This is a genomic window from Chloroflexus sp. (assembly GCF_049970315.1).
Classification (GTDB): Bacteria; Chloroflexota; Chloroflexia; order Chloroflexales; family Chloroflexaceae; genus Chloroflexus.
Genome location: NZ_JBMFNE010000022.1, coordinates 1 through 57,671 on the forward strand (window position 1 = coordinate 1; position 57,671 = coordinate 57,671).

At 54.9% G+C, this 57,671-nt stretch carries 49 protein-coding genes (1 of these 49 running past the window's edge); 24 read left to right on the top strand and 25 right to left on the bottom strand.

Annotated features, from left to right (window positions below):
* Positions 1-756 precede the first annotated feature (756 nt).
* The gene (locus ACP5OT_RS13795) at positions 757-1,689 is read left to right on the top strand and encodes a TerB family tellurite resistance protein (RefSeq protein WP_424676442.1); all 933 of its coding nucleotides are present in this window, start codon (positions 757-759) and stop codon (positions 1,687-1,689) included.
* On the top strand, positions 1,686-2,678 hold the full coding sequence (gene pyrC, locus ACP5OT_RS13800; RefSeq protein WP_424676441.1) for a dihydroorotase: 993 nt from the start codon (positions 1,686-1,688) through the stop codon (positions 2,676-2,678). The genes ACP5OT_RS13795 and pyrC overlap by 4 nt, the downstream gene beginning before the upstream one ends.
* Positions 2,679-2,696: 18 nt before the next feature.
* Here the strand turns inward: pyrC and ACP5OT_RS13805 are convergent, their stop codons facing one another.
* Entirely contained in the window at positions 2,697-3,161 is a 465-nt protein-coding gene (locus tag ACP5OT_RS13805) for a hypothetical protein (protein WP_424676440.1), read from the bottom strand.
* A 197-nt stretch (positions 3,162-3,358) separates the two neighbouring features.
* On the opposite strand from ACP5OT_RS13805, the gene ACP5OT_RS13810 reads away from it, so the two are divergent.
* The 5 genes from ACP5OT_RS13810 (at position 3,359) to ACP5OT_RS13830 (ending at position 9,926) form a co-directional block, all read left to right on the top strand.
* Positions 3,359-4,483, top strand: a complete 1,125-nt coding sequence (locus ACP5OT_RS13810) for a lipocalin-like domain-containing protein (RefSeq protein WP_424676439.1) — start codon at positions 3,359-3,361, stop codon at positions 4,481-4,483.
* Entirely contained in the window at positions 4,467-5,429 is a 963-nt protein-coding gene (locus ACP5OT_RS13815; protein WP_424676438.1) for a CobW family GTP-binding protein, read from the top strand. The genes ACP5OT_RS13810 and ACP5OT_RS13815 overlap by 17 nt, the downstream gene beginning before the upstream one ends.
* A gap of 860 nt (positions 5,430-6,289) precedes the next feature.
* On the top strand, positions 6,290-7,654 hold the full coding sequence (locus ACP5OT_RS13820) for a hypothetical protein (protein ID WP_428132454.1): 1,365 nt from the start codon (positions 6,290-6,292) through the stop codon (positions 7,652-7,654).
* A gap of 141 nt (positions 7,655-7,795) precedes the next feature.
* The gene (locus ACP5OT_RS13825) at positions 7,796-8,404 is read left to right on the top strand and encodes an inorganic triphosphatase (RefSeq protein ID WP_424676436.1); all 609 of its coding nucleotides are present in this window, start codon (positions 7,796-7,798) and stop codon (positions 8,402-8,404) included.
* A gap of 31 nt (positions 8,405-8,435) precedes the next feature.
* Positions 8,436-9,926, top strand: a complete 1,491-nt coding sequence (locus tag ACP5OT_RS13830) for a CHAD domain-containing protein (protein WP_424676435.1) — start codon at positions 8,436-8,438, stop codon at positions 9,924-9,926.
* Here the strand turns inward: ACP5OT_RS13830 and ACP5OT_RS13835 are convergent.
* Positions 9,887-10,636, bottom strand: coding sequence for a TIGR02206 family membrane protein (locus ACP5OT_RS13835; RefSeq protein ID WP_424676434.1), 750 nt, complete (start codon positions 10,634-10,636; stop codon positions 9,887-9,889). The genes ACP5OT_RS13830 and ACP5OT_RS13835 overlap by 40 nt on opposite strands.
* Before the next feature lie 168 nt (positions 10,637-10,804).
* Here ACP5OT_RS13835 and ACP5OT_RS13840 point away from each other — a divergent pair, with 168 nt between their 5' ends.
* A complete protein-coding gene (locus tag ACP5OT_RS13840) occupies positions 10,805-12,148 on the top strand; it encodes an FAD-dependent oxidoreductase (protein WP_424676433.1) in 1,344 nt (447 codons plus the stop codon).
* Positions 12,149-12,194: 46 nt separating this feature from the next.
* Here the strand turns inward: ACP5OT_RS13840 and ACP5OT_RS13845 are convergent, their stop codons facing one another.
* The 13 genes from ACP5OT_RS13845 to ACP5OT_RS13905 form a co-directional block, all read right to left on the bottom strand.
* Entirely contained in the window at positions 12,195-12,650 is a 456-nt protein-coding gene (locus tag ACP5OT_RS13845; RefSeq protein WP_424676432.1) for a class I SAM-dependent methyltransferase, read from the bottom strand.
* A gap of 455 nt (positions 12,651-13,105) precedes the next feature.
* Complete coding sequence (gene rpoD / locus ACP5OT_RS13850; RefSeq protein WP_424676431.1) at positions 13,106-14,302, bottom strand: RNA polymerase sigma factor RpoD; 1,197 nt, start codon at positions 14,300-14,302, stop codon at positions 13,106-13,108.
* A gap of 66 nt (positions 14,303-14,368) precedes the next feature.
* Positions 14,369-15,517: an acyl-CoA dehydrogenase gene (locus tag ACP5OT_RS13855; RefSeq protein ID WP_424676430.1), complete on the bottom strand. Its 1,149-nt coding sequence runs from the start codon at positions 15,515-15,517 to the stop codon at positions 14,369-14,371.
* A 16-nt stretch (positions 15,518-15,533) separates the two neighbouring features.
* Positions 15,534-16,706, bottom strand: a complete 1,173-nt coding sequence (locus tag ACP5OT_RS13860; protein ID WP_428112374.1) for a carboxylate-amine ligase — start codon at positions 16,704-16,706, stop codon at positions 15,534-15,536.
* A 99-nt stretch (positions 16,707-16,805) separates the two neighbouring features.
* Positions 16,806-18,704, bottom strand: a complete 1,899-nt coding sequence (locus tag ACP5OT_RS13865; RefSeq protein ID WP_424676428.1) for a vWA domain-containing protein — start codon at positions 18,702-18,704, stop codon at positions 16,806-16,808.
* Positions 18,705-18,721: 17 nt separating this feature from the next.
* On the bottom strand, positions 18,722-19,186 hold the full coding sequence (locus ACP5OT_RS13870; protein WP_424676427.1) for a DUF402 domain-containing protein: 465 nt from the start codon (positions 19,184-19,186) through the stop codon (positions 18,722-18,724).
* Positions 19,183-20,058, bottom strand: a complete 876-nt coding sequence (locus ACP5OT_RS13875; protein ID WP_424676426.1) for a DUF58 domain-containing protein — start codon at positions 20,056-20,058, stop codon at positions 19,183-19,185. Before ACP5OT_RS13875 ends, ACP5OT_RS13870 begins: the two co-directional genes overlap by 4 nt.
* Positions 20,058-21,059 (bottom strand): AAA family ATPase, encoded by a 1,002-nt coding sequence (locus tag ACP5OT_RS13880; protein ID WP_424676425.1) that lies wholly within the window; start codon positions 21,057-21,059, stop codon positions 20,058-20,060. Before ACP5OT_RS13880 ends, ACP5OT_RS13875 begins: the two co-directional genes overlap by 1 nt.
* Positions 21,060-21,105: 46 nt before the next feature.
* Positions 21,106-22,779, bottom strand: a complete 1,674-nt coding sequence (locus tag ACP5OT_RS13885; RefSeq protein ID WP_428132458.1) for a hypothetical protein — start codon at positions 22,777-22,779, stop codon at positions 21,106-21,108.
* 79 nt (positions 22,780-22,858) lie between these two features.
* Positions 22,859-23,287: a zinc ribbon domain-containing protein gene (locus ACP5OT_RS13890; RefSeq protein ID WP_428132461.1), complete on the bottom strand. Its 429-nt coding sequence runs from the start codon at positions 23,285-23,287 to the stop codon at positions 22,859-22,861.
* Positions 23,288-23,462: 175 nt separating this feature from the next.
* The gene (gene tatC / locus ACP5OT_RS13895; RefSeq protein ID WP_424676422.1) at positions 23,463-24,248 is read right to left on the bottom strand and encodes a twin-arginine translocase subunit TatC; all 786 of its coding nucleotides are present in this window, start codon (positions 24,246-24,248) and stop codon (positions 23,463-23,465) included.
* Positions 24,245-24,964, bottom strand: coding sequence for a Sec-independent protein translocase subunit TatA/TatB (locus ACP5OT_RS13900; RefSeq protein ID WP_428132463.1), 720 nt, complete (start codon positions 24,962-24,964; stop codon positions 24,245-24,247). The genes tatC and ACP5OT_RS13900 overlap by 4 nt, the downstream gene beginning before the upstream one ends.
* A 115-nt stretch (positions 24,965-25,079) precedes the next feature.
* Complete coding sequence (locus ACP5OT_RS13905; protein WP_424676420.1) at positions 25,080-25,610, bottom strand: YbaY family lipoprotein; 531 nt, start codon at positions 25,608-25,610, stop codon at positions 25,080-25,082.
* A gap of 107 nt (positions 25,611-25,717) precedes the next feature.
* On the opposite strand from ACP5OT_RS13905, the gene purL reads away from it, so the two are divergent.
* The 5 genes from purL (at position 25,718) to ACP5OT_RS13930 (ending at position 32,102) form a co-directional block, all read left to right on the top strand.
* Positions 25,718-28,639: a phosphoribosylformylglycinamidine synthase subunit PurL gene (gene purL, locus ACP5OT_RS13910; RefSeq protein WP_428132465.1), complete on the top strand. Its 2,922-nt coding sequence runs from the start codon at positions 25,718-25,720 to the stop codon at positions 28,637-28,639.
* A complete protein-coding gene (locus tag ACP5OT_RS13915) occupies positions 28,636-29,445 on the top strand; it encodes a DUF1444 family protein (protein ID WP_424676418.1) in 810 nt (269 codons plus the stop codon). Before purL ends, ACP5OT_RS13915 begins: the two co-directional genes overlap by 4 nt.
* Before the next feature lie 45 nt (positions 29,446-29,490).
* A complete protein-coding gene (locus ACP5OT_RS13920) occupies positions 29,491-30,192 on the top strand; it encodes a hypothetical protein (protein WP_424676417.1) in 702 nt (233 codons plus the stop codon).
* Positions 30,193-30,197: 5 nt separating this feature from the next.
* Positions 30,198-30,794: a leucyl/phenylalanyl-tRNA--protein transferase gene (gene aat, locus ACP5OT_RS13925; protein WP_424676416.1), complete on the top strand. Its 597-nt coding sequence runs from the start codon at positions 30,198-30,200 to the stop codon at positions 30,792-30,794.
* 69 nt (positions 30,795-30,863) lie between these two features.
* Entirely contained in the window at positions 30,864-32,102 is a 1,239-nt protein-coding gene (locus ACP5OT_RS13930) for a J domain-containing protein (RefSeq protein WP_424676415.1), read from the top strand.
* A 29-nt stretch (positions 32,103-32,131) separates the two neighbouring features.
* Here the strand turns inward: ACP5OT_RS13930 and ACP5OT_RS13935 are convergent, their stop codons facing one another.
* A complete protein-coding gene (locus ACP5OT_RS13935) occupies positions 32,132-33,376 on the bottom strand; it encodes a TolB family protein (RefSeq protein WP_424676414.1) in 1,245 nt (414 codons plus the stop codon).
* Between the two features lie 483 nt (positions 33,377-33,859).
* Here ACP5OT_RS13935 and ACP5OT_RS13940 point away from each other — a divergent pair, with 483 nt between their 5' ends.
* From ACP5OT_RS13940 to ACP5OT_RS13950, 3 genes are all read left to right on the top strand, one after another.
* Complete coding sequence (locus ACP5OT_RS13940; RefSeq protein ID WP_424676563.1) at positions 33,860-35,308, top strand: isochorismate synthase; 1,449 nt, start codon at positions 33,860-33,862, stop codon at positions 35,306-35,308.
* Between the two features lie 113 nt (positions 35,309-35,421).
* A complete protein-coding gene (gene menD / locus ACP5OT_RS13945) occupies positions 35,422-37,191 on the top strand; it encodes a 2-succinyl-5-enolpyruvyl-6-hydroxy-3-cyclohexene-1-carboxylic-acid synthase (RefSeq protein ID WP_424676562.1) in 1,770 nt (589 codons plus the stop codon).
* Positions 37,188-38,366, top strand: coding sequence for an aspartate aminotransferase family protein (locus ACP5OT_RS13950; RefSeq protein ID WP_424676561.1), 1,179 nt, complete (start codon positions 37,188-37,190; stop codon positions 38,364-38,366). The genes menD and ACP5OT_RS13950 overlap by 4 nt, the downstream gene beginning before the upstream one ends.
* Before the next feature lie 48 nt (positions 38,367-38,414).
* Here the strand turns inward: ACP5OT_RS13950 and ACP5OT_RS13955 are convergent, their stop codons facing one another.
* Positions 38,415-40,385, bottom strand: coding sequence for a tRNA uridine-5-carboxymethylaminomethyl modification enzyme MnmG/GidA (locus ACP5OT_RS13955; protein ID WP_424676560.1), 1,971 nt, complete (start codon positions 40,383-40,385; stop codon positions 38,415-38,417).
* 68 nt (positions 40,386-40,453) lie between these two features.
* Between ACP5OT_RS13955 and ACP5OT_RS13960 the strand changes: the two genes are divergently transcribed.
* A complete protein-coding gene (locus tag ACP5OT_RS13960; protein ID WP_424676559.1) occupies positions 40,454-41,401 on the top strand; it encodes a response regulator in 948 nt (315 codons plus the stop codon).
* 158 nt (positions 41,402-41,559) lie between these two features.
* Here ACP5OT_RS13960 and ACP5OT_RS13965 read toward each other — a convergent pair whose 3' ends face one another.
* Positions 41,560-42,099: a cob(I)yrinic acid a,c-diamide adenosyltransferase gene (locus ACP5OT_RS13965; protein WP_424676558.1), complete on the bottom strand. Its 540-nt coding sequence runs from the start codon at positions 42,097-42,099 to the stop codon at positions 41,560-41,562.
* Between the two features lie 241 nt (positions 42,100-42,340).
* On the opposite strand from ACP5OT_RS13965, the gene ACP5OT_RS13970 reads away from it, so the two are divergent.
* Positions 42,341-43,279, top strand: a complete 939-nt coding sequence (locus ACP5OT_RS13970; protein WP_424676557.1) for a cation diffusion facilitator family transporter — start codon at positions 42,341-42,343, stop codon at positions 43,277-43,279.
* Between the two features lie 62 nt (positions 43,280-43,341).
* Here the strand turns inward: ACP5OT_RS13970 and ACP5OT_RS13975 are convergent, their stop codons facing one another.
* The 5 genes from ACP5OT_RS13975 to ACP5OT_RS13995 form a co-directional block, all read right to left on the bottom strand.
* Entirely contained in the window at positions 43,342-45,213 is a 1,872-nt protein-coding gene (locus tag ACP5OT_RS13975) for a DUF5671 domain-containing protein (RefSeq protein WP_424676556.1), read from the bottom strand.
* Positions 45,213-45,704 carry a hypothetical protein gene (locus ACP5OT_RS13980; protein ID WP_424676555.1) on the bottom strand — a complete coding sequence of 164 codons (492 nt, stop codon included), beginning with the start codon at positions 45,702-45,704 and terminating at the stop codon, positions 45,213-45,215. The genes ACP5OT_RS13975 and ACP5OT_RS13980 overlap by 1 nt, the downstream gene beginning before the upstream one ends.
* A gap of 126 nt (positions 45,705-45,830) precedes the next feature.
* Positions 45,831-46,436, bottom strand: coding sequence for a metal-binding protein (locus tag ACP5OT_RS13985; RefSeq protein WP_424676554.1), 606 nt, complete (start codon positions 46,434-46,436; stop codon positions 45,831-45,833).
* A 24-nt stretch (positions 46,437-46,460) separates the two neighbouring features.
* A complete protein-coding gene (locus ACP5OT_RS13990) occupies positions 46,461-46,730 on the bottom strand; it encodes a hypothetical protein (protein ID WP_424676553.1) in 270 nt (89 codons plus the stop codon).
* Complete coding sequence (locus ACP5OT_RS13995; protein ID WP_424676552.1) at positions 46,730-47,557, bottom strand: glycosyltransferase 87 family protein; 828 nt, start codon at positions 47,555-47,557, stop codon at positions 46,730-46,732. Before ACP5OT_RS13995 ends, ACP5OT_RS13990 begins: the two co-directional genes overlap by 1 nt.
* Positions 47,558-47,759: 202 nt before the next feature.
* Between ACP5OT_RS13995 and ACP5OT_RS14000 the strand changes: the two genes are divergently transcribed.
* The 6 genes from ACP5OT_RS14000 (at position 47,760) to ACP5OT_RS14025 (ending at position 55,981) form a co-directional block, all read left to right on the top strand.
* Entirely contained in the window at positions 47,760-49,130 is a 1,371-nt protein-coding gene (locus ACP5OT_RS14000; RefSeq protein ID WP_428112362.1) for an ATP-binding protein, read from the top strand.
* 6 nt (positions 49,131-49,136) lie between these two features.
* Positions 49,137-49,841, top strand: coding sequence for an RNA methyltransferase (locus ACP5OT_RS14005; protein WP_424676550.1), 705 nt, complete (start codon positions 49,137-49,139; stop codon positions 49,839-49,841).
* 410 nt (positions 49,842-50,251) lie between these two features.
* Positions 50,252-53,731, top strand: coding sequence for a GAF domain-containing protein (locus ACP5OT_RS14010; RefSeq protein WP_424676549.1), 3,480 nt, complete (start codon positions 50,252-50,254; stop codon positions 53,729-53,731).
* Positions 53,724-54,383 carry a response regulator transcription factor gene (locus tag ACP5OT_RS14015; RefSeq protein WP_424676548.1) on the top strand — a complete coding sequence of 220 codons (660 nt, stop codon included), beginning with the start codon at positions 53,724-53,726 and terminating at the stop codon, positions 54,381-54,383. Before ACP5OT_RS14010 ends, ACP5OT_RS14015 begins: the two co-directional genes overlap by 8 nt.
* 318 nt (positions 54,384-54,701) lie before the next feature.
* Complete coding sequence (locus ACP5OT_RS14020; protein ID WP_424676547.1) at positions 54,702-55,124, top strand: hypothetical protein; 423 nt, start codon at positions 54,702-54,704, stop codon at positions 55,122-55,124.
* The gene (locus ACP5OT_RS14025; RefSeq protein WP_428132472.1) at positions 55,124-55,981 is read left to right on the top strand and encodes a serine/threonine protein kinase; all 858 of its coding nucleotides are present in this window, start codon (positions 55,124-55,126) and stop codon (positions 55,979-55,981) included. The genes ACP5OT_RS14020 and ACP5OT_RS14025 overlap by 1 nt, the downstream gene beginning before the upstream one ends.
* Before the next feature lie 6 nt (positions 55,982-55,987).
* Here ACP5OT_RS14025 and ACP5OT_RS14030 read toward each other — a convergent pair whose 3' ends face one another.
* Both ACP5OT_RS14030 and ACP5OT_RS14035 read right to left on the bottom strand, forming a co-directional pair.
* Complete coding sequence (locus tag ACP5OT_RS14030; protein WP_424676545.1) at positions 55,988-56,992, bottom strand: helix-turn-helix transcriptional regulator; 1,005 nt, start codon at positions 56,990-56,992, stop codon at positions 55,988-55,990.
* A gap of 193 nt (positions 56,993-57,185) precedes the next feature.
* Positions 57,186-57,671 carry the final stretch of an MDR family MFS transporter gene (locus ACP5OT_RS14035; protein ID WP_424676544.1) on the bottom strand. The gene runs 1,380 nt beyond the window's last position, so only the last 486 of its 1,866 coding nucleotides appear in the window; its start codon lies beyond the right edge, outside the window; its stop codon occupies positions 57,186-57,188.

Sequence of the window (57,671 nt, forward strand, 5' to 3'; positions counted from 1 at the left end):
CTAAAGATGTCTCGCTTCGCTCGACATGACACGGGGAGGATGACGCGCGGCGCTCGCTATCCCACGGCCCGGTAGTCCTCTTTTGTCATTTGTCATTCACCTTTTGTCATTTCGAGCGCAGCGAGAAATCTTGCCATCCGATGCGCTTCGCTCACCGTGACCGGCTAAAGATGTCTCGCTTCGCTCGCCATGACACGGGGAGGATGACGTCCGGCGCTCGCTATCCCACGGCCCGGTAGTCCTCTTTTGTCATTTCGCGCGGAGCGAGAAATCTTGCCATCCGATGCGCTTCGCTCACCGTGACCGGCTAACGATGTCTCGCTTCGCTCGACATGACACGGGGAGGATGACGCGCGGCGCTCGCTATCCCACGGTCCGGTAGTCCTCTTTTGTCATTTCGCGCGCAGCGAGCAATCTTGCCATCCGATGCGCTTCGCTTACCGTGACCGGCTAACGATGTCTCGCTTCGCTCGACATGACACGGGGAGGATGGCGTTCAGCGCTCACCATAGATTGGCGATTGCACGCAGACGTAGGAGCGTGCTACCAACATCGCCTGGTCAATGTCGGTGGTGATGGGTTATCGAAGCAACGTTGCAGAACTGGGCGGATATAGATACACTTATATACGGAGAGCTTCTGTACCGTGTAGAGGGTATAACAAAGCAAGAGGATCGGTCGTAAGGCTCCTTATTTTTTACCTTGGGTGTCCTAACCCATGTCCGAATCTCGGACGAATTCAACTGCGGAGCAAATATGGCGAAACATCCGCTGCCAATGGCGCTCGCCAAAGTGATGATTGCCGCTGCATGGGCCGACGGTGAACTTAACCTTGAGGAAATCAATGATCTCAAGCGCCTGTTGGCCGAACTCGGTCAGACCGGGGGGCAATTAGCCCTAACGGCCGAAGAGTGGGCCGAATTAGAGATCTATTTGCATACGCCGGTTGAAGCTGCCGAGCGAGCGCGTCTTGTTGCCGAACTGCGTGATCTGATCGCAACACCGGCTGAACGCCGGCTTGCCATCAGCGCTATTGACCGGTTGCTGGCTGCCGACCGTGTTTTGACGCCGGCTGAGCGTGCAGTCGCCCAAGAGATTCACGATGCGCTTGAGCATGATAGCCATAGTTTGCTCCACCAGATCGGACGTGCCTTTCGATTAGCGTTGGGGATTCGGGCACGTGGCCCTAACCGCGAAGACCTCTTGCCAGAGTTTCTCCGCAATCGCATCTACTATTCTCTCCATATGCGCCTTGGTCAACAGATCGATGAATTAGGCATTAACCAAGACGAAGTGTATGTCCTCGCCCTCGCCGGTGGTTTGTTGGCCCGTGTTGCCCAGATCGATGAGAGAGTAACATCAGCTGAACATGATCAGATTGTCGCCATTTTACAAGAGTGGTGGCATCTCGACTATGCTCGTGCTACACTCGTAGCCGAAGTAGCTTTGGCCGAGAGTTCGGCAAGTCTTGACTTTTTTCGTCTCGCCAAAGAGTTTGCTAACACAACGACCGTCGAACAACGTGAGCGCTTTCTTGACGCCCTCTTCGCGGTTGCCCTCGCCGATGGTGAACTTTCCGGTGTCGAGAGTGCAGAGATTAGCCGAATTACCGCTGCCATTAATCTTCCTCATGATCGCTTTGTCGCGGCGCGGATGCGCTTTCCCCGCCAACCTGGAAAACGTCTATGATCATCTCACTGTCTACACCTCTTGATATGCATCTGCATCTGCGCGAAGGAGCAATGCTCCGCCTTGTCGCACCCTTTTCCGCTGCCCAATTCGCCGGTGCAGTTATCATGCCGAATCTCGTACCACCGGTCGATAATGCCGACCGGCTTGCTCGCTATCGTGCCGAAATTGAGGCAGCGACGGCGCCTTACCCCTTTCTCCCGTTAATGACCCTCTTCTTTCGCCCTTACGATGCGGCGACGTTACAAGGATTACGTGACCAGATTTTTGCCGTTAAGCTCTACCCTGAAGGTGTAACCACAAATAGTGCCGGCGGTGTGCGTGATCTCACGACAATCGAGCCGACGCTGGCCCTTATGGAAGAGCTTGGTATCCCGCTGCTCGTTCACGGTGAGAGCCATGGCTTTGTCCTTGACCGTGAGGCTGAGTTCTTGCCCGTGTACGAACGATGGGCACGCACATTTCCGCGTTTGCGGATTGTGATGGAGCATATTACAACCGCTGCCGCGCTCGATCTGCTTGAACGGTATCCAAACCTCTTCGCAACTGTGACACTCCATCACCTCTTGATCACCCTCGATGATGTGGCCGGTGGTTTGCTGCAACCACATCTCTTCTGTAAGCCGATTGCCAAACGACCGAGCGATCGTGATGCGCTCTTGGCGGCTGCGTTACGTGGTCATCCGAAATTGATGTTCGGTAGCGACTCGGCGCCACATCCGATTGATCACAAAGAGGCCGCGTTTTGTGCTGCCGGCATCTTCTCGGCGCCGGTGCTCTTGCCGATGCTTGTGGAACTCTTTGAACGACACGATGCGCTTGACTACTTGCCGGCCTTTGTCGGTGGTAATGCGTGTCGAATCCACGGCCTTACACCACCACCGCGTACTGTCCAGCTTATCGCAGAATCGTGGCAGGTTCCTGCCCGCTACGGCGATGTCGTGCCTTTTGCCGCCGGTCAGACCCTCCGCTGGCGGTTGGTGGAATAGGTTTCACCCAACCGTTTATCAGCGGATCGATTTACCGGCCAGACCGCTACCCCATACATCCGGTGGTGTCGGTGGTACAAACAGATCGGTCACGTCAATCGCTCGTCGCAGTTGGCCGAACGTGGTGGCAATAAATGTGATCCGACGCAGTCGCGCTGCCGGTACCGGACGGTCGAGATCACAGATCGGTCCGATGTCGATTCGATAATACCACTCATTGGCCCGTGGATGGGTTGGCTCTTCTGGCAACAGCTCGTGGCGGCGGACGATCTGGTAGCGGATGATTGCTGCGTAGTGCCGGATTTGCCAACGTTCGGCGCCAAATGAAGCCGGTTGGTAAAATGCCAGATAATCGGCGGCTAAACGGGGTGGGGCGTGGGCTAAAGGTAGCCGATACCAGCCTGCGTTGTGCGCCAATGCGAGATCGCGCGGTTGCGGGACGATGACCACTAATACCCGCGCATCATTGTCAGGTTCGATCATACGCTTCTCCACACTGCCGTCGTGCATCGTACCATTTCTCGACACGAACCCGTAGTACGTTTACAGGCCGGACGATTTTGACCTATGTATTGCGTGCATCGTGCCGCCGCTCGACACGAACCCATGGTACACTACCTATACAACTGCATAGATGACTCTCATGAATAAACCGTTTTCAAGCGAAAAAAGTTGTGCCAATGGTACGAGCATATTTTCTCATTCTGACTATTCTGTGTGCGCTTACAGCCTGTGCAGCGCCGGCACAACCGACCGTGCGCGCTGCCATCGGCGCGATTGAAGCGGTCAATGCCGGGAACAGCGAGGGTTTTGAGCGCGTAATTACGCCTCGTCCGTTTGTTTTTCCCGCCGATCACGGCCCACATCCGACGTTTCAAACCGAGTGGTGGTATTACACCGGCAACCTGACTGCCGAGAACGGCCACCGTTTTGGCTTTCAACTCACCTTCTTCCGCCGTGCACTTAGTCCGTATCCACCGGTTCGTGAATCGGCGTGGGCTACTAATGAAATCTATATGGCCCACTTTGCAGTCAGCGACATCGACGGTGATCGGTTTTACGCCTTCGAGCGCTTTAGCCGGGCAGCCGCCGGATTGGCCGGCGCTAGCGGCGAGCCTTTCCGCGTCTTTCTCAACGATTGGTCGGTTGAAGGGAGTGGTCCAGAAGGGATGACCATGCATTTGCGCGCTGCCCAAGCTGATGTCGCTCTCGATCTCGTCGCCGTTAATAGCCGACCGCCGGTACTGCAAGGTAATGCCGGGGTAAGCCAAAAAGGTTCACAGGTCGGTAATGCTTCGGCTTATTATTCGCTGACCCGTATGACCAGTACCGGCACGATCCGGCTTGGCACCCAGACCTACACCGTGAGTGGCCTGACGTGGATGGATCGCGAGTGGGGAACCAGTGCGCTCGAAGAAGGGCTGGCCGGCTGGGATTGGTTCGCGTTGCAGTTGAGCAGCGGCCATGATCTGATGTATTACCAACTCCGCGAAGCCGATGGTCGCCCTTCGCCGTTTGTCGGTGGTAGTCTACTCTTGCCCGACGATACGGTGGTGATCCTTGGTCCCGGTGATGTCGATCTGACAGTCCTCGACACGTGGCGTAGTCCACGAAGTGGCGCCGTTTATCCTTCTGGTTGGCAACTACGCATCTCGCGTTACGGGATCGATCTGGTGATTACGCCGGCAATGCGTGATCAAGAGTTGCCGGTTTCGGTTGTCTATTGGGAAGGCGCGGTAGACGTGCGGGGTAGCATGAGCGGTCGTGGCTACGTAGAGTTGACGGGCTATGCCGATACGAAATGAGCCGGTCATCGCGCCGGTTACACTTATCAGCGGTTTTCTTGGCAGCGGCAAGACGACCTTGCTCCGTCGTCTGCTACAACACGGTGATCATCGAATCGGCGTGGTCGTCAATGAGTTCGGCGCTCTGGGCATTGATGGCACCTTGATCGCCCAGAGTGGCGCCGGTCTGTTGATCGAACTTAATGGCGGCTGCGTGTGCTGCGTGGCCGGCAGCGATCTGATACTCGCGCTGGAAACGCTCAGCGAGGCAGGCCCACTCGATGCAATTGCCATTGAACTGAGTGGTTTGGCCGAACCGGGTGCGATTATTCGTCAACTCCGCCGTGCCGATGCGCCACTCGATACGGTCGTTACCCTTGCCTCCACAGTCGATTACGAGCAGGTAATAACCACGTCGCCCCTCGTTACCCGTCAGATTCAGCTCGCCGACGTGGTATTGCTCACCCACGGTGATCTGGTCGATGCTAACAGGATGCGGTGGGTTGCAACCCAAATCAGCCAGCTCAATTCACGTGCGCCGGTCGTACCGGTCGTGCAAGGCGACATCGCCCCGGCATTTATCTTCAGCCCACGTCACGATCGTGATATACCGGAAGAGTTTTGCCACCAACCCAGCGAATATCAAGCCGTGAGCTGGCAAAGTGACCGACCGGTACAGCGTTCCGCGCTCGAACAGACGTTACGAGAACTTTCCGCACGTGGTCTCTTCCGCGCTAAAGGGATCGTCTTCTGTACCGACTCGCCCTGGGCCGATGAGGTTCATGTGGTAGCGGGTCGAATGACCTTCAGTGCCCTCCGTCTTACCCACGAACCCTCACCTCTCTGTCGGCTGGTTCTCATCGGCAGTGCCGCGGCTATCGCAATGGCCGCTGAAATGCTCAATGCGTGCATCGATAGTGCCGAGCGGATTGCCGATTGGCAGATACGCCGTGCTGCAATAGCTTGAGCAGCGGCAACTTCTCCCCGTGGATCGGGCCTCAGCGTAAGGAAATACAAACTGTTTTACAGGCTAGGCCACCATCGCCGGGATGATACCGGGTAATTAATGAGCATTGGTTAGTATGCATCGGTCGCGAAGTTTGTTCAGACAAGAGAAGAGGCAATGTTTGGTGGCAACACTTGTATAATGACAGTGGTCGTATGATCTACTCAAGCGAATCATGCAACGTCATCACCGTCTGCCATATCTGATCGAAATTGTGCTGTAGATCAAACGGTCAATTTCGATCAGCTTTACTTTCGGTAGTACGTATCTTAGCTTTCGATCAAATAGTGAGTACGTTTTTAACGCTAACTTAATAAAAAATTAACGCTAGTTAAAATCCTTATTGGTACAATTTCCATAACTTCATGTCAGTCACAACAATAAGAAAAGGATTCATATGTACTTTTCTCAGATCGTTGTACGGCTTACGTTTATCCTCATTACCACCTTCCGTTCCGGTTATCGTCTCCTTCCAGCACAATTCCCAACCTGAGGTAAACGTCGTTGGGGGTACGGAAGTTGTGCCGGGTGAGTATCCGTGGCTTGTTGCCCTGATCGATGCTGCGATTACTGATGAAGCATTTGCATTTTGAGGATGCGTGCGCTATCTAACGTGGATAGGTCAGTAATCGCACCTCGTCGGTTGCGTCGGATACGGTCATCATCGCTTGGCGTGAGTACGCTATCACCACTAGCACGTACCCAACGTTAGGCCCTCTTCGTATGTATTTGGCGATACGGAGCCTCTTCTAATCACCCTGCAATGCTACGTGTAGGTAACGCTAATAACATAGTAGTACCCTTCATAAAGGAGCATGCACGTGTACTGGTGGTTACACATTCTTGCCCTTCTTCTGATGTGTTGTATATCGCCAGTCTTTGCCCAAGGTCGGATCATTATCAACGATCCATTACAGCAACTGCGTCAGCCATCGGTTATCCAAACAGCAGCGGAACCGTTGATCCAAGAAGGTGCGATTGTTGTGGTGTATGTCAAAGCCCGTGGTGATGACGCTGATTTTTTTCAGTTGCTCAAGCGTGATGGTTTTATCCGCAGTGATGGTAAAGAGCGGGTGGAACTGATCGCGATCTATGTCGCAATTGCCGATAATTACAGCGCATTACGTTTCGGTGAGCAATGGTATAGTCAGTTGTATGATCGGTATCAGCAAATATTGAACGACCATCTACGTAACCCGTTGTCTTCACCCGATTTAAGTCGCGATATTGCTGGAGCGCTAACCGCAGTGCGCCAACCAACGACCGTGGTGCAACAACCAACGACGGATATCGGTTGGGAGTCTTTTATCCCTATTCTCGGATTTATTCCGATTGCTTTGGTTGTTATCACAGTCATCGCAATAGTTGTAGTTGCGTCGCAGTTCATCACCATATTTCAACAACTACTAGGTCAACGTCATCTTATTGCCAAGGCTACACTTGACAGTCTCAACCAACGATTCATCGAGGTGCTCGAACGGTTGTGTGCGCAAGCGGGAAATCAGCGCGATCCGGCGTGTCGCCTCTTGTTCCAAGATGTCTATCTGGGATTGCTCCGACTAAAGCGCGGGAATGCCGGATCGTGGCAATCGGCATATTCGCCTGAAGAAGAACTCTCACGCGTCGAGCAGCAATTAAAAGACCTCGAACGAGTTGCCGTGACACCAGTATCATCCTTAATCATCCCGCAAACCTACAGTCCAGCAGCGTGGTTACCAACGGTATCGGATGATTCGCAGGTATCCGCGTTCCGTACAGCTCTGAGTGGAGCCGTGCAGGAGTGGTGGCGACTTGAGTGGGAACTGGCCGATCAACCAACCGTAGCCCGGTATGTTGATCCGAGTAGGCTGCGTGAGCAATTGGTAACGTTGTTGTGGTTGGTGTCAAACACGACCAAGATACCTGCGGCACTAGCCGAAGCGCAAGCAATTGTGACAGAGATCGAGCAGATGCGTAAGACATTGCGCTGGCATATGCGGTACCAGTATTCCAAACAGCGCACCTCAACCGGTAAACGTCGGTATACCAATATTCATGAATATAAGTACGAATATGAATACACGTCGACAGCATCTCTATCTGATAATAGTGGTTGGGGCGATCTTTTTGGTGGGAGTGACAGTAGCGACAGTAGCGACAGTAGCGACAGTGGCGGCAGTAGCGACAGTGGCAGCAGTAGCGAGTAAGTGCTCATCGGCTCGCTCGCGTGCTTATCGGTGATACAACCGTTTGTGAACATAGGATACATGTCACTTCACAGGTAATGGACAACCGGCTACAATACAAGAGCAGCCATGCTTGCTGCTGACCATACGTTAGGAGCACCTATGGAAATTGAAGCCAAATATAGGATCAGCGCCGCCGACCTCAACCGTTTAGCGACGCTCAATGCGCTTGGCCCATACACTTTGCACACCCTGGCCGGCGAATGTCAACGGAATATTTACTACGATAGCGTTGATGGTCGGCTGGCTTTGGCGCGCTATGGGTTACGTGTACGCCAGATCGGTAATCGTTCGACGATTACGCTGAAGGGACCGGCTCGGGTTGACGAGAACGGTATTCATCACCGGGCCGAGTTTGAGTTTCCCGGCAGCAATCCCGATCCGGCCACGTGGCCGGCAGGGCCAGCCCGTGATCTGGCCCAAGCGCTTTTGCTTGGTGCGCCACTCCGTCCCTTGCTAATCATTGAAACCAGCCGTCGTATTATTCACGCTGTGCGCGATGGGCAAGATCGCGTTGAACTATGCCTTGATCGCGGGACGATCTACGCCGATAACCGGCAAGCGCCACTTTGCGAGCTAGAACTAGAAGTATTACCGGCTGGCTCGGTTTACGATCTGACCGAATTGGCGAACGCCTTACGTGCCATTTTCAAGATCACGCCGGAGCGACAGAGTAAGCTCGAACGTGGCATGGCTCTGCTCAAGCGATAAGGTTATCTGTTTCTGATAGACACGAGGAAGCATGGCAGCATCAACACTCACCGACTATGTCGAACAGTTGCTGGTGGCGTATCGCGTTGACCGAGCGCATGCCCGTCAAGTTGCCAATCATGCGCTCACGTTGTTCGATGCGCTCAGCGTTTCGCATATGTGGTCCGCTCGTGCCCGTTCCCTCGTTGAAGCAGGAGCACTGCTTCACAATGTTGGCCTGACGACCGATCCACCAGAGCATCATCTCGTTGGGCGCGATATTATCCTTCGGCACGATTTGGGTGATGAGACAGCGCAAGCGATCATCGCGGCAATCGTAGCGCTTCATCGCCGCAAGCCACGTGCTCGGATCGAGCCGACAATCTTGTGCCTGAATAAGCGTTACCGCGAACTAGCGTTGCAACTTGCCGCGATTGTGCGCGTTGCCGATGGTTTTGATTATAGCCAAAGTCAGACAACGCAGCTCCAGGTGACGGCACAGCATGGCCGGCTCAGCCTTATCGCAAGTGGCCCTCATGCCGCGGTTGATAGTGAACGCGCCTTGACTAAGGCCGATCTGTGGGAACGGGTGATCGGTCCACGACCGGAGGTGGTAGTGCAGAGTGGTGGGAGTGTAGTTGAGCCGGTAGGAGGTGAAGACGAGCCGACCGATCTTTTACCGCTTTGGTATACTAGCGGTGACGTGCCGTTTGCCGAACTTGGCCGTGTGATGTTGCGTCGCCATACACGTCGCTTGCAGCAGACGGTTCGTGCTGTCGAGGCGGACAAGACTATCGAGGCGGTGCATGATTTGCGGGTAGCAACTCGGCGTATTCGGGCCGCACTACGTCTGCTCGATCCGGTTACACCGGCTAAAGCGGCGCGACAGGCGGTGAAGGCTGTTCGCACGTTGGCCCGTGAGGCTGGTGCCACTCGTGACCGCGACGTATTGCTGAACGATATGGCGCGACGTGATATTCACGGTCTTGAACCGGTGATGGCAGCAATCCGCGCCGAGCGCCAGCAAGCACACACGGCGCTGGTTGAGTATCTGGGTAGCAAACAGTACGAACGCGATCTACGTGCGTTAGCTCGATTAGCATGTTTCGCCGGTGCGTGGAATAATCGGCCACGGGTGAAAGATCACGCCGGTAGCATGTTGTATGCCCATTACGAAGCCTTGCGGGCGTATGACTACAATGGTTTGCCAGAAGATGAGGCAATCCTGCATGCGATGCGGATTGCCGGAAAACGGCTACGCTATGCACTTGAGTTAGTCAGCGACATTGTCGGTGAACAACTGAGCGAGTTACTCAATCCGTTGATCGAGTTTCAAGACCATCTCGGTGCGCTCAACGACATCAGCGTAGCGCGAGGCTTGGTTGTCAATCACGTTGAGCGTGCCCCTGACGCGGTAGCTGCCTACTTTGCAGCTCGTGAAGCAGAGTGGGCAATGCTACGTACCGAGCTACCGGCGTGCTGGGAACGACTGGTAAGTGCTGACTATCGTCGTACTTTGCTTGCCGTGATCGGCGATCTCTGACGCAGGTCGGCTAAGGCAAATGGGGCATATAGCACGAGAATTGTGATAATACCGATCACCTCCATCCACACAATATAGATCGGCCACGGTCCTAAGAAATCGAGCAAACTGGGCGTGTATGGCTTGCGGGCCAAAAAGAGATAGTTACTATCGAGCAGCCAATTGACCACGGCCACTAGTGCCATAAGCAGATTGGCTCCGACGATCACGCGCCCCACCGATCCCCACGTAGGGCGATACTGTTCTAACGCGATCATCGTCAGCGCAGCCAATACAATGCCACCGTGGGAAATAAAACTCTGGAAGGCACGAAAATGGGGAAAGCCGTATATGCCAATGTCCGGTGTCAGCAACGCCTGCACGGCTCCACCAATCCCCATAAAGTAGGCAAACTCGAATATGCGATAGCTCCGGGTCAGGAGCATGATGACGCTCAGCCACGTAAACAATGTACATAGGTGCAGCGGCAACATGTACTGGATCGACCAGAGACCATGGACCCAAAACCAAATGTTGTAGGCGATTTCATTGACCGTGAGTACAGCGGCTAGCCCATAGCGCCACCATCTTGCAGCCATCGGCGATAGATGACGTGCCGGACCGAGCACCCAAACTGCTACGGCAACGACACATCCGAGTGCAATCCAGTGCGGTACACTAAAGAGCACAAACGGTGGTCCATCCCAATCCAAGCTAAAGATATCGGTCATTGCCCCACCTCCCGCGGTTATGGAGGATTTTCGTGCCTTTTACCCTCCTCTATGTGTATCGGATATTTTCATCATAGCAGAAGTAAAAACGTTGCGGGCGTCATCGTAACTTTGCTGTATATCAGAACATCTTTCCTTGTAGATGCAGAGAAGACGAAAGGATACCCTATGGTAGCCCAACGAGCTATTGTTATTGGTGGCGGAGCTGCTGGAATGAGTGCAGCGGCAAAAGCGAAACGCACCAATCCGGCAATCGATATTGTCGTTTACGAGCGATCAGGTTACGTTAGCTATGGAGCATGCGGTTTTCCTTATGCAATCAAGGGTGAGATTGCCCGCATTGAAGATGTCGTTGTGCGTACCCCAGCCCAGTTTGCGCAGCAGGGTATTCAGGCGTTGATCCACCACGAAGTACTGACTATCGATACGGCTCGCCAACGTGTGCTAGTACGCGACCTACATACCGGTCGTGAGTTTACCGACCATTGGGATGAACTGGTAGTGACCACCGGGGGGCAGCCGGCTCGTCCACCGCTACCCGGTCTCGATTTGCCCGGCGTTTTCGGATTGCGTAGTGTCGAAGAGGCGATATCAATCAAGACGTGGATTGGCGAGCAACGCCCACAGACCGGCGTGATTATCGGTGGTGGTTATATTGGTCTTGAGATGGCCGAAGCATTAGATGCCCACGGTATCGCGCTCACCCTGGTCGAACGACTACCCCATGTCCTGCCAACATTCGATCCTGAAGTGGCAGAGCAGGTCGAGGAAGAGTTACGACGGCAACGGGTCGATGTACGATTAGGACAGGCGGTGCAGGCGATTGTCGGTAATGAGCGGGTTCGCGGTGTCGTAGTGGATGGTCAAACCATACCGGCAGAAATCGTGATTCTGGCAGCCGGAGTCAAGCCGAGCGTCGGGCTTGTCCGTGAGACCGGTATCGCGCTCGGTCCAACCGGTGCCATAGCGGTTGATGATCATCAGCGCACCAATGTACCGCATGTCTGGGCAGCAGGTGATGTGGCTGAAGTATACCATCGGGTGACGGGCAAACCGGCCTGGATTCCACTCGGAACAACAGCGAACAAACAAGGTCGGGTTGCCGGTGCGAATCTAGCCGGTGGCAATGCCCGATTCGGTGGGGTCGTTGGTACGACGGTGGTCAAGGTGTTTGAACGTGAAGTAGCAATCAGTGGTCTGTCGCTGACACGAGCCAAGGTAGAAGGTTTCGACGCCGTTAGTGTCAGTGCTACCGCTTCTTCACGAGCGCACTATATGCCCGGTCATCAGCCGCTCACCGTTACCTTAGTCTTTGATCGGTCAAGTCGTCGGCTGCTGGGTGGGCAATTGATCGGGCGCGAAGGAGTCGCCAAGCGGGTCGATACGATTGCTGCCGCTTTGCAAGCCGGTTGGACGATTGATGAGTTCGCCGAGCTTGATCTGAGCTATGCACCACCTTTTGCACCGGTTTGGGATCCGCTGCTGGTCGCAGCCAATCTGGCCCGGCGTTAGTCACCTGCCACACTCCGGGGACGGCTGCAAAGCCGTCCCTTATCCGTTAGACCGTTCCCTCTGCCTTACGACAAACGAAGATGGGGTCGTTTACCGGCGAACTCATTCGCTCAATATCGCCTTGCTCAAGTGCAATCTGCTGTGCATCCACTGTTTGCACGCAAAAACCTGCTTCCTGCAACCGCTGAATAATATCAGCTCCGTACATCCTCACATGGTCAAATTGACCGAAATAGCGTTCGCGTAGCAACGGATCGGTAATGGTAGCATCTTCAAACGTATGTTCGCCTTGGATCGGCACTAAAATCAGCGCTGTACCACCCGGCTTAAGCACCCGGTGAATTTCGCGCATTGCTTTGTGATCGTTCGGCACATGCTCTAACACATGACTGCAAAGAATGAGATCACATGTGTTTGCGTTAAACGGAATAGCCGTAATATCAAAGCGCATTTTGGTCGATGGATCAAATAAATCAGCGGTGATATAGCGTAGATGGGGCATCTGCGCAAACCGTCGCGCCAACCCCGACTCAGGTGCGAAATGCAGTATCGTTTGCGGCTACTCTGGCGTGATAAGGTGTGAGTGTTCAAGAAAGAGCCAGATCAACCGATGCCGCCCGCTGCAATGATCGACAGACCGGACACCAGTGATGGTAGGGGCGGTGCAGGGTGATAAAACCGGACAGACGTGAATTGCAGATGGGGCAGAACGCTGATTGACCCCTGAAGAGAAGTCGGCGTAACGGCATCGGCAATGCAAATAGGGTTTGTGCAATAATCAAATCAACCAACCGACGCACCGGTGTCAACGAATGAAAGGCAAGACGACAATAAAAAGCAAACCGAGCAAAACGTTGGCGTATGTGGTACATTTGTAGACAAGAGCAAGTACTTCAATGAAAGACAAGCGCCGGAGCTTGTGCATGACCTACCCCGGCACCTACGTGACTTCATTCACTAAATCTGATCGAGGTAATCCTTCAGCAGCTTCCCTAAGCGGGGATGGCGCAGCTTACGCAGCGCCTTCACTTCAATTTGCCGCACCCGTTCGCGTGTCACCCCAAATGCTTTACCCACCTCTTCAAGTGTGCGTGGTTGACCATCAGCAAGACCGTAGCGCAGCTCAAGCACCCGCCGTTCACGCTCACTGAGCTGGCCGAGTGCTGCGGCGATCTGCTGGCGGAGCATACCGCTTGCCGCAGCATCGTCAGCATCAAGTGCATGTGGGTCGGGGATGAAGTCGGCGAGCGTACTATCAGCTTCTTCACCGACCGGTGTCGCAAGCGAAACCGGATCTTGCGCAGTCCGCCGTAGTTCACGCAGCTTTTCTTCACTCATCCCGAGATGATTCGCCAGCTCAGTATCGGTCGGCTCACGGCCCAGCGACTGGGTCAGTTGCCGACGAGCAGACTGGATCCGATGAAGCGTCTCACCGAGATGAACGGGCAGGCGTACCAATCGTGACTGGTCGGCCAGCGCACGGGAGAGGGCCTGCTTGATCCACCATGTTGCATAGGTACTGAACTTATACCCCTTGGTGTGATCGAATTTTTCGATAGCGCGGAGCAGGCCGAGGCTCCCCTCCTGGATGAGATCAAGCAGCGGCAGACCACGATCGCGGTAGCGTTTGGCGATGCTCACGACCAAACGCAGGTTCGCTGAGGCCATTTGCTGGCGTGCCTCGTCGCCCTGTTCTTTTATCCGGCGCAACCGCTCTGCTTCAGGGCTGTCGGGAGGGAGTGTAGCCAGTTTACGCTCAGCTGCTTGGCCGCGTTCGATCATCTGAGCCAACCGCTTCTCTTGTTCGGCAGTCAACAGCGGTACTTGCCCAATCTCGCGCAAATAGAGGCGCACACTATCACTAAGCAGTGCATCTGACAGCTCATCCTCGAGGTCAAGATCGGTTGCTAGCGGGGTCAGCGACGCATCACCAATAACCGGTTCGTCACCGTCTTGGACGGGAACACCGGCTTCGGCTAAGGCTGCATAAATACTGTCGATCTGCTCGACCGACTCTTCAACATTGGGAACCAGCCGCTGAATATCCTCAAAGGTGACAAAGCCCTGTTGCCGTCCTTGCGCGATCAGGGCCTGTACATCGGCGGGGCTGATCGCAGAACTGGTGCGGTCGGTCTCGGGCTGGCTCTGCGTCATAATACTTCCTCGTCTGAGACCACACAGGTGTTAGCTATTGCGCAGTTCGTATTGTAGCACAAGCTGTTACCCGCGCAGACCAAGCACGGAGTGCGCAATCACTCCTCGCAAGATCTCTGAGGTTCCTTCGCCAATGGTCAGCAGGCGGGTATCGCGGTACAACCGCTCGACCGGATATTCCTGGCTGTAACCGTAGCCACCGAAGACCTGGATGGCATCGCGGCAAATCCGCTCGGAGGCTTCTGAGGCAAAGAGTTTAGCGATAGCTGCCTCACGTGTGTACGGTTTACCGGCATCTTTCATTCGGGCTGCCGTATAGACCAGCGCACGAGCAGCAGCGAGATCAACGGCCATATTGGCAATCATATTCGCCACCGACTGATGAGCACCAATCGGTTTGCCAAACGCCGTTCGCTCCCGTGCATAGGCGACTGCAGCTTCATAGGCAGCTTGGGCTAACCCAATCGCCATGGCCCCGATCCCAATCCGACCACCGTCGAGAACCTGTAGGAACTGGATAAACCCGCGGCCACGTTCGCCGAGCAGGTTTTCACGGGGCACGCGCACATCATCGAGCATCACCGCAGTGCTCACCGAACCGCGCAGCCCCATTTTTGGCTCGTGCTTCCCGAAGCTTAACCCCGGCGTGCCACGCGGCACAATGAAGGCTGAAATACCCTTCTTTCCCAATTCCGGGTCGGTTACTGCGGTAACGATGATGTGGCCGGCAATTGGTGCGTTTGTAATCCACATCTTTTGGCCGTTGATCACCCACTCATCACCAACCAGCCGAGCCGTTGTTCGCGTTGCACCGGCATCCGAGCCGGCGTGCGGTTCGGTGAGACCAAACGCCGCCAGATATTCACCTTTCGCTGCCGGAACGAGGAAACGACGCTTCTGTTCTTCAGTCCCGAACATCGCAATCGGTGCACTCCCCAGTCCGAGGTGAGCAGCATACGCCAACGCGGTACTCCCACAGCAGCGAGCTACTTCCTCGATAGCAATGGCCGTACTCACACTATCCGCACCGGCACCGCCATATTCTTCGGGAAACGGTAGTCCCATCAGACCGAGCTGTGCCATTTTGGCAAAGGTCTCTCTCGGAAAAGCGCTATGCTCATCAACATACCGTGCTTTCGGCGCAATCTCCTTCTCGGCGAATTCACGTACCGTTTGGCGAATCAGCTCCTGTTCGGGGGTCAATTCAAAATCCATAGCCTGCCTCGCTTCTCTAGCTATGCGCCGTTTGTGCTGACGACTCGGCATCAAACGTCATGACCGGCACACCCTCTATTGTCTCGTTCATTAAGGAGTCGACAACCGCCTTCAGATCATTCGTCTCGGCAAAAACCCGCAACTGACGGTCGGCACTCGTGCCCTGGTCGACGATGGTAAGCAGATATTCGACCTCTTTACGTGAACCGAGCATATCAACGACATCATCAACCAGCTCGACAATTTCGTGAACGAGCGCTTTTGCCTCGACCTCTTTACGTTTCCCGAAATCGATCAACTTTCCGTCAAGCCCCCAGCGTTGTGCGCGCCATTTGTTTTCGTTGATCAGGGCGCGGCGGTAGACGCGGAAGGTAGTGTTCTCCTCAAACATGGTGTAGAACTTGACGATCAATGCCTGCATCGTTGCGGCCAACGCCAAACACTCCTCGACCCTGGTCGCAATATCGCAGACACGGAACTCAAGCGTGCCGAAGAACGGATGAGGACGTAAATCCCACCAGATCTTTTTGCCGTTATCGATACAGCCGGTATTGATCAACAACTGGACGTACCGTTCAAACTCGCTGGCAGAATGGAAGGTTGGTGGAATACCGGTGCGCGGGAACGTGCTAAAGATGACGCTACGGTAAGACTTAAAGCCGGTGTTGCGCCCCATCCAAAACGGTGAAGAGGTGCTCAGCGCCAATAGATGTGGACAGATATACCGTGCAACATTCATCAATTCGATAGCCACTTCATTATTTGGCATACCGATGTGGCAGTGCATACCAAAGATGAGTAGTTGCAGAGCAGCTTCTTGCATTTCGCCCACGACCATGCGGTAACGCTCGTCAGGCGTAATTTCTTGCTGCATCCACGACGAAAATGGATGGGTACCGGCAGCCACAATACGCAGGTTATGACGTGCCGCTAGCCCGGCAATAGCCCCTCGGAGGCGTACAATTTCGGCCCGTGCTTCACTAATGGTACGGCAAGGGCGGGTGCCGACCTCAACAATACTTTGATGCATTTCGGGCTTGATCTGCTCACGCAAGATCGTGCGGCCTGGTTCGAGAATTTGGGTAATGTAACTGCGTAACTCACGGGTTTCAGGATCGACGATCTGATACTCCTCTTCGATCCCGATTGTAAACGCAAAATCGGCATCGTTGGGATTGTAGACGCTCACCGCACACTCCTCGTTGATGATGGTATTCATTTATCACCGGTATGCTGTATTATATCGCGTATTGCGGATTGTGTGGGGCGAGCGATCAAGATTATCTACTCACGCCGTGCGCCGTCGCCAACGTTCTCGTAGCAGTGTCAGTGTATTCCGTTGATAGTACAGCCATTCGATAAGCAAGACGAGCAACGCCACGAGCGCCAACCAACGCCAGATTTCTTGGCGACCATCACGCTCACGGGCAACCGTGCTCTGCGCACCGCTGATTTGTGAGATGACAAGATCGCGTTGTGGCGTGATTTGTGATTCGTTAGGTGCAAATAGGTTTACGGCGAAGCGACGACCGGTAATGACCTCATTGCCACGCCGTTCTTCGAGGGTGTAAATACCGGGCAGTTCGGTGTCGGTGTAGAAAGTTTGATTGGCCTGGACCTGTACCTGACCATCACGTGAACTCGCCACCCGACCGTCAGGACGAATGACACGCACCTCTTCGATACTGCTGTCCACCGGGGCCACAATCGGCTGACCGGTTGTCAGTTGCACACTACTCATCGGCAGGAGATAGTCAATCATGTTGGAGAGTAACAACGGAAATCCGATGGTGAGGGGGAAATCGGAGAGGTGTAAGTCAAACGCCAGCACGATAATCCGACGCCCTTCGCGCTCGCCGGCCAACAGTAGCGGGCCACCGTCGCTATCAACAATGACACGCGCCCACGATCCCGGAACAATGCGTGGTGCGCGCAAAATACTGACATCAGACAAGCGCACATTGCGTAGCAGCGGATCTTCTAGTGCCACCGGTCGGATGAGGGGAAAATCAAATTCGCCGGTGATCGTAAAGAGTTCAGTACTACGCAACGGGCCGATAAAGAGCAGATTACCAGGCGGTAGATCAGTTGGCGTGACGCCGTCGAAAATAGTGAGCGGAATCTCCGCAGCACTCTCCGTAAATGTCAGGGTAGTCGTAGGCACACGCGTAACTTCAAGCCCCGGCAACAGCGACAGTCCGGTCTCGAGGAAGCGATTACCATCGCTGACCAGTCGCACCTTTACCGTTTCACGTTGCGGACTAACCGCATACGCCCGATCATCGACCGGCAGCGCATCACCATGTTCGTCAAGTCGCGCTTCGACCGTCGCCACCGTTGCCGGAATCGTCTCCGTCCAACTCTGCTCACGCCCCGGATCGATGGTCAAATCAACCGCATTCGCTAAGATACCATCGTAATAGAGTGAGAGGCGACGAGTCACCGGACTATTCCCGTAATTGATCGCCTGCACAAAGAGGGTCTGCTCGAACGGGCCGGGTTGCAGCGCAATCGCGTTAATGGCTACGTTATCTGAGGCGCGTCCGATCGGAAAGTAACGTACTCGTGCCGGTACCCGCAACCCATCGGGGATCGTGACATTCCCATCAGAGATAATTGCAACCTCGCTATCAGGTTCGCGGGCAGCCAGTGCTGAAGCGAGGGTCAGCGCTTGGGTTAGATCGGACTGGGTACTATAACTCGGTTGGATATTCGCAATAATGCGACGCAGCTCGCGGCGGTCACTGGAAGCGGCAATGGGCGCTTCCATCTGTCCACCGATAGTGATAATCGTTGCCCGGCCGTTATCGGGTAGTTGATCGATCAATGCAAGTGCCTGCCGGCGCGCAGCTTCCAAGCGGGTCGGTGGTTCGTCGGTTGCCAGCATACTGGTCGAACGGTCGAAGATAATGATCAGGTTGGTACCACTAATACCGGTGACCGGCAGGAACGGGCGGGCTAATGCCAACACCAACAACAACATCAGCAACAACTGTAACAAGAGAAGGAGATTACGGCGCAATTTCTGCCAGGGTGCATTTGCCTCAACATCCCGCACCATGCGTTGCCAGAGAAACGTTGATGAAATCACCCGCTCTTCGCGACGCAGTTTGAGCAGATACATCGCCACGATGATCGGGCCAACAATCGCTGCACCTAGAAGCGCTAACGGTGTGAGGAATGACATAGTGGTACGTACCTCATTCACGCAAACGGCGGTACTCCGCGTGCTATCAGATCGCGTAATTCGGCAATTGCCGCCTGCACGGCTGCATCGGTGGCCGGTTCAGTACGGGCAAGGTCTCGAGCAGCATACTCATCACTGTCGGCGACAATGACGTACCGGCGGTCAGCACTGACAATCACATCAATATCGAGGTCTTCAGTCTCGATGGTAGTCTCATCGATCTGCGCCGGACGGGCAAGATTGCAATACCAACCGCGCGTTGGGCCGGCGGGCTGTTGCACGCGAAAGATGTTGTACCACCGATCACGGTAGAACGTCTCGATCATCACGTCGCCGGGTTCAATCCGAAACAGTCCGAGATCGACTACTCCTAACCGCCACGTTGCCTGTACCGTCACACTGTGTGCATCGCGGGCAATAACGATAGCCGGATAGCGGATAATCTGACGTTTGCTTGGTTTGAGCAGCCGCACTTCGATCATCGAATCACACCTGCCCGCCGAAACTGCCCGAAGACAAAATCCTCAATCGGTTCAGCGGTATTGACCGGGACATAGCGCATTCCACGTCCGTTGCAAAATGCTTCAATCTCACGCTGCCAAGCACGCAATGATTCGCGGTAACGTTCGAGAATATCGAGATCGGCGCTAATTTCGACCGCCGGGCCACCCTCGCTATCGAGCAAACGAATATCACCTTCAATTGGCGGATCGATCTCTTGCGGAGCGAGAATATGCATCACCGTAATCTCAAATGGGCGCGAGGTCAGCGTGCGGAGGGCATCACGCCATCCCGGATCGAAGAGATCAGAACAGAGCAAAAGCGGGCCGGCGCTACGCGCCGTCTGCACATAATGACGACAGAACTGGGTCAGATTCGCACTGCTACCGGCTGTGAGCCGCTGTAAGAAATCAAATAATGTTACAGCGCTCCGTTTACCACGGATACCACTAATTGCTGCCGGGCGACCACCAAAAGCGGTCACGGTTACTCGATCGAGATTACTCAATGCGATGTAGCCAAACGCTGCCGCAATTTGACGAGCATAGTGCAGTTTTTCCGGTTCACCCCATGCCATGCTACGACTGGTATCCACCAATAAGTGGACATTAAGCTCCTCTTCAGCGACGAACAGCTTCAGATAAAAACGCTCGGCGCGAGCGTACAGATTCCAGTCGATCTGGCGAATATCGTCACCGGATGTGTACGGGCGAAAATCGGCAAACTCAACCGATGAGCCACGCTTCGGACTCCGCCGCTCACCTTGCAGATCACCGGCCATCGCCCGTCGTGTTTGCAACGCCAGCCGATCAAGCTTACGCAAGAAGGCGGCTGTCAGCAATGGCTCGGCCATCATTCCTCCTTAACCGCCTCAAGCACGCCCTTTACCACCTCATCAGCACTAACACTCTCAGCTTGTGCTTCAAAGTTCAGCACAACCCGATGGCGTAATGCCGGCAGGGCCGCCAGGCGAATATCACCAAACGAAACGTTGTAACGGCCATCAAGCAAGGCCAGAATCTTACCGGCCAAAATCAGGGTCTGCATACCGCGTGGTGAAGCGCCGTAGCGCACATACTGCCTGGTAATAGCCGGAGCATCTTTACTCTCAGGATGGGTGGCCGTAATCAGGCGCGCAGCGTAAGCCAACACGTGACTGGCAATCGGCACGGTACGGGCCAACGCTTGCATTTGCATAATGATAGGACCATCGGCGACGTGCCGTGCTACCGGCTGCCGAGCGCCAGTAGTACGTTGCGCGATCTCGACCAACTCGGCTGCGGATGGGAAGGTGACATTAATCTTGAAAAAGAAGCGGTCGAGTTGGGCTTCCGGCAATGGATATGTTCCCTCCATTTCAAGCGGATTCTGCGTTGCCAAGACAAAAAACGGTTGTGGCAATTGGTGAATAGTCTTGGCAACCGTCACAGTACGCTCTTGCATCGCTTCGAGCAACGCCGATTGCGTTTTGGGCGTTGCACGGTTGATCTCATCGGCCAACACCAAATTGGCGAAGATTGGCCCCGGCTCGAAGCGGAACATCTTGTGCCCATGCTCATCTTCGCTGATCAAGGTCGTACCGACAATATCAGCCGGCATGAGGTCGGGCGTAAACTGGATACGTGAGAATTTACAGTCAATGACATCGGCCAGGGTCCGCACCAATGTCGTTTTTGCCAGACCGGGCACCCCTTCAAGCAGGGCATTACCACCGGCGAGTAACGTAATGATCACCTGTCGGATCAGTTCATGCTGACCAACTATCACCTGCGCAACTTCGGCCTCGATCTGTTGCGCGCGTTGGCGAAACTCTTCCGGTGTAATGGTAATCGCGGCATTAGCAGCGTTGGTCATTCAGGTCTCCTTTAGCTGGTATCCGACGATATACACAATGTAGCATTTACGGTTCAAGACGTGAGAAGTAATCGCGGACGAAATCTTGCAAATAGATCGGGACACTCCCGCGATCCAACGCTTCGGTCGCCGTGCGCCGGTATTGGGGAAAAATCTGTTCGTAAGGCACTACCGAGGGGTTATTTATCCCACTCTGCTGCCCTTGCCCCGGACGAACTTCGCTACTCCCACCGCTTCCCTGTTGACCGGGGATGAAATCGGGATCGCCAATTTGGCCGGAAGGATTGAACGGTTGGTAGACGAGATCGCTATTGCCGCCGTGACCTTGCTGGGAACTGGGACGATTGGGATCGACGTTGCCCGGTACATTACTTTGCTGCTGCCCAAGATTATCGGCGGTTGAACCACCACCTTGACCGGGTTGTCCTTGCTGTCCTTGGCCGGGTTGACCCTGTTGACCCTGACCGGGCTGCCCCTGACCGGGTTGACTTTGTTGCCCTTGGCCTTGCTGTCCTTGTTGTCCTTGCTGCCCCTGTTGCCCTTGGCCTTGTTGGGCTTGCTGGCCTTGCTGACCGGGTTGACCGGCCTGGGCAATCTGTTGGCGAGCAGCTTGGGTGTTATTCAGGGCTTGCTGAACGGCTTGTTGATTAGCGGCAGCGGCTTGTGTATTGCGAACTTGTTGACTCGCTTGTTGCAGGGCTTGAGCGGCTGCTTGGGTGTCACCCCGTTCGAGCGCTTGGGCAGCATCTTGTAATGCCTGTGCCGTTGCCGGATCGGATGCGGCTAATTGCGCAGCCTGCTGGGCGAGTTCTTGGGCCAGTGCTTCCCGTTCAGCCGCATTCATCTGATCAAGACTCGCAGCCAAATTCTCCAATTGCTGACGTAGTTGATCGAGGGTTGGCCGGGGCGAAGCCTGGTTATTTGACAATTGTTCTAACCGGCGGGCTAACTGTTCGAGGGCTGCCTGGCGCGTATCGATCTGCGAGTTCAGTTGCCGGCGTAGCTGCATTTCGGCTTGGGCCAAATCGGCCAGGGCTTCTTGCCGGTCGCCGGGATTACGCTCCAGCTCAGCCTGCAACTGACGTAAAATCTCCGCTAGCCTGGCACGCTGTTCGGGTGTAAGATCATCACGTGCGGCCAATTCCTCTTCTAGTGCTGCCAACTGCTGATTCACCTGCTCAATCATCTCGGCCACCGCCTGGCGTTCGGCCAAAATACGCTTCATCGGGTTGGGTAGCGTGAGCAAGGCCACGAGTACCAGTGCCGGTAACAATGCCCACAACAATGGTTGGCGTGGGATGACGATGGGAATCTGGCGTGGATGTAACCGTGTCGCCAACGCACTGGCATCGGCTTGCTGATACGGCGCCAATGGCGTATCGGTATCGGTCTCGTACAACTCAATCGCCGTCGACAAACGTTCACGCAGATTGAGGATGTGGTCAACCCGCTGAGCAGCTCGACGTGGCGGTAACGGTTTGAAAGCCGTCACACCGATAATAACGAGCAGCCAAACGATAAGGGGTCCCGTGACCCACCAGCTCAGGTGAGGAATCGGAGTCACCCATCCAAGTGCAGCAACAACAGCACTACCGGTTAAGCCGATCCAGAGCGTGCGGCTGGCAAGAACCAATCCATCGCTGAGGCGCAACCTACGGCTCAGTGGGCGCAAGTGCCGACGCAATGTTTGGTAGTTAGAAGGGTCTACAGCCTGCATCATCGCCAGTCCTTCCTGTATTGGCGGCAAGAGTATCGTACCACATTATGGATGACGCCGCTGCCCCTGAGCCGGTTCCCGGCTAATCTTCGCGTCGCCAGACGTGGCGTTCTATCACCTGTCGCACCAGCTCACCGCGCTCCCAAACCTCGACGACGCGCTGACTGACAATCGTCGTTGTGATCTTGAATGGCTCGACAACGGTTGGCACGGTAACCGCAGTGGTTGGAACCGGAGTCAGCGATGCGCCGGTGGTGGTACTTCCCATACGACGACGCAACCATGCCTTACCAACTTCAACAGCAAGCGTTGCGGCTCCAAGTGCTAGTGCCGCGCCGATTTGGCGCACCTGTGCCGGAGAGAGTGCGAGCGGAAATGAACGTGGGGCAAGAGCAGTTGATTCGCGTGGCGCCAATGCATCGCTCTCGGTGAGTGCTGCACCGCAGGCACCACAATATCGGTTTTCGAGCGGGTTACTATGGCGACAAGCCGGACAGATCCGTTCTACCATAACGCTCACCTCGGTGTTCTGTCAGAATGCGGTAGATAACAGCCAACCACCGGTAGAGCGTACCGGTGGCAGAGGAGCTGCGCTTTTGTCCAGATGACTGTATTATACCAATTTTGCGCAGACGATAACGGAATGTACAGGGATATGTCTACGACGAATGCTTGCCGGACGCCGGTTACACGCGACGAGTCTGTGTTTGATGCGGGACGAAGCGTGCAAGGATAATCCCAACCTCGTATAACAAATACATCGGCAACGCCAAGAGTATCAGATTGACCGGATCGCCGGTCGGAGTAATAAACGCTGCAATAATAACCACAATCACCAAAGCATACCGTCGGTAGCTGGCCAACTGTTTGGCCGTCGTCACATTCAGATACGCCAGTACATAAATAATGATCGGTAGTTCAAAAACGATGCCGTTGATCAGCAACAGCATTGATACCGTCTCTAAGAAATCCGACAGCGTCGGCTGAGTTTGAATCAGGGGAGAGTCGGAAAAGCCGATCAAAAACCGGATTGCGACCGGTGTAGTGACGAACCAGCCAAAAGCAATCCCGGCCAAGAAAAAGAAGGTGACAAACGGTAACGCGCGAAAGATCAACCGCTTTTCGCTCGCGGTCAGCCCCGGAATAATGAAAGCCAGCAATTGATAGACGATCACCGGCATTGCCAGAATAACCCCGACAAGCAGTGCCACTTTCATATAACTGGTAAACTGCTCGGTCGTACCAACCGACTGGATGGGGGCAAAACGCTCATTGACCGGGGCAAACGTGAGGATCAGAATATCGATCAGCTTAATCGGACCTTGCGGCCACACCGCGATAAAGCCCACCACCATGCCGATCAATACACCAATACCGGCCTTGATGATGCGGCTACGCAATTCGATCAAGTGTTCGATTAATGTCATCGAAGCCTCGCCGGCTTCGTCGGTACGCGCCGGTTTCGTCGTCATGGCGTCACAGACTCCTCAGAGACAGCAGGAGATGAGGCAGCAGGTTGCCAATTTGCATCGAGCACGCCGCGCGCTTGCAATTGAAAGACAATCGATTGAAACTCAGCAGCCAGCGTATTGAGTCGCCGTACAAGATCGGCGACTTCGTCTGCGGACAGTGGTGGCTGCGTGGTCCCGTTATGGGTAGACGGCGGCGGATTCGGTTGCGACATCTCGGTAAACAAAGCCCGATCTTCATCGGTTAAGGGTTGGGCAATACCGGAGGAAGATGGATCGGTCGACGCTGTGGAAGCAACAGCGGTCGTAGCCGGTACCGGTGCGTGTGCTGGAGGACGGATCGTAGGTTTGGTTGCCGGTTGCGCTTCAAGCACTGCCTTGGTCGTGTCGGTGGCAGTGGTCGCCTCCTGGAGCGTAGTTTGGACTTCCTGACCTACCGACTTCACTTCATCAACAATCGCCTGCACATCGTTACGCACATCGAGCTGCTTGCGTGTGTAGATCAGTTCGTCGCGCAACTGAGCAATCTCTCGCTCAAACTCATTGCGCATTTCGTTGATCATTTGCAATTCAGGTGACTGTTGCTGCCATGCCAGAAATTTAGCCACCTGCTTGCCGGCAAATCGTCCTATTTCCGGTAGCCGCTCAGGGCCGAACAGCACGAGTGCGAGACCGGCGATCAAGATGAATTCAAACAGATGGACGTTGAATATCTCCATACGACTCCGTAGATTACCGGTCATTGGTAGTTCGTTATTATCTTACCACAGCACGCAAACAGTATGGATTGCAGAAGCCTTGCTTCCGCAATCCATACAATGTATCACCTCTACGTTACGCCGTCTTCGTTTGTCCGAACCGGCGCACACCGTGCAGAACCAAAGCCGCTGCCCCTAACCCCAGCGCGGTTCCTACCAACCACAGTTCACTACCGGCGGCAGGAAGGGTTGCTCCACGCACCGCTAACATCACCACGTTGATGTCGCTGCGCGGGGCACTGCCGGTAATGACCGGAATGAGATTAGCCGTCGTGAAGAGAGTACGACCACCCGATTGAATACGACCTTGCAGCGTATAGACCCGTCCGGCATCGATCAGTGCCGGATTGTAGGTCAGGTTGAACCGAAACGGTGGCTGTGCCCCACCGGTGGCGAATGTCTGCTCAACGATCACGCGGCCACCGCTACCGGCGGAGGTTACTTCGGCAATTTGCAAGACCACCAGCGCATCGGCAGGCAGAAGAACCTGTTCGCGGTAGGTGATAATACCAGTTAAACTGGCCGTGCTCTGGGCAGTGGCTAATGCCGGTAGTAGGGTAACAAACAGGCCAACGAACAGTATCAGAATCTGGTACAGTCTGAGCATGAGCTACTCCGTGTTGCACCATCGGCAAAAGAAGATGGTATACTCAAGATTATAAACGATATAAATGCGCAAAATGTGATCGTACAGCGCTCATCTTTGGAGTACGTATGCCGCTCTATCTCGTGACAGTCGCGACGCGCACTGCCGTATCACAGACCCTCTACCTGCTCGACGGACCTGAACTCACACCGGCGGTAGTTTCGCAACTGGTCGAACAACTCCTTCACGATCCTGTCGTCCAGCAAGCTCACTGGCAAATGCTCACAGATGACCAACCCCTGACCGATCCCTTTCTACCCACAACTGATGCGCTCGTGGTAGAAGTTGCCTATCGTCCCGGTGTGACCGACAGCGAAGGGGAAAGTGTGATCGAGGGAGCACGCCGATTAGGTGTGCGTGGCTTGACGCATGCGCGTGCGTTGCGACGTTATCTGTTGCCACCGGAGACCGATCCGGTGCAGGCGGCGGCTGAGTTGGCGATTGAGGTAGTGCATACTACGATTGCGTACCGTACCGGCGAAGCAACGACGGCACGAGTATCATTCTATGCTATGCTGGTCGCCGAACCGGCTCCGACCAAGCCGGTCGTTGCCAATATTCCCCTATGCACTGCCGATGATACCGAATTACTTAACATAAGCCAGCAAGGTGTTCTCGCGCTTGATTTGGCCGAAATGCGCGCCATTCAGCGCTATTTTGCCGGTCAAGGTCGCGATCCGACCGACGGAGAACTCGAAACCATTGCCCAAACGTGGAGCGAGCACTGTTCACACAAGACGTTCAAAGCGCGTGTTCGGTATGAACAACCACCGGAGACATTGCCGGCCAACGCCGAGCTACATCCGATGTTTGCGCGATTGGCAAGCGGTCAGACGGAGATTGACAGCTTGATCCGCACCTTTCTGATGCGGGCAACCGAACAGGTGTTGACCAAGCGTCATGATAAGTGGGTACTTAGCGCGTTTGTAGATAATGCCGGAATTGTTGCATTTGGCCCAACCTATGAGGTTTCGTATAAGGTCGAGACGCACAACCATCCGAGTGCGCTTGAGCCGTTTGGTGGAGCGAATACCGGTGTAGGCGGGGTCATTCGTGATATATTGGGCGTATCGGCCCGCCCGATTGCCAATATTGACGTGCTCTGTTTCGGCATGCCCGATGCACCGCCGCCGCCACCCGGTGTCCTCCATCCACGTCGGGTGGCAAGCGGTGTGGTTGCAGGTGTACGCGACTATGGCAACAAACTCGGTATTCCAACGGTGGGTGGAGCGGTATTGTTCGATCCCGGATATACTGCCAATCCGCTCGTCTATTGCGGGACCGTTGGGTTAGCACCGCGCGGCCTACATCCACGTAATGTACGTCCCGGTGACATTATTGTGGTGATGGGAGGACGAACAGGGCGCGACGGTATTCATGGTGCGACATTTTCGAGTATCGAATTGACGCATACCACTGCGGTTGAGGTAGGCAGTGCGGTGCAGATCGGCGATCCGATCACCGAAAAAAAGATGCTCGATGTTCTATTGCAGGCACGCGATGCCAAGTTGTACTCGGCGATTACCGATTGTGGCGCCGGGGGATTATCTTCGGCGATTGGTGAGATGGGAGCCGAATTGGGTGCTGAAGTTCACCTTGAGCGTGTGCCGTGCAAATATGCCGGCTTACAACCATGGGAGATTTGGCTTTCGGAGGCGCAAGAGCGCATGGTGCTCGCCGTACCACCTGATCGGTTGGTAGCACTATTGACGCTTTGTGTCGCCGAGGATGTTGAGGCAACGCCGATTGGTCGCTTTACCAACGATGGCCGTCTCCGCGTCTATTACCATGATCGCGCCGTGGTTGATCTTGAGATGGCGTTTCTCCACGATGGCCGTCCCCAACGAGTGCTCGAAGCGCGTTGGGAGCCATCGCCGGCATTGACCCGCTCACCACAGCTTGATCACGTACACCCGGAAGCCGCACTGCTGGCATTATTGGCGCACCCATCGATTGCCTCGAAAGAGCGTATTATTCGCACCTACGATCACGAAGTCGGTGGTAGTACGGTGATCAAGCCGCTGGTGGGTGCGACATTAGCTGGCCCCTCTGATGGGGCCGTTCTTCAACCGCTACCCGATCATCCAGCCGGTTTGGCATTAGGGTTTGGTATCTGTCCGCGCTATGGGCAGCACGACCCGTACTGGATGGCACTGGCTGCTATCGATGAGGCGCTGCGGAATGTTGTGGCAGTTGGTGGTGATCCAGACCAAACCGTGATTCTTGACAATTTCTGCTGGGGTGATCCCAAACAGCCGGATCGCATGGCCGGGTTAGTACGAGCGGCGGCGGCATGTTACGATGGCGCAGTCGCGTTTGGTACACCCTTCATCAGTGGTAAGGACTCGCTCAATAACGAGTATCGTGATGCCGATGGCCGACGGATAGCGATCCCGCCCACGTTACTGATTTCGGCAATGGCTTACGTCCATGATGTCAGGCAATGTGTGACGATGGATCTTAAACAGGCCGGCAATGTCATCTACTTACTGGGGACAACGCGAGTTGAATTTGCCGGTAGTCATCTGGCCGCAGTAGGGATGATCGAAGATGGTGGTGCGCTACCACAGGTCGATCTGGCAACCGCACCTGCGACGTTTCGTGCCTTACACCGCGCTATCCGTGCTGGCTTGGTACGCGCCTGTCATGACTTGAGCGAGGGTGGACTAGCGGTGGCAGCGGCTGAGATGGCGATTGCCGGTGAGCTTGGGTTACAGCTCAACCTCGATGCAGTCGATCTCGATCCAATCGCAGCCTTGTTCAGTGAGACACCAAGCCGATTCTTGCTGGAAGTCGATCCGGCGCAAACCGCAGCGCTGGAAGCAGCATTAGATGGCTTGCCACTGGTTCGCTTGGGGGTAGTCACGGCAATACCGGTCGTACAGATCACACAGTGCAATCGGCAATTGATCGATCTACCGGTGACCAGGTTGCGCGAGGTGTGGCAACATAGCCTCGATACAATTAGTGTAAAGGACGAAGAACGATGAACGGGAAGACTCCGCTTGATCGGGCAGCATTTAGCGCTGAGATCGAGCGTCGTTTGCGGGAAGAAGCGACGGTGACAATCCTCAGCCGTGACGGCGAGGTGCTACAGATAGTAGCCGGTAATCAACCGATACGTATTGATCTGACCAGATTTTACAATGCGTATGCACAAGCACCGGAGCATCTTGATCTGGTGTATGCCACGCTGATGCGGGTCATTCACCAACAGACACCGCCACGAGAGGCTAACACGTTTGCCGATGTAGCCGATCGGGTGATGCCGATGCTCAAACCTATCGTGTTACTCAATACGGTGTTCGAGAAAAAATTGCCGATGTTGGCCTACCGACCGTTTTTAGCCGATCTAATCATTACCTACGTCATTGATGAGCCGCACAGCGTGGCCTATATCAACGAGCGCCATCTTGAGCGGTGGGGTATCGGTGAACACCAGTTGCACGAACGAGCTTTGGCAAATTTGGCTGCACGCACCAAAGATCGTGCAACGTTTCTGATGACCGGAGAAGGTACCCAACGGCTTATCGTCGCCAATACGCAAGACGGATATGATGCGACCCGTTTGCTTTTGCCCGATCTGTTGGCAAGTTGGCAGCCTCAATTTCCGGGAAAGATGGTAATAGGCATCCCTAACCGTGATTTTCTGATTGCCTTTAGCGATGCCGATGAAGAGATTCTGACCAGTATTGCTCATCAGATTCAGCTCGATGCAGTACAGCGTGAGTATGGTCTGACCGATCAACTCTTTACGATTGAGAATGGTGAAGTGCGAGAATATCGGTGGGAGTAGTGTGTTGGTATTGGTGGGAAAGGAGCAAGAACCCTGCTTGCCGTGGTGATAACATTTCTTCTGTATGGCGTGGCAATTTGGTTGTGGTGGCAGCAGCGTAATCCGCTCTACGTGCTTGCACTAGCCGCCGGTCAACTTAGTACTCTCCTCGAACCGTTTTGGCGATTGCTCTATAGTCTGCAAACGCTGCCTACGCTGAGTACGATTGTGTCGGTGCTAAGCAGTCCGTTTGATGTGATGTCGTCACTACGCGCAGCATGGCCCGATACCTTACCGGCGATGATCATCCTCCAACTCTACCTGTATCGCTGGTGGAACCCTGGTGCGTGGAGCGGATTGTTTATCTACGCCATGTTTGTCAGTTTTCAATTATTGTTGAGCCTGCTCGGTTTACGTACCGGGGCACCGCCGGTCTTGCTCGGTCCATTGCCGTTTGCATTCAGTGCCGATCTGTTAGCCGCACTGATGAGCGCAGCGATCAGCTATGGGCTGTGCTACGTTTTCTTGAGTGTCTATCATTACTCGTGGCCAAGTATGGCGGTGACTATTTTGCCGATGCCATTGCTGTTTGGTGGATTGATTTACGGTGTGGTCGGGGCGCCATTGCTGATCGGGCGATTGCTGCCCGACGGTGAATGGCCGGTGTTCATCGGGTTGTTCCTCACACTGGGCCTGTTAGGTTGGTGTATTGCCATCATTACATCAGGGATCAGTCGTTCCACACCTCTTGTGGGCGCTATTCGATAGGCACTATGTCGACCGGTCGCCTGACACCTGAGTTGTTACTGGCTGCCTATCGCCAGGGCATTTTTCCGATGGCCGATGAGCGTGGTGAGATCGGGTGGTACGAACCAATCCGGCGCGCAATTATCCCGCTTGATGAACGGTTTCACGTACCACGCCGGTTAGCCCGCACCGTGCGATCAGGCTTCTTTACCGTGACCTACGATGCAGCGTTTGAACAGGTTATCACTGCTTGTGCCGAACCGGCACCGAGCCGTGAGTCAACCTGGATTTCGCCGGAGATTATTCGAGCTTACAGTGAACTGCATCGGTTAGGTCATGCGCATAGTGTCGAATGTTGGCGTGATGGTCAGTTGGCCGGTGGATTGTACGGCGTGGCGGTGGGTGGCCTGTTTGCCGGCGAAAGTATGTTTCACCGCGTGCGTGATGCTAGTAAGGTTGCATTAGTGCATCTTGTTGAGCGGCTCCGGCGCGGTGGATTTGTGTTGCTGGATTCGCAATTTATCGTCGGGCCGCACTTGTTGCAGTTTGGGACAATTGAGATCTCACGGGCTGAGTATCACCGCTTGCTCCGAGCAGCGCTCCAAGTACGGGCAGTCTGGTAAGGAAGCGCACCCGTTTGTTCTCACGCACCCTCATAGTATGCTATAATCCGCAACGCGAAAGGGGGTTGCGTGAACGACGATTTTGAACAACTCGACGACTACGCTATTCTTGGTGTCCGGCCTGGAGCGTCGCCTAACGAGATCAAACAGGCGTACCTTAAGCAGATTAGCCACTACCATCCAGATCGTTTTGCTGGCGCACCTCCGGCGGAACAAGAGTACGCCGCTCGTCGCGCACGGCGCATTAATCAAGCGTACCAAAACTTGCGAAAGCGACGTCCGTCGGCTGTACCTTCTGTCTCGGTTCAACGTGACTATCAAGCCGAGTTGTACGATCAAGCACAAAAGCATCTCGCTGCCGGGAGACGCTTGCAGGCCCTGGCAACACTCCGTGAGCTACAGCAGATCAATCCGTGGTACCGTGATTGCGCTACCCTCATCGCCGAACTTGAAGCAGAGTATCAACCGGTAGCAACCGCCGGTAGGCGCCCTGTTTCGCGTCGCACGATCTTGGCCGTAGCGGCCGGCAGCCTGACCTTTGCGTTTCTCGGATGGTACGGCTGGCGACAATTCCAAGGGACGCAGACGGCATCAGGGTCGGTAGGTGCTACCATGCCAACGCCCACGACAGCCGCACCGGCGCCAACCACCGCACCTTCACCGGCTTTAACCCTCTCGCCAACGGCAACCCGCACGCCGGTACCAACCGCGACACCGATGCCGACTCCCACAGCGACGGTGAAACCTTCTCCTTCACCATTACCAAACCCAACGATTACCGGTGGACCAATCGTGTATCAGGCTGATTTTGGCCTGAACAGCGACTGGCCGACGGCTAACGGCAACGGTTGGAGTGTCGGTGCGCGCGACGGGAGCTACATCATTCAAACGAATGTTGGTCTTGGAGATATTTGGGCGTTTCGCACTGCGTCGATTGGACCTGATATGATCGTCGAAGTGACGGTGGATGTGCGCGGTGATTGGGCCGGTCTCGTTTTGCGGTTCAACGATCCACAGCGTTACATCCGTTTTCTGATCAACCCGGCTAATGATACATTCCGCTGCGATGAACGTAACGGTGATCAACGGACGTTGTTCGCTGAAGGTAGTGTGAGCCTTGACGAACGCACTCGCCTTGTAGCCCGTCTTGAGGGAGAGACCATCGAGCTGTGGATCAATGACCAACAAATAAGCGCCATTACCAGTGCTACACTGGCTCCAGATACGCGCTACGGATTCGTGGCGCTGGCCGAGCGTACTCCCACCACCGCGATCTTTCGCGATTTAGTCATCCGTGCGCTCCGTTAGCTCTGCAACTTGTTATCCGACAAACGGTGTTAGCGGCGTGGAGGTAACCACATCGCCAGCGTTCCATCGCTGTGGCGTTTGGCGATGCCACGCCCGACATCCAACACGTAGACCCCATCGCGAGCGCTGTATACTAAGGCCCGGCCATCATGTGACCAGAGATCGAATGACAACGCATAGGCATCGAAATAGTTGATCTGGGCTAAGAACGCATCGCTTGGCGCGAAAGTTGTGAGTGAGCGCGGTGTACCACCGGTACGGTTTACAACCTGCCAACGCACTTGGACAAAACCATCGGTGGTGCGTCCGGCGGGGGTGAGGTATGCGATCTGTTCACCGGTTGGCGACCAGAAAAATGCGATGACGTTGTCATTCGCTGCCGAAAGTGTCTGCACCTTGCCGTCAAGCCCAACCAGTTTTAGCGGTCCAAAACCATTGGGACCAACCGTTGTGTAGGCAATTTCGTCGCTTTGCGGAGAGCGGCTAAAGATAATTGCTGCCATTGGTTCGCGAGCCAAAGCTTGGGCTTGGGTTTCACCGACCTTCACACGAGAGAGGACACTTTCCACCTTCTCGACCATCGGTGGTCCTTCTACCGGTGGCTGAGCCACATAGAAAAAACTCTCCCCATCAATACTCCATGCTGGGACCTGAAAAAAGCCGGGGTCGTTGAGTTCGTAGAGCGGTTGTTGCCGACCGGGTTGCACTGTTATGACGCGGCCGTCTTCAAACAGTGAGCCGTCGATATGGACGAGGAGTGATGAGCTGTCGGGTTGCCAAGCCAGATATAATGAACCTGTTGAGCTACTAACTAGCTCTGCGGGTCGTGAACCATCGGCCGGGACAATGTGTAACCCCAAGCCACGGGCGCGGTTCGATAGGAACGAGAGTGAGCGGCTGTCGGGTGACCAGACGATGTAGAGTGGCGGGTTGATCGTTGAGCGGTACAGTTCGAGACGGTTGCCGGTCGTTAAATCGATCACACGCAGCACGCTGGCATTCCCTTCCTGACCAATATATGCGATCCGGGTGCCATCGGGGGCTAATGCCGGGAAGCGAAACAACTCTGGACTGATGTCTTCGGCAAGTACTTGGACGGTGCCTTGACGATCGATGAGCGCTAATCTGCGATCTGGGCCTACGACCAGTAGTTTTTGGTCGAGTGGCCGATTGGTGAATAGGAGGAAGGTGATGATCCCGGCACTGAGGGTGCCGATCAGGATAATGATGCTAAGTAGGCCGATGAGCGTCAGAAGGATCCGCCGCGCAGCCATGGGGTTGCTCCTTTCCGGGAACAGGATGGTGTATAAGTAGTATAACAAGATTTTTTAACGCTAAGGCGCAGAGGACGCTAAGGCGCGGAGGGGTTAACGCTAAGGCGCAGAGGGGTTAACGCTAAGGCGCGGAGGACGCTAAGGCGCAGAGGGGTTAACGCTAAGGCGCGGAGGGGTTAACGCTAAGGCGCAGAGGACGCTAAGGCGCGGAGGGGTTAACGCAAAGGCGCGGAGGACGCTAAGGCACAGAGGGGTTAACGCAAAGGCGCGGAGGACGCTAAGGCGCGGAGGGGTTAACGCTAAGGCGCAGAGGACGCTAAGGCGCGGAGGCGAAGAAGCAGCAACTCCTCTTTTTCCTGTTGCGAAACGTGTTACTATGTACATAGCAGGTCGCTTTTCGACCGAATACACTGGTTACCATAGGGGTCTTGCAAAAATAATGTTGTAGCTCGCCTTTTCGACAGAAGGCCCGCGTTGGAACATATGGCAAATCCACTTCTTGGGGTGCGGGTAACGACCGCAACTCTTCGCGAAGTGCCTCGTATGGAGGCAGCAGCCGAGATTGCCCGACGCCGTGCGCGCGAATTAGAACGTCCTGTTTTGGTCAGCGTGACAACACAAGTTGGTTTGCGTGATCCGCTAGCGTTATTCGCTCGTGGCGCCGGTGTGACCCATAACCGCTTTTTTTGGAGTGTGCCGGCAGCCGATTTCGAGATTACCGGTCTGGGGGCAGCATGGAGCTTTACGCCCCCTCTCTCAACCGATCGCTTTGCCGCCAGTGCTGAGGCATGGCGGCAATTGATGGCTGAAGCAGTGATTGATGCCGACCGTGATATACCAGTGCAGGGACCGCTGGCGGTAGCCGGGTTTCGTTTTGATCCCGATCAGCCTCCGAGCGAGCTGTGGCGTGATTATCCCCATGCGCTACTCGTGGTGCCACGCTTGTTGATCGTGCGTCACGGTGATGTCACTACCTTAACGGTGAACGGTATGGTCGATGCGCAGAGTTCGACCCTGGCACTGGGAGCGGCAGCAGCCCGTCGCTTGCAAGCGCTGATCGGGTTGTCGTGGCGGCCTGGCCGACCACCGCTGGATGTGCAAGTTGATGTATCGCTCGATCCTGACGTGTGGAAGGCGATTGTTGCCGATGCTATTACCGATTTGCGTGCCGGCACGCTCGAGAAGGTGGTGTTGGCCCGTGCCGTGCGGTTACGTGGACCAGAGCCGTTCGATACGGCGGCTACCCTCGATACGCTGCGTCGTGATTATCCGCATACCTTTATCTTTGCGGTAGCACGCGGTGGACGCACATTTCTGGGGGCTTCTCCCGAACGCTTGGTGTCTCTGCGTAATGGCGATGTGGCCGCTTCGGCGTTAGCCGGTTCGGCGCCACGTGGAAAAACGCCTGAAGAAGATGCTGCGTTGGCTTCGGCACTATTGCAAAGCGAAAAGGATCGTGCCGAACACGCTTTTGTCGTGCAGATGATACGGGCAGCGCTGACCGATTACTGCGACACGGTTCAAGCACCTGAGTTGCCTACGATTATGCAGGTGCGGAATGTCCAACATCTGTTTACGCCGATCACGGCCCGCATCCGTCCCGGTTACGATATCTTTGATCTGGTACGGCGGCTGCATCCTACGCCGGCAGTTGGTGGAAAGCCGGGTCGGGCGGCATTGGCTTGGATTCGCGCCCGTGAACAGCTCGACCGCGGTTGGTATGCCGCACCGGTTGGGTGGGTGGATGCGCGTGGTGATGGCGAGTTCGCTGTAGCATTGCGTTCGGCATTGATCGGTCGCCGTGAAGCGACGTTGTTTGCCGGTTGTGGTATTGTGGCCGCTTCTGATCCTGAACGCGAATTGGCCGAGACTCGGATAAAGTTGCGCGCAATGCTGGGCGCACTCGGTGTTAGTGATGAGATGGTAGGGTAAACGATGCGGTGTCGCGGAGCTGCATGCGGTGGCGAAGTGTGTGATCGTGTGCGATCCGCAACCCGTGTTCGCGGCGTGCGCATGGATGCGACATTGCTGTTATGAGGTTTCATATGGATTCTCCCGCGCACGTGACAACCCTGACTCGGTGGGTGGCAACAATTGCCCAAGGTTTGGCGGCAGGTGGAGTGCGGGATGTTGTGGTGTGTCCTGGTTCGCGGAGCACACCACTGGCGTTGGCCGTAGCACGCTCACCTCATTTGCGGGTTTGGATGCACATCGATGAGCGATCGGCAGGCTTTTTCGCGCTTGGGCTGGCTCGTGCGCGCAGTGCGCCGGTTGCCGTGCTCTGTACTTCGGGGACGGCGGTGGCCAATCTGTTGCCGGCAGTGGTTGAAGCCAATTTAGCTCGGGTACCGTTGTTGTTGCTAACCGCCGACCGTCCGCACGAATTACGTGATAACGGCGCCCCACAGACGATTGATCAGGTCGGGATTTTTAGTCGTAATCCACGCTGGTCGGTTGATTTGCCCACGCCTCAGGACGAGGCCTTGCCATATCTCCGCGCAACGATGGGGCGGGCAATCGGCGTAGCCCGTAGCACACCGGCCGGTCCAGTACACCTGAATCTACCCTTTCGCGAGCCGTTAGTACCCGACCGGGCGTTGCTGGCGAGACTACTGGCCGAACCGGTGGCACCGGTATCGGTGATGCCGTCGCGCCGGATGGTGGGTGGTACCGAGATAGCAACCTTAGCAACGAGCCTTGCTGAGTATCGACGGGGTCTGATCATTGCCGGACCCGATTGCCCACCCGATCTTGGTCCTTTGCTAGTACGGTTAGCCCACCGTCTGCGCTTCCCGATCCTTGCCGACCCGTTGTCGGGTGTACGGTATGGATCACACACCGATGAGCTGGTACTTGGTGCGTATGACGCTTTTTTGCGTGATGAGCACTTTGCCGCTACGTATGTTCCCGAAGTGGTGCTGCGTTTTGGTGCGATGCCAACCAGTAAGCCGGTTCTGCTGTACCTGCAACGGCATCCGCAGGTCCGCCAGATTGTGATCGACGGTGGCGCAGGCTGGCGTGAACCGACCAGCCTGGCGAATGAGCACGTGCCGGTTGACGAACATTGGTTTTGTCTGGCGCTGGCCGATGCACTGGCCTCGTCTCAACGCGAGGGGCCGACGCTGTGGTTGCGCGCGTGGTTGACGGCAGAACAAGCGGCGCGGTCGGTCATCCAGGATCATGTGTTGTCGCAGACGGCGATTAGCGAGCCGGGATTGTTTGCGCGATTAGCGATGTGGCTACCTGCCGGAACAACGTTGTTTGTCGGTAACTCGATGCCGGTGCGTGATTGCGATAGCTTTCTCGGCCCACGCACTGCACCGCTGACCGTACTCGGGAACCGTGGAGCGAATGGAATTGATGGCTTGGTTTCAACCGGCTTAGGCTTAGCCGCCGGTGGTGCAGCGCCATTGGTAATGGCTCTCGGCGATCTGTCGCTGTTGCACGATACCAATGGCTTGCTTGCCGCTCGTTTACATCAAATACATGCGACAATCCTCTTAATTAATAATGATGGTGGTGGTATTTTTTCGTTCCTACCACAAGCGAGTGAGACCGATCAGTTTGAGCTTCTGTTTGGCACACCGCACGGGATCGATTTTGCGCCGTTAGCGGCTTTGCATAATGCGCAGTACACGTTGGCGACAGATTGGTCGGTTGTACATACTGCCCTCACTGCCAGTTTTGCCGGCGGTTTGCACCTGATTGAAATCCGCACCCGCCGTGACCAAAATGTGATCGATCATCGCCGGATCTGGCCGTTGGTAAGCGCTGCGCTCAGCCGGGCCGGTGTGGTGGAAAGGATCGGTGCATGACGAATACCATGCTCACAAATGCCGAGATTATTGCCCAAGAAGCGCAGTACACCAGTGGTCTTTACCCTAAGCGACCATTGGCGATCGTGCGTGGCGAGGGTGCTCGTTTGTACGATGCCGAAGGACGAATGTACATTGACTGTGTGGGAGGTCAGGGGGCAGCTAATCTTGGTCACTGCCACCCGGCCATCGTCGCCGCTCTTCGCGAACAGTCTGAACGGCTGATAAGCTGTCCAGAAATCTTTCCTAATGATGTGCGGGCGGCGTATCTTCGTGAATTAACGGCTGCGCTCCCCTTTCCTGCGCGTATATTTCTGTGCAATAGTGGTACCGAAGCGGTCGAAGCAGCTTTGAAATTCGCTCGTTTGCTGACCGGACGCCCCGGTATCATTGCTACAATGCGCGGCTTTCATGGACGCACGATGGGTGCGCTGAGCGCGACTTGGGAGAGTAAGTATCGGGAGCCGTTTTTACCACTGGTACCGGAGTTTAGTCACGTGCCGTATGGTAATCTCGAAGCTCTGCGAGAAGCAATCAGTCCGCAAACGGCAGCCGTCTTGATCGAGCCGGTCCAAGGAGAGGGAGGGGTACGTCCTGCTCCGCCCGGCTATCTAGCCGGAGTAGCCGAGATTTGTGCGGCAAACGGTTCGTTGGTATTGGTTGATGAAGTACAAACCGGCTTTGGCCGAACCGGCAAGCTGTTTGCAATCGAACACGATGGGATCGTGCCTGATATGTTGATTTTGGCGAAGAGTATCGCCGCGGGGATACCGATGGGCGCCGTCGCTATCCACGAACGCTTCGGTCCGTTACCGCCCGGTAGCCACGGTTCGACCTTTGGTGGTAATCCATTGGCGTGTGCAGCGGCTCGTGCAGCCTTGCGCGTCTACCGTGAGGAGTGCATCCCTGAACAGGCAGCGGTAAAGGGTGCGTGGCTCATGCAGGCGTTGCGTGAGCTAAAGCTGCCTACTGTGCGTGAAATACGCGGGTTGGGCTTGTTGGTCGGTCTTGAACTCAAAAACCGTTCACAACCGGCGATTGCAGCGCTGATCGAGCATGGAGTTTTAGCACTTCCTGCCGGTCCGAATGTGCTACGCCTGCTGCCGCCGTTAGTCATTCAAATGGAAGAGCTTGAGCAGGTGGTACGCGCGATTGATGCCGTATTGGGTGCCTAGCTCGGGTATGGATTGCGGAAGCAGGGCTTCCGCAATCCCGATGCTCGCTTACGAATTGTACGTCGTTTCACTGTCGGTGTGGACTTGCCGACGTTCTAACGCAAACAAGATAATCGCTACATCGGCGGGGTTGATCCCGGCCAATCGTCCAGCTTGACCAAGGGTTGCCGGGCGGAAGCGCATCAACACCTGCCGGGCCTCGTTGCGCAGCCCCGGCAACGTTGTGTAATCGAAATTGGGTGGGATGCGGCGATGCTCCATCTTCTGCATCCGGGCCACTTCCCGCTCTTGACGCGCAATATACCCTCTGTATTTGCAACCGATCTCTACCTGTTCGGCTACCGGTGGTGATAGATCGGGCAGATCGGGTATGGCGGTGCGCAGTTGCCGGTACGACACATCTGGTCGAGCCAGCACTTCGGCGACAGTAGCCGGCTGGTTGAGTGGTTTGATGCCCTGTGCTTCGAGCGCGCTGTTGATCGTAGCCGAGGGAAAAATACGCCGTTCGTGCATCTGCTGTAATGCTTGCCCGGCCTGTCGTCGCCGCTGTTCAACCACTGCTGCGCGGTTGCCATCGACCAAGCCAAGCCGATAGGCAAGGGGGGTCAATCGCAGATCAGCATTGTCACCGCGCAGCAGGAGGCGATACTCGGCGCGGGAAGTAAACATTCGATACGGTTCACGAATCTCCTTTGTCGTCAGGTCATCGATCAGGACACCAATGTACGCCTCGGCGCGACCTAATATTACCGGCGGTTTACCTTGGACATAGTGTGCCGCATTGATACCGGCCATTAACCCTTGAGCGGCTGCCTCTTCGTACCCGGTCGTTCCGTTGATCTGTCCGGCAAAGAAGAGACCGCGTAAGCGGCGGGTTTGCATATCGGCAGTAATCTCGCCGGCTGCAACCGCGTCGTACTCAATGGCATAACCGATCCGCATCAGTTCGACGTTGCGCAAGGCCGGGATCGAATGCAGCATTGCCCATTGCACGTCTTCTGGCAAAGATGTGTTGCATCCCTGTACATAGACCTCGGCGGTTGTCCAGCCCTCGGGTTCGAGAAACAAGCTATGGCGCTCTTTATCGGCAAAACGCACAATCTTGTCTTCAATGCTCGGGCAATAGCGCGGCCCGACTCCTTCGATAATGCCACTAAAGAGCGGGGCCCGATGCAAATTTTGCCGAATGATCGCGTGAAACTCCGGGGTGGTATGCACCTGATAGCAGGGTAACTGAGGACGCCAACCATTGAGTTGTGGATGCGGATACACCGGCGCCGGCGGGCCATGATATTCGGGGGGTGGGATGGTTTCACCTAATTCGGCATAGTAATGGCCGAACGCCAGCGGCTTGTCGCTGCCCGGCTGTAGTTCGGTCAGAGAGAAGTCGATGGTTGCGGCTGCCAGGCGTGGTGGCGTTCCGGTCTTGAGACGTACCAGCGGAAAGCCGAGCGCCGCGAGGTCTTCACTCAAGGCCATTGCCGGTGCTTCACCGGCCCGGCCGGCTCCCCATACCACTTCGCCGGTAATCGCCCGCCCGCGCAAGAAGGTACCGGTCGTCAGGATGACTGCCGGTGCGAGATAACGCCAACCGGTGTGAGTCGTTACCGTAAAGCATTGGGTATCGGCATTAGGTGGAGCAATCCGTTCTACCATTGCCTGGCGTAGATCGAGATTGGGTACCCGTTCGAGCGTCTCTTTCATCAAGCGCGCATACAGGCGCTTATCGCACTGGGCACGTAATGACTGTACTGCCGGTCCCTTGCTCTCATTGAGCAGCCGAATCTGGATGGCGCTACGATCGGTAATACGCCCCATCAGGCCGCCCATCGCGTCAATCTCGCGCACCAAATGCCCCTTCGCCGGCCCGCCGATACTCGGATTGCACGACATATGGGCCAGCTTGTCGAGATCAATCGTCAACAACAGTGTCCGGCACCCCAGCCGGGCCGCAGCGTGAGCCGCTTCGCAACCGGCGTGGCCGGCACCTACTACAATCACATCGTACCGTGTCTGCATAATAACGAACGTGGTATAATGACGCAGCCTGTGACCAAAGTCGTTCGCTGCACATCAAATAAGCCGATATGCGAACCATTCTTATTATAGACGATGATGTCGCCTTTACGGCGAAATTGAAAGCACAACTCAGCGAGGCCGGTTATCGCGTGTTAAACAGTATGGTGCTTGCCCATGCCGAGCGCGAGTGTGCTCGTGAACGCCCCGATCTGGTATTACTCGAAGTACGCACCGAGCATGATGCCGGTTGGGAAGCGTTACCCCGTTTAGCCGCGTTCCAGCCGGTGATTGTATTGAGCAGCGCCGGCCTCGAAGAGGATGTGATGCGCGGGTTTGCCGCCGGAGCAGCCGATTACATTACCAAGCCGTACCGCACCGGCGAGTTATTGGCACGGATTCAGGCTCGGATGTTGCCGGAAGCGCCGGTGATCGCGCCGACCAACCCCAAAACTACTGTGATCGAGGAGACGACACCTGTGAGTACGAACCGTCGCACTAACGGTGAAGAAGCTACCGAGCCGGTTTTTATGAGCGAAGCCGAGGAACTGGCGCTGTTGCGTCAAAGCGAACAGGCACCCATCCGCCAGTTGAGCGAGAGTGAACAACATGCCAGTTTGGGCCACCGGCTCCGCGCCGAGCGTCAGCGCCGCCACTTGACGTTGGTGCAGATCGAGAATGACATTAAGGTGCGGATGTATTATCTGCAAGCGATTGAAGATGAGCAATGGTCGCTATTACCACGTGGACCGGCAGCCTTGCGGATGATCCGCACATATGCCGGCTATTTTGGGATCGACTCGTCGGCGGCTGAGACCGAGTACCGGTCGCGCTATCAGGTTGAGGAAAAGACACCGTCGTTTTCGTTTACGGTTGGTAATGTCAATACACGACTTCCACGTCGTTCCCCACCGCGCTGGCTGATAGTGACTCTTGCTATCGTGTTAGCATTAGCGATTGCTGGTGGTGCGATCTATTATTTTGACCCTGCCTTCTTTAGTCAATTCATTGGCGGTTGATCAACGGGGATGGGTTCGGTCACACGTTCCGCATGGTGAGAGAGGTTGATAACACGGACGATATTGGAACGTTGCGGTCGTAGGTTTCGCGGATACGATAGGGGTGCAGCGACACAGCGCTACTGCACCCCTATGCTATGTGTATTGCTACGGCGTGCTCATGGCTTTCGCCACGGAACATCATCGACACCCGCCCGTGCGTTGGCGATGCGTGCGGCAACAAATAAGAAATCCGACAGGCGATTGAGGTAGGGGAGCAACTCTGGATTGATTGCCTCTTCGGCGGCAAGTGAAACAACTACTCGTTCTGCGCGACGGCAAATGGTGCGTGCCAAATGCAGATACGCTGCTACAATTGTCCCCCCGGGCAGAATAAACTGCTGGAGCGGTGCGAGTTCCGTCTCCATCGCATCAATCTGCGCTTCGAGAAAGGCCGTCATTGCCGCGGAAACCCGTGGAATGTACGGTGAGTCGTTGGGTGAGGCCAGATCGGCGCCGACAACGAAAAGCTGATTTTGTACCTCTGCTAATACTGCATCGAGCGTCGGCTCGGGGCCGGCTGCTCGCGCCACGCCAATCGCCGAGTTGCATTCGTCGGCGGTTCCATATGCCTCGACCCGCAGTACGTCTTTGCGTACTCGTGGGCCACCAAAGAGACCGGTTTCACCGGTATCGCCGGTGCGGGTGTAGATTTTCATACCGTTACTCACATCTAGCAGGCAATAACACCTAAACGACACTTGACCTGTTGAGCAATGTTACTATCGTAGTATACACGAGAACCCAGCCAATTTTTGGTATTACAAAATCCCATCTCGACCCCTCCGAAGAATTGGCTGCGATCTTGCCAAAACCACCACTTTCAGACTATCTTGAGCATGATTGGGCAACGCACGTGCGTGCCAATAGACGAGCGCAATGTGACAGCGGAGCAAACCTGTGAACGAACGTCAAACCCTTACTCGCTACGCATGGTTATCGATTGGGGCGGCGGTCGTAACAATTATCCTCAAACTAATCGCCTATCTGTTAACCGACTCTATCGGTATGCTGGCCGATGCCGTCGAATCGTTGGTAAATCTGGCCGCCGCATTGATGGCGTTGTGGATGCTGACCATTGCGGCTCGTCCTGCCGATCGCGATCACACCTACGGTCATGACAAAGCCGAATATTTTGCCGGCGCAATTGAAGGGGTTTTAATCATTATTGCCGCTATCGGGATTGGCTGGACGGCAATGATGCGCTTGTTTGCACCGCAGCCTCTCGATCATACGGTAACCGGATTGGTTGTGGCCGGAATTGCCACGCTGCTCAACGGTGCAGTGGCAATGATCCTACTGAGGGCGGGAAAGCGCTACGATTCGCTCACGCTCGAAGCCGATGGTCAGCATCTGCTGACCGACGTCTGGACATCGTTGGCGGTGGTAGCTGGGGTTGGGCTAGTTACGCTGACCGGCTGGTATATCCTCGACCCGCTGATTGCCTTGGCAGTAGCGGCAAACATCACCTTCACCGGAGTGCAACTGGTACGGCGAGCGGTGTTGGGCTTGATGGATACCGCGCTGTCCGATGATGAGCTAGCGGCTATTCAGAACGCGCTCGCCGATCTCGGTGATTATGGCTGTGATTATCACGCCTTGCGCACTCGCCAATCCGGCGCGCGCCGCTTTATCTCGTTTCACCTGCTCGTGCCCGACACATGGAGCATCCAGCAGGCGCACGCGATGGCCGAACAGGTTGAGGCTGCGGTGCGGGCCGCGGTACCCAACAGCACCGTCTTCACCCACCTCGAACCGCGCAACGATCCGGTGGCGCTGGCCGATATTGCGCTCGATCGGGCGGATGAAGCGGAGCATGTCGATCCGGTTGCTCGTTAACCCCTTGGTGGGCCGCACTGGGATGCGGCCCATGTCTCCCACGATGTCTTGGTGATCAGTCGTTACGTGAACGTAAACAACGCCACCTGTACCATCCCCACGATGATAAAGACCACGATCACGATTGCGACGATCGCCCCCACAATCGCCCCTGCCCCAACTCCACGCTGTGGGCGTAACGGTTCGCCGGCCAGCGTTTGCCGCACGGCTTGCGCAAGCTGGGCCGGAATATTCGCCATAGTTGCTGGCTCTATCCCAACCCAAGCCCAATTGGTGTTGGCTACTGGAACGAGCAACTTGCGCGCTGGGTAGCGATTGAGCCGGTTCGGATCGCTAGTTGGCTGCCACGTGCCGACAATGAGATCGGCGCTGGTCAGTTGCGCATCGGCATCGGGCGCGCCACCCACAATCGTAAGCGCCAGTTGCGGAAACTGTTGGCGTAACACGCCAGCGATCTGCTCAGCTAATTCGCCCTCAGCCACCACCGCTACCCGCACCTGCGCTTGCCGGCTCAATTCAGCCGCTTCGCGCATCCGGGTGTCAGCGCGCAATGCGAACCCATGCGTAATCAATACCCCTGCCGCTATCAGGCCAAACGCAATCGCTTGCGCCAGATCGGCCAACAAGTTGCCGCTGAATGGCTCACCCAACGCAATGCTAATCAAACGGAAGAGCATGTAGATCAAAGCCGAGAGCAGGGTGAGCGACGCGACGAACAAAAAGCCAAAGAGGTAGATCCGCCGTACCAGCGAGCTACGTTCGGCAACGCCGGTTTCGCCGGTCGTGGTGGCCGCACGTTGTATCTGCCGCCAGCATATTGCCCAGATTGTTAAGCCTGCGACCAGAGTCGCCCCAAACCACGCTAACGGTTCGCGCAGATCGGCGATCGCATCAGCGCCGGCAAACCCGCGAATAATGACGCTGAGCAGGCCGCCAATCCCGACCAGCGTGGCCACTTGGCCGATCGCAGCAACCAAATACCACGCCAGCCGCCGCACCCCCGCCTGCCGCGGCCCTTCAGCAATCGCCGCCGCGTCGGTTTGGATGACGGAAGCGTGGTAGAGCGCAACCACCGCCGAGACGACCATCGGCGCCATTACGTCGATGAGGTTGCCTTCGACCCTCAGACCCAACAGGCCGCGGAACACCCCAGCCAGCAAGAAGGTGGCGTTCGTCACGGCGGTGATGGTTGCGACGACAATCACCAGATAGAGGTAGAACTTGCGGAACGCCGAACTTCGCTCGTCTTCATCGGCGCTGGCAAAGAGACGCTGCGCCCGCCACCAATGGCCTAGCCAGACAATGACACCGATAAACACGTTCAGCATGGCGCTGATAAGGAGTTGGACGACGGCGGTGCCGCTCGCTGAGCTGAAAATGAGCCGGATGAGATCCATGACGCCATTCACCCAGATCACCAAACCGACCCCAGCGGCAAAGAGCAGGTAAACCCGCCGCACCAGCGCCCCTGCGCCAGCTAGCGGCGCTTGATGGGCATCATTGCGCGCCACGACGCTGTGATAGGCAAACAGTGCACCTAACACCAACGAGGCAATCACACCGTACCAGATTTGCGCTTGCGGATCGGTGCGGCGCGCACCGCTCAGCAATGCGAATACGGTATCGAGCAACTCATAGACACTGCCGGTCAACGGGATCAAAAACGCCGCTAGATTGCCATACAAGTAAAGCTTGCGTACTGCTGACGCGCGCTCGGCTTGATCGCGCCGTGCTAGACGCTCACTCCATAGCCAGTGGATCAACCAGAGCGGCAAACAGAGCACGAGCGCCGCTAGTTGGAACGCGGTTGCGCTGATTGATGGCCGGATAGATGCGACCAAGACGCCGTGCAGCAGCCAGATCAGCGACCATGCAAATCCTTGCAACCCGATCGTGGCACTGATGTAGAGATACCATCGCCGTACTACTGCCATCAGCAGCCCTCCTTCTGCTCCCAGCACCACATCCAGATCCGCCAGCCGGAACTGCTGGTCAGTTGCCAGCCAGCAGCCGTTTGCTCCAATTCCATCGTAAAGGTGCTGCTTGATTGCGAGCCGCCAAACAGACCGCCACGATAAACGTTCGTCTCTCGTACCGTTACTGTGGCCTGATTACCGTTGATCTCGGTATTGATGATCGCGTAGCTCGTATCGCTATCAGAAACACCGAAGCGCTGCAATTGCTCGCGCATGGCTTGCGCACTGCGCGGATAGCCGGGCAACATTGGCGAGAGATAGCTATAAGCGCGATCGTAATCGCCCCGTTGCACTGCCAATATGTAATTGAACGCCACATCTTCCGGGCCGTTACCGGCTCGATATTCCGGTGCGGCGCGCGCAAACACCACCACAACGGCGATAATCGCCAAGACCACGGCACCACCGACAATACTCCATAAGAAGCGGTCGCCCGATTGAATGCGCATAAGGATGATCCCTTTCTTTATCACCAGCAAGATGGTAACGCTATCTGCGCCACAATATTACACACGGCGCAATTCCTCACGCTCTTTTTCCTATCTTAGGTAAGACGTATTGAACATCCGAAAAGTTCACCGTCGCCGCTTGTGGCGTGGCTGCCACCGATCGTGGTCGCGATAACGCTGCCGTAATCGCCGGCCATGGCTTCCCAACAACCCATTGCCGTTCGTCACCAACCAGTCGGCGATCGTGTGTGCGGCGCTGCCGGTGCAGAACCCGATGACGAAAGCCCACGTCTCAGTAGAATGCGCTCGTATCAATTCTTGCACCCACGCTGCCCATTCGCGATGGTAGGCTGGCGTCGTCATGCCGAGTTGCCCCAGCCCCCAGACGACGGCAAACACCAACCCGTACACGACCGCTGCAAAATAGCCGAGCCGCAATAGTGGCGAAATGACGAGACTGTGGCTCCAAAAGCCGCGATGCGGGATGAGCCACATGTAAGGCCTCCAGATCCAGAAAAAGATCCCCCAGCGGTTGTCAATCGCCGAGTCAATGTCGAGGTCGGGCGAGAACATGATCCCCGATAGCAGATGGGCACCGCCGAGCCAGAGACTACAGGCGAGGGCTGTGTCTGGTGCAATCGGCGTGAATTCCAAACAGGCATAATACGCCAGCGGGGTGACGGCTGCGCCACTGAGTACTGTGATGAGATCATGAGCGCGAGCGGATGGCATAGGTTTACGATTGAGTCAATGGTCTCACGGCACGCTGGCCGTGCCACAGCCGAAGCGCCATAAGAATAAAAAGGATGCAGGCTTGTCCGACAAGGTCAACAGCGAAGATTTGGCGTTCTTGCAATTACTCAAGCCGGTGCTTGCTTGTTGCCATAGGAAGGGGAAGAGTGAACAGACGTGATCGTAGTTGTTAAAATAGGGAATGGCGAGAATTGCTACCAGCATTGCCCAGTATAAGCCGAGCTCAATGTTGAATGAGAGCGACGTTGCCCACAAAAACCAGCCGGCTTCCATCAGAGCAAAGAGCAACCCCCGGCATAAAGCGCAGTTGAGATGACGGGAGCACCAAACAACAAATGCACGGCCATAATCGATCCGCCCGAACAATTCGGATACACACCGAAATCGGGCAGACTGCGAAATATCGCTAACATAGCTAGATAATCGTTCAGCCACTGCGGATAAGCCAACGTTACTCCAGCCAGTAAGTCGAGGATCGCCGCTGTCACCCCGGCCAGCGCCCGCCATTGCCATGGCCGGCGCTGGATAACGAGCCAGCCGCCTGCAGCTACAAATGGTAGTACACCGACATGCGGCTTGAAGGTCATCAACAGCATCCCGATCACAAATAAACTGGCCGATTGGCGCGAGGCCGCGTAGATGACAATAGCAATCCCTAGCAAGATCGGCACAGTGAACTGGCCAACAGTGACCAGACTAATCACCGTTGGCGATACGATCATTACGCTCAACGCTACCATCCGCCATTTGGTTGACCACGGTAACGTGATCAGAATAACGCTACCAGCCAGCATGATCAAATTGATCCAAAACCACATGCGCGCAGCATGCTCAGGTGGTAGCCAGCCGAGAAAGAAGACGCTGTACGCAAACCATGGCGGATACACGTAGTGAGGATATTTGACAGTGTCGATGACTGGCCCGAAGAGTTGCCGCGCTAATCCTAATTGCGCGTCATAGTCGTAGAGACCGATGCCTCGCGTCAGCCCAAGGGTGAGAAAATCGGTCACGGCTGGAATTGGCAGTGGAATAAACGAAAGTGCGGCAATCATGATGACAAGCGCCGCTCCAACACCCATCACGCGCCCAATTTGCGACATTGCTACTCCTCAGTCTAACTGGGTATACCAGCCGATAAGCAGACGTTGTCCCATCAACGCTATACATCATTGCGAGGATGCGATCCGTCCACATTATCCTAATACTATACTGCACGAGCGCATCGGCTACGTAACAAGCTGCGCCGTACCTGCCAAGTAATGCTATAATAGCACAGGTGTTCGCTCTGTGGCGGAGGTTTGCATGGAATCTATCCCTCTCGCGGAACTACCCGACCAAGCGGCACATTTGCGCCTTGCCTTTGCAAATGAGCGCCAGCGTCCTGAGGAAATCGCCGAGACATTGGCTGCTTTGGCCAATGCTCACGGTGGTGTACTGATGATCGGTGGTGGACGAGAGGGGCAGCTCGCATCGCTCCGCGACCCGGCTACCGCAACCGAACTCGCACTTACGGCCGCACTTTCATGCACACCACCGCTGATCATTCCCTTACCGCAGGTCGTCTCCTATCAAGGAATGACCCTCTTGGCAGTGGAAGTACCGGCCGGCTTACCTTACGTCTATGCTGTTAATGGCCGCTATTTACGCCGCGAAGGGGCCAGCAACCAACCATTGTCACCGACAGCACTCCACCGCCTGTTTAGCGAGCGGGCAGAACTGGGTTGGGAACGGCAGGTGCCACCCGGCGCCTCCTTCGCTGAACTCGATCCTGACCTTATCACCTCCTACGCTCGCCGAGTCGGTCCACCTGCTGGCGACGACCCAATGACTCTGCTAACCCGTCGTGGCTGCCTCATCGATAATCAGCCGACGAATGCTGGTCTCTTGCTCTTTGGGCGGGATGTGGCTGTTCGATTTCCCCAAGCCGAAATTACCCTCGTGCGCTACCGCGGTCGTGAGCCGGACGATGTCTTCGAGCGTGCCGATATCTGCGCGCCATTGCCTGACGCTATCCGTCGTGCCGAACGCTGGCTGAACGATCATATGCGCAAAGGTTCGCGGATGATCGGCCTTGAACGCGAAGACTGGACGCAATTCCCACCGGCGGCCGTGCGCGAAGTATTGGTCAATGCAGTTGCCCATCGCGATTATGCAGCTCGTGGCGAAGGAATTCGTATCACCCTCTTCAGCGACCGGCTCGAAGTCTATTCACCCGGTCGTCTGCCCGGTCACGTCACCCTTGATAATATTCGTGCCGAACGCTTCTCGCGCAACCCGGCCATCGTGCAAGTCCTCGCCGATCTCGGTCTGGTTGAACGTCTCGGCTATGGGATCGACCGTATGCTGCGCCACCTGGCTGCTGCCGGCTTACCACCGGCTACTTTCCGTGAGACCGCTGCCGGTTTTTTGGTTATTTTGCCGGGACAGCCAATCGCTGAAGAGTTGCCCGGTGGTATTGATACGACGGCGTGGCGACGAATGGGTCTCAATGATCGACAAATCGATGCACTCCTCTTTGTTGTTGAACAGCAACGGATCACTAATCGCGATTTACAAGAGATGCATCCCGATGTTAGTCCCGAAACAATCCGCCGTGACCTGTCTGATCTTGTGAACCGTGGGCTTCTGCTCAAAGTAGGTGATAAGCGGGCAACATACTATATTCTCAAGTAGCAACCGATGGATGAAATTGTTGTTATTCTCCATCGTCCGCACGATCCGCGTAACATCGGCACGGTAGTACGGGCGATGCTCAACACCGGTTTTTATCGGCTGCGTCTTGTCGAACCACCACCGTTCGACCCTGGCCTCATCGCAACAGTAGCTCACCGGCCCGATCCGGTGCTTGCGAGGCTGACTATCCACCCCGACCTGACCGATGCTACGGCTGACATCCGTTACCTCGTCGGTACGAGTGAGCGTCCCCACCTCAATCTCCCTTGGCGTAATGATGTGCGGCAGTGGGCAGTTGAACTACGCCGACGGGCAATGGTCGCCGGGCCGGTGGCGCTTCTCTTTGGCCCCGAAGATAATGGTTTGAGTCGAGAGGAGTTGAGCCGCTGCCACGAGATCATTGGCCTCCCGGTTAATCCAGCTTATCCGACGCTGAATCTTGCTCAAGCCGTCTTACTCGTCCTTTATGAACTCCAACAAGTCACACCACCATCACCACCACCCCTACCAGCCGAACCACCCGCCGATCTGGCGGATTATGATCGCTTCTTTACCGTCCTCGATGAACTGATCACCGTCACCCATTTTGTCAAAAGTGGTAACGGGATTGCTCTTCGCCAGCGGTTGCGCGCTATCATCAACCGCGCCGGTCTTAGTCAACGAGACGCAGCCGTTCTGACCGCGCTCTTACGAGCAGCCGTGCGACGTTGAGCGTTGGCCTCTAGCCGGGAATGGCTAACAACGGCGGTAGTAGGCGCATAGGGTGTCGAAATGCTAAAACTCAAGCCCTTGGGAAGTGGAACAGCTACGATCCCGCATTCCATCTATCGCATCAACTAGGCAGGTGTGCAGGTGTGAGACATCGAAGTAGTACACAGAACTACCAAAAATTAAACCTTTTAGATCTTTGTTTCCCCTCGTGCGGATAGTATCATGCCAGTACACCATCCAGTCCGAGGAGAAGTATACATATGAGTTTTGAGACAGATTCGCGTATATTCAATTCTCGCTCCAAATCTAAAATTCAAAGCTCCTATCATCGCTTGCAATCGTGGTTCGGTCATGAACGTGGCGCACTACTTTTGGTCTGGTGCTTGCGGTTCGGTAGCTTACTATTGCTGATGGCTTGGGCTTGGTACCGAGCGGACGAGATACCTTCCCAACAACTGGGTAATGGTTGGTTAACCATTATCGCCTTGGGAAGCTTTCAAGTCGCTACTGCGATGTTGGGCATGCTTCAACCGAGAAAATGGCGAGAACAAAGTGTCAAGTTTTTACAAAATCTGATTGAATTACTGCTCATCAGTTTGGCAATCCTCTGTTTAAACAGCGCCAATAATGTATTATGGATTCTGTACCTTGTTCCAATTGTCAGTGCAATTCGTTTTCTGACAGATAATAAGAGAACAATAGTTATTAGTGCTGCCATTGTGATGGCAACGCTCGTCGGTTTTCTTTCTTCGTCTCGCCTCCTCGATGCTGGCGTGCCGTTAATCATTACGACATTTGGCACACTTGTGTTATACGTCTTGCGACGCCTCTCAATCAATCCCAGCGCTTTAGTCGATCAAAAGACTGAAATAGCGCAAATTCTTGATCAGTATCCAAGTGGAATCTGTGTCATCGATCAACAACGCCGCCTTGTCTTCGTCAACAGTTCGTTGGTGCAACAATTTGGGTCGTGGTCGCCAGCGCAGAGATGCGATCAGTATCTTCGTTGTGAACATGCCAACTGTTTGGTCTGTCAACATCCACAACAGTCCATAAGCCGGCAAAACTTGCGTCTACCCAACAACCGCAAAGTGCCTTTCAGTGTCGAGTCACGAGCCATTGCCGATGGTCAGTTGCTATTGCTCTTTCTCAAACCGGCCAATGCGATCCGGCTCGATCTGTATGAACATCTGCTCCATGCGATTGTCGAGGGTAATGAACAGAGCTATCGTAACGCGCTTAGTCGATTCCTCGATTCGATACGTCAGGACTTTAGGGCTGAAACGGCGGCGATCTTTTGGCTTGTCGATGGTCGGCTACAGCGCGACATTTGCAGCGGTCCACCGTTACCTTTTACCGAGTATTACGAACCGGGACAAGGCATTACCGGTCTAACCCTCATCAGCATGGCCGACTCGCAACGAGGATGCACGATTGTTGTCAATAATCTCGGCGAGTTGGAGTCGGCGAGCATCTCCCATTCGCTCACTGAAACTTCGGTGATCTACCCAAAATACCATGAACACTATCAACAGGCTTTGCCAAGCCGTCAGGTACGACACTTGATTGCAGCGCCGATCAATGGGCGTCAGCGTATTATCGGCGTTCTCCGTTTAGTCAACCACTTGGATCAAGATGGGAAACCGGATGACGACGGTTTTCAACGTTTCCACGAAACCGATCTTAACCTCATCTGCGAACGACTGGCGCAAGCGTTAGAATATCGCGAGTTTTACCTCGAACAGCAGCGACAACTTGATGAAATTAGTCGTTTTTACCGGATCTATGCTGCTAGCACACAGGGCCGCGAAGTCTTTGAAACGATTGTTAAAGAGGCATTGAATGCTTTTTCCGACGCGAGTAAGTGTGAAATCCGACGATTCGACCGTTTTAGTCAAACCTTACAGTTTGAAGCAGCTTGCCACCGGCGCGGGTTCGACTACGGTTCACCACCGAGCAAGCTCAGTGGAGTTAATGCACGGGCAATCCGTGAAGCAACAATCCAGTATGTTGAAGACACTCAACAGGATGCCGATTTTATTCAGCGCGATCGACCAATTGGTGCTTTAATGGTTGCACCGCTCATCGGTTATCTTGGGATAAGTGGTATTCTTACGATCGATTATCCACAACCACGTACCTTTACCGCCGAAGAGCGTAAACGATTTGAGATGCTGGCTACCCACGCGCGGCTTGCGGCAGCCGTGATCTGGCGTAATGAACAATCGGAATGCTTGCACCGTCATATTCAAAAGATCGGCCAGGAGGTCAGTGAGGGATTGCCGCAAGTATATCGGAATGTCCTCACCGCCTTACACCAATTGATCGGCTACGATGCTGCTTCAATTCAGTTGTTGAGCAACAGTGCTTTGCAGATTGTGGAATGTGATGGTTTTACCAACCGCGATATCGTGCATACCCTTTGGTTTGCGACGGACGATGAATCCCTACCGCACAGTCGGGTTATTCGTCAGCAGCAGCCGCTCATTGTCTACGATTTAGCGCAAGAGTTTCCTCAGTTTGTTGTTCAAGCCGCACATTACTATTCAGAGACAATCCACAGCGCGCTGTATTTGCCGCTGTTATACCGTAACCAATGTATTGGTCTCATCGCACTGAAGAGTGGTATTCCATCATTTTACCGATCCGGTGATTTGGTGATCGGGCAATTGATCGCCAATGCAGCTGCATCGGCAATCGATAATGCCAGGCTCGTTGAAACTCTCCAATTGCGGCAAACCCAATTACACGATTTGCTCATTCATAGTACCAAACTACTCGAAATACCAACTGAACAGCAACTCCTTAGATCGTATGCTCAGCTCGCCACCAGGCTGTTTGACTGTGAACACTGTGTGATCTTTCTCCATCGGCGAGCGACCGGTCTGTTTGATATCGCTGCTTCTTCACAAGATGAGATGCTAGACGACGACCCGTACTACCGACAAATCGCTGAGACGGTAGCCGCCGGTGACCGAATTATCAGACTATGTGGTGAGGAACTGAGTACGTTCTATGCCAGGCACGGCCTGACCGGCGATAATCTGATCCATCTGCCAACAGCTCGTGGCCGTTCACTGCTAGCCGGAAGTATTCAGTCTCAGGATGGATTGAACTTGGTTATTGTGTTGGAAAATCGCACCATCAGCAGTGGTGATGACAATTTTCCTGAAACTAGTGACGCATTCCTTATATTGTTTGGTCAACAGGTGCTTAATGGATTTGCGATTATTAATATGCGTCGGATTACACGCGAGAGTCTAGGTATTGATGTGCATGATTTGCTGAACCTTGTTCAAGGCACCATTATTTTTCCGAGTACGATCTTACAAAAACAATTCGAGCGTGATGATGCGCTTATACCATATCGCCAGCGAATCCTCAATCTTAATCGAGCAGCCAATTATGTGTATCAAGAATTACGTAATATCCAGGATGACTTACGGGGCTTGTCAAAACTAGAGAAACCTTTTATAGAACTATTGAATGAACACTTGGAACTGGTACGAGAAAGGATTGGTGATCATGTTTCAATTCATATTGAGTCATGTCCGCAAATCAATATACCTGCTGATGTGACGTATGCCCTTTTTCGTATTTTTCAAGAAGCTCTAGCGAATATTGCAAAACATGCCGGATTTCGTGAACGAAAGTCAGGAAATATCCGGATTAGTTTCAATGTTGAACAACAGGAATTCACGTTTATTATCGAAGATGACGGCAAAGGATTTGTGGCAACTCCGGTTAATCGTGAGGAGTCCTACGGTTTGAGAAGTATTTGTGATCGGGCTAAGCGCATTGGTGCAGTAGCGACAATTGAACCACGCATCAGTGGTGGGGTACGGGTCTGTGTGCAAGGGCGATTGGCAAAAGGAGAAATATATGCATAAACCTGTACGAATCATAATTGCCGATGATATTCGTCCGTTTGTCAAAGGTTTGCGTGAGATGCTCACCGAAATACCCAATTTTACGGTGGTTGGTGAAGTGTTAACGGTAAACCACGTGATAAGTATCGTGCAATCACTTAAACCTGATGTTATTTTTATCGATATAAATTGGCGTGAAGATCGTGGGGGTATTAGTACTCATCAGCATAATGAGCTTGGACTCCGTGCAATCAAAGACATCAAAACCAAGTTTCCTGAAGTGGCAGTGATCGCGATGACAGCCTACTCGGAATTGATCGAGTCTGCCCGGCAGTATGGAGCCGACATCGCATTACAGAAAGAACGGTTAAATAATTTTGAGGAATTAGAAGACTGCGTGCTACGCGCCATCGAAATAGCACGATCGCCTAGTCGGCAGCGAACGTATGAGCCGTTGACCGAGCGTGAGCGACAAATCCTCACATTGATGGCTCAAGGTCTGACCGAGTCGGAGATTGCCGAATATCTCCGCTGGGGTGTGGGTGTGGTGAAGCGCGATTCACGTGCGATCTTCGACAAACTTCAGGTGCGTAACCGTGCTCACGCAGTTGCGCGAGCCTACGATCTTGGTATTTTGCCGAAAGGGAGCAGTTGGTCACCTGAAACAGAGTGAGTAGAGGTAGGTTGCAACGATTTCTCCACCATAACCTTACGCTTGAAACGGTACGTACTCGTACCGTTTTTTATTTATCTTTTGTTTAATGATCCGTTTGGTTATCAAGGTTCTGGTTGAAATGACACTTTTGGTTAGAGACAAACGCAGCGCTGCTACGTATATTAATAAGTAATAAACCCAGCGGTGAAAAGTAAAAAAATACTTAAGAAAGGGGGTAGAATGCCATAGTGAAAGCTTTAGGCAGGCTTCGGCGGAACACCGATCAACCGTGCCGGTTTAGCCGGTGAGATGACCCATCAGTGAAGGAGGAGGACGATGACGCCCACACGCCAGAATCCCCCGATATCGTTCCGTCGTCATATTTTCTACCGCCTGCCACTCTCTGTGGGCCTTGCTGCCCTCAACGGCTCGTTGCTGAGCCTTGGCATGGCAATACACGCCGATATCCTCACCATTATCAGCTTTGTGCCCTTGCTGTGGTTGATTGGGCTGATCATTCACGCGGCACGCTTCACTCTTGTGATTACCCCATATCTGATCGTTGTCGATGAAGGCGTCCCCATTGGTCAACGCCGCATCATCAAACGTGCCTTTGTCAGGGAATATCGGATCTATCGCACACTGTTAGATGTGTTGACCGATAGTGGGACGCTTGAGCTGCATATCGGAGATGAAACGTTGGTCTTCAGTGGACTGACCCCGTTTCGCGCGTTATGTGCGAAACTGGAGGTGTCGTGATGAAGTACCTTCAGGAGCGAGCGCGATTTGTGATCGCTCGTCCCTTAGCCCGTACTGCGCAGAGTGTTCTGTATTTAGCGTATGACCATCTGACCGATCAGCCTGTAGTCATCAAGGTTCTCGCTCCGACGAGGCGAGGCTTGCATTGGCCCGAAGCCGTTCGTGCCTTCCTGCACGAGATCAAGATGGTGCTGGCCTTGCAAGATATTCGGGGCAGTGACGATGGGTGGCCGTATTTTCCGCGCTATATTACCCATGGCCGTAGTGTGAAAGGATATTACTATTACGTACAAAGCTATATTCCCGGCCAAACGTTGGCCGAAATCCTTGCTGCCGGTCGCCCATCGGATGCTATAACGATTGCGTATGAATTGTGCCGAACAGTGCGCATCTTACACGCCCACAGGATCGTACACGGCGATCTGCACCCCCAAAATATCATCGTTCGGCGAGACGGTGCTGTCGTACTGGTTGATTTCGGACTCAGTCGTTATTTCTACGAACAGGTCCCGTATTTGCGCGACATGGGTCGCCCTTTGTTCACACCACCCGAGCAGATCGTCGGCAGACCGCTCGACGAACGAAGTGACCTATTCGCGCTTGGGCTGATCTTAGCGGAGTTACTGGAGGTAGAGACACTACCGCCCACCACGCAGCGTCTTATTATGCACATGCAACGACCGCTCATAGACGAGCGTAACGTGCAATTGGACGATCTCATCGCTGAGTTGGTGATGGTAGAGCACTTACAACAGGTACAGGCAGCGTATCGAACGTTGTCGTGCTGGTTGATGGTGTTGGTTATCGTGAGTACATTGATTATCGCGCTCTTCTATCTCGCCTTTTTTCTTTACTAGACATAATCATGCTTCGTGCAAGGTACGCATTCGTTCGATAGTCTGCCGGATCATTTCAACGAGTTCAGGTGGTTCGAGGACACGGCAATGCTCCCGATAGCGAAGAAGAATCTGTTCGGCCTGCCAGAGATCGCCGGTCTGCGCCGTCACCTCGGCACTACCGTCGGGATAATAGGTAACCTCGCTATTGGGGAACCAGAGCGCAATATCACGGTTCCGCGCCACTCGCGGAGATAACCGATAACGGATCGTCCACATCCGACGCGGTGGGAGTTCAGGAGGTAATACCCGCCGCTCGATATGGAGCGATTCGGGAATGATCCGATCAACTCGATACGGAATATAGCGGCCTATCGTGGCCTGATGGGGTGAGCTGTAGCAATAGGCTTCGAGGTAAGTATGCCCATCGCGCAAGAACAGACGGGCCGGAGCTACCCGATGCTCTTCCGGTTCGTTGCTAAAATTTGACCGGTAGAGAAACCGCATGGCATGCCGACGCACATTGCGTTGCAGCCGGTTCAGCAGTTTCGGATCGATACTCGTACTGCTCTGCGGGAGTTCAATCTCAATGTTGTGCTGCCGGTTAAGGTTTTGACGTCGCTCAGGTGGCAACAGTGCGATGATATGTTCAAGTAATGAACGGATTTGGTGGCTGTTTGGCCAGCTTTCCTCACTGAAAAAAGAGACGAGAAACGCCAGCGCCTCAAACTCGTCGTCAGGGATATTGAGGAGGGTCAAGCGCCCAAAATCGGTCAGTGCATAGCTACCGTTGGGTTGGCGGACAATTACGCACAGAAACTCGTTGCGCAAAGCGTTGAAGTCGTGACGAAGGGCAACCAGTGCATTTGGTGGATAGATCGATTCGCCAAAAGCACGGCGTGCATCGGCAATGAGTTCAGCCGGCGTTGCCGGGCTACGGACAAAGCGACTCACCAACCATAACCGGCGCTGCACAGTCAAGGCCGAACTCCGTTTCTGGCCGCGACCACGGCGCGAACGCGGTTTCACCACAATCCCACCTCATCGTTGGTCAGAAGCGAACGTTTGTTGGGCATTATACATGACTTGTTCGTACTATGGAGGGATCACACCAGACGATCCTTACCGATGTGAACATCGGTCGTCCGGCAATCGTGAAGGGGGATGGTAATGCCATCCCCCTTTTCCTAACCGTACTCTACTCTGTAACCGTATCGGCGACAGGCTACTCCATCAATGGCGGTAAATCTTCGCTATAACTCTTCTTGAGCGGTAATTCGGGAATGAACAGCGCCAGCACCAAGCCGATCACCGCCAGCCAAAGCGCGTACCAGTAGATCGTCGTCACACTCTTGGTAAAGGCATCTTTGAGCGCCGCGCCAATCTGCTCGCCGATTGCCCGCCCCTCAGCGCGCGCCGTCTGCTCAGCTTGGTCGAGTTGGGCCAATACCCGGTCGAGCGCCTGCGCGCGGGCAGTTGCCGGCAAACTTCCGATCATATCTAGCATCGCCTTCTGCTGATCAGGGATTTGCGGATCAGCGCGCAGGGCCTCGATCGCCGCCGGATCGGCATCACGCAAGGCGCGGGTCAGCAAATCACGACGCGACGCAAACTGCTCGGCAATCGCCTGCTCGATCCGCACCGCCGGATCAACCGTTTCGCCACTTGCCCCCTCACCGGTGCCCATACCGTTGCGTAGCGTGCTGCTGTC

Excerpts from the sequence above, each read along its gene's own strand:
- ACP5OT_RS13795 (WP_424676442.1), top strand. The coding sequence starts at position 757 with ATGGCGAAACATCCGCTGCCAATGGCGCTCGCCAAAGTGATGATTGCC.
- pyrC (WP_424676441.1), top strand. The coding sequence starts at position 1,686 with ATGATCATCTCACTGTCTACACCTCTTGATATGCATCTGCATCTGCGC.
- ACP5OT_RS13805 (WP_424676440.1), bottom strand. The coding sequence starts at position 3,161 with ATGATCGAACCTGACAATGATGCGCGGGTATTAGTGGTCATCGTCCCG.
- ACP5OT_RS13810 (WP_424676439.1), top strand. The coding sequence starts at position 3,359 with ATGGTACGAGCATATTTTCTCATTCTGACTATTCTGTGTGCGCTTACA.
- ACP5OT_RS13815 (WP_424676438.1), top strand. The coding sequence starts at position 4,467 with ATGCCGATACGAAATGAGCCGGTCATCGCGCCGGTTACACTTATCAGC.
- ACP5OT_RS13825 (WP_424676436.1), top strand. The coding sequence starts at position 7,796 with ATGGAAATTGAAGCCAAATATAGGATCAGCGCCGCCGACCTCAACCGT.
- ACP5OT_RS13830 (WP_424676435.1), top strand. The coding sequence starts at position 8,436 with ATGGCAGCATCAACACTCACCGACTATGTCGAACAGTTGCTGGTGGCG.
- ACP5OT_RS13835 (WP_424676434.1), bottom strand. The coding sequence starts at position 10,636 with ATGACCGATATCTTTAGCTTGGATTGGGATGGACCACCGTTTGTGCTC.
- ACP5OT_RS13840 (WP_424676433.1), top strand. The coding sequence starts at position 10,805 with ATGGTAGCCCAACGAGCTATTGTTATTGGTGGCGGAGCTGCTGGAATG.
- ACP5OT_RS13845 (WP_424676432.1), bottom strand. The coding sequence starts at position 12,650 with ATGCCCCATCTACGCTATATCACCGCTGATTTATTTGATCCATCGACC.
- rpoD (WP_424676431.1), bottom strand. The coding sequence starts at position 14,302 with ATGACGCAGAGCCAGCCCGAGACCGACCGCACCAGTTCTGCGATCAGC.
- ACP5OT_RS13855 (WP_424676430.1), bottom strand. The coding sequence starts at position 15,517 with ATGGATTTTGAATTGACCCCCGAACAGGAGCTGATTCGCCAAACGGTA.
- ACP5OT_RS13865 (WP_424676428.1), bottom strand. The coding sequence starts at position 18,704 with ATGTCATTCCTCACACCGTTAGCGCTTCTAGGTGCAGCGATTGTTGGC.
- ACP5OT_RS13870 (WP_424676427.1), bottom strand. The coding sequence starts at position 19,186 with ATGATCGAAGTGCGGCTGCTCAAACCAAGCAAACGTCAGATTATCCGC.
- ACP5OT_RS13875 (WP_424676426.1), bottom strand. The coding sequence starts at position 20,058 with ATGGCCGAGCCATTGCTGACAGCCGCCTTCTTGCGTAAGCTTGATCGG.
- ACP5OT_RS13880 (WP_424676425.1), bottom strand. The coding sequence starts at position 21,059 with ATGACCAACGCTGCTAATGCCGCGATTACCATTACACCGGAAGAGTTT.
- ACP5OT_RS13885 (WP_428132458.1), bottom strand. The coding sequence starts at position 22,779 with ATGATGCAGGCTGTAGACCCTTCTAACTACCAAACATTGCGTCGGCAC.
- ACP5OT_RS13890 (WP_428132461.1), bottom strand. The coding sequence starts at position 23,287 with ATGGTAGAACGGATCTGTCCGGCTTGTCGCCATAGTAACCCGCTCGAA.
- tatC (WP_424676422.1), bottom strand. The coding sequence starts at position 24,248 with ATGACGACGAAACCGGCGCGTACCGACGAAGCCGGCGAGGCTTCGATG.
- ACP5OT_RS13900 (WP_428132463.1), bottom strand. The coding sequence starts at position 24,964 with ATGGAGATATTCAACGTCCATCTGTTTGAATTCATCTTGATCGCCGGT.
- ACP5OT_RS13905 (WP_424676420.1), bottom strand. The coding sequence starts at position 25,610 with ATGCTCAGACTGTACCAGATTCTGATACTGTTCGTTGGCCTGTTTGTT.
- purL (WP_428132465.1), top strand. The coding sequence starts at position 25,718 with ATGCCGCTCTATCTCGTGACAGTCGCGACGCGCACTGCCGTATCACAG.
- ACP5OT_RS13915 (WP_424676418.1), top strand. The coding sequence starts at position 28,636 with ATGAACGGGAAGACTCCGCTTGATCGGGCAGCATTTAGCGCTGAGATC.
- aat (WP_424676416.1), top strand. The coding sequence starts at position 30,198 with ATGTCGACCGGTCGCCTGACACCTGAGTTGTTACTGGCTGCCTATCGC.
- ACP5OT_RS13935 (WP_424676414.1), bottom strand. The coding sequence starts at position 33,376 with ATGGCTGCGCGGCGGATCCTTCTGACGCTCATCGGCCTACTTAGCATC.
- ACP5OT_RS13940 (WP_424676563.1), top strand. The coding sequence starts at position 33,860 with ATGGCAAATCCACTTCTTGGGGTGCGGGTAACGACCGCAACTCTTCGC.
- menD (WP_424676562.1), top strand. The coding sequence starts at position 35,422 with ATGGATTCTCCCGCGCACGTGACAACCCTGACTCGGTGGGTGGCAACA.
- ACP5OT_RS13950 (WP_424676561.1), top strand. The coding sequence starts at position 37,188 with ATGACGAATACCATGCTCACAAATGCCGAGATTATTGCCCAAGAAGCG.
- ACP5OT_RS13955 (WP_424676560.1), bottom strand. The coding sequence starts at position 40,385 with ATGCAGACACGGTACGATGTGATTGTAGTAGGTGCCGGCCACGCCGGT.
- ACP5OT_RS13960 (WP_424676559.1), top strand. The coding sequence starts at position 40,454 with ATGCGAACCATTCTTATTATAGACGATGATGTCGCCTTTACGGCGAAA.
- ACP5OT_RS13965 (WP_424676558.1), bottom strand. The coding sequence starts at position 42,099 with ATGAAAATCTACACCCGCACCGGCGATACCGGTGAAACCGGTCTCTTT.
- ACP5OT_RS13975 (WP_424676556.1), bottom strand. The coding sequence starts at position 45,213 with ATGGCAGTAGTACGGCGATGGTATCTCTACATCAGTGCCACGATCGGG.
- ACP5OT_RS13980 (WP_424676555.1), bottom strand. The coding sequence starts at position 45,704 with ATGCGCATTCAATCGGGCGACCGCTTCTTATGGAGTATTGTCGGTGGT.
- ACP5OT_RS13985 (WP_424676554.1), bottom strand. The coding sequence starts at position 46,436 with ATGCCATCCGCTCGCGCTCATGATCTCATCACAGTACTCAGTGGCGCA.
- ACP5OT_RS13990 (WP_424676553.1), bottom strand. The coding sequence starts at position 46,730 with ATGGAAGCCGGCTGGTTTTTGTGGGCAACGTCGCTCTCATTCAACATT.
- ACP5OT_RS13995 (WP_424676552.1), bottom strand. The coding sequence starts at position 47,557 with ATGTCGCAAATTGGGCGCGTGATGGGTGTTGGAGCGGCGCTTGTCATC.
- ACP5OT_RS14000 (WP_428112362.1), top strand. The coding sequence starts at position 47,760 with ATGGAATCTATCCCTCTCGCGGAACTACCCGACCAAGCGGCACATTTG.
- ACP5OT_RS14005 (WP_424676550.1), top strand. The coding sequence starts at position 49,137 with ATGGATGAAATTGTTGTTATTCTCCATCGTCCGCACGATCCGCGTAAC.
- ACP5OT_RS14010 (WP_424676549.1), top strand. The coding sequence starts at position 50,252 with ATGGCTTGGGCTTGGTACCGAGCGGACGAGATACCTTCCCAACAACTG.
- ACP5OT_RS14015 (WP_424676548.1), top strand. The coding sequence starts at position 53,724 with ATGCATAAACCTGTACGAATCATAATTGCCGATGATATTCGTCCGTTT.
- ACP5OT_RS14020 (WP_424676547.1), top strand. The coding sequence starts at position 54,702 with ATGACGCCCACACGCCAGAATCCCCCGATATCGTTCCGTCGTCATATT.
- ACP5OT_RS14025 (WP_428132472.1), top strand. The coding sequence starts at position 55,124 with ATGAAGTACCTTCAGGAGCGAGCGCGATTTGTGATCGCTCGTCCCTTA.